The 57,671-nt window shown below is 63.5% G+C and carries 58 protein-coding genes, 1 tRNA gene and 1 pseudogene (1 of these 60 running past the window's edge); all 60 read left to right on the top strand.

Annotated features, from left to right (window positions below):
• On the top strand, positions 1-475 hold the final stretch of the coding sequence (locus tag NUW12_03050; protein ID MCR4401750.1) for a hypothetical protein. It extends 731 nt beyond the left edge of the window; 475 of the gene's 1,206 nt are visible here — the last part of the coding sequence; its start codon lies beyond the left edge, outside the window; its stop codon occupies positions 473-475.
• A complete protein-coding gene (locus tag NUW12_03045) occupies positions 472-1,935 on the top strand; it encodes a hypothetical protein (GenBank protein MCR4401749.1) in 1,464 nt (487 codons plus the stop codon). Before NUW12_03050 ends, NUW12_03045 begins: the two co-directional genes overlap by 4 nt.
• 147 nt (positions 1,936-2,082) lie before the next feature.
• Positions 2,083-3,159: a Xaa-Pro peptidase family protein gene (locus NUW12_03040; protein ID MCR4401748.1), complete on the top strand. Its 1,077-nt coding sequence runs from the start codon at positions 2,083-2,085 to the stop codon at positions 3,157-3,159.
• A 95-nt stretch (positions 3,160-3,254) separates the two neighbouring features.
• Entirely contained in the window at positions 3,255-3,812 is a 558-nt protein-coding gene (gene efp, locus NUW12_03035) for an elongation factor P (protein ID MCR4401747.1), read from the top strand.
• Positions 3,813-4,025: 213 nt separating this feature from the next.
• The gene (gene spoIIIAA / locus NUW12_03030) at positions 4,026-5,042 is read left to right on the top strand and encodes a stage III sporulation protein AA (GenBank protein MCR4401746.1); all 1,017 of its coding nucleotides are present in this window, start codon (positions 4,026-4,028) and stop codon (positions 5,040-5,042) included.
• A gap of 99 nt (positions 5,043-5,141) precedes the next feature.
• Positions 5,142-5,657: a stage III sporulation protein AB gene (locus NUW12_03025; GenBank protein ID MCR4401745.1), complete on the top strand. Its 516-nt coding sequence runs from the start codon at positions 5,142-5,144 to the stop codon at positions 5,655-5,657.
• A 76-nt stretch (positions 5,658-5,733) separates the two neighbouring features.
• Positions 5,734-5,934: a stage III sporulation protein AC gene (locus NUW12_03020; GenBank protein ID MCR4401744.1), complete on the top strand. Its 201-nt coding sequence runs from the start codon at positions 5,734-5,736 to the stop codon at positions 5,932-5,934.
• Positions 5,935-5,964: 30 nt separating this feature from the next.
• The gene (gene spoIIIAD, locus NUW12_03015; GenBank protein ID MCR4401743.1) at positions 5,965-6,351 is read left to right on the top strand and encodes a stage III sporulation protein AD; all 387 of its coding nucleotides are present in this window, start codon (positions 5,965-5,967) and stop codon (positions 6,349-6,351) included.
• A 118-nt stretch (positions 6,352-6,469) separates the two neighbouring features.
• The gene (gene spoIIIAE / locus NUW12_03010; protein ID MCR4401742.1) at positions 6,470-7,855 is read left to right on the top strand and encodes a stage III sporulation protein AE; all 1,386 of its coding nucleotides are present in this window, start codon (positions 6,470-6,472) and stop codon (positions 7,853-7,855) included.
• Between the two features lie 76 nt (positions 7,856-7,931).
• Positions 7,932-8,576, top strand: coding sequence for a stage III sporulation protein AF (locus tag NUW12_03005; protein ID MCR4401741.1), 645 nt, complete (start codon positions 7,932-7,934; stop codon positions 8,574-8,576).
• Positions 8,577-8,582: 6 nt separating this feature from the next.
• The gene (locus NUW12_03000; GenBank protein MCR4401740.1) at positions 8,583-9,242 is read left to right on the top strand and encodes a stage III sporulation protein AG; all 660 of its coding nucleotides are present in this window, start codon (positions 8,583-8,585) and stop codon (positions 9,240-9,242) included.
• Between the two features lie 9 nt (positions 9,243-9,251).
• Complete coding sequence (locus NUW12_02995) at positions 9,252-9,860, top strand: SpoIIIAH-like family protein (protein MCR4401739.1); 609 nt, start codon at positions 9,252-9,254, stop codon at positions 9,858-9,860.
• Between the two features lie 121 nt (positions 9,861-9,981).
• The gene (accB, locus tag NUW12_02990; protein ID MCR4401738.1) at positions 9,982-10,578 is read left to right on the top strand and encodes an acetyl-CoA carboxylase biotin carboxyl carrier protein; all 597 of its coding nucleotides are present in this window, start codon (positions 9,982-9,984) and stop codon (positions 10,576-10,578) included.
• Positions 10,579-10,666: 88 nt separating this feature from the next.
• Positions 10,667-12,034 carry an acetyl-CoA carboxylase biotin carboxylase subunit gene (gene accC, locus NUW12_02985; GenBank protein ID MCR4401737.1) on the top strand — a complete coding sequence of 456 codons (1,368 nt, stop codon included), beginning with the start codon at positions 10,667-10,669 and terminating at the stop codon, positions 12,032-12,034.
• A 56-nt stretch (positions 12,035-12,090) separates the two neighbouring features.
• Positions 12,091-12,510 carry an Asp23/Gls24 family envelope stress response protein gene (locus NUW12_02980; GenBank protein MCR4401736.1) on the top strand — a complete coding sequence of 140 codons (420 nt, stop codon included), beginning with the start codon at positions 12,091-12,093 and terminating at the stop codon, positions 12,508-12,510.
• Positions 12,511-12,539: 29 nt separating this feature from the next.
• Positions 12,540-13,085 (top strand): alkaline shock response membrane anchor protein AmaP, encoded by a 546-nt coding sequence (gene amaP / locus NUW12_02975; protein ID MCR4401735.1) that lies wholly within the window; start codon positions 12,540-12,542, stop codon positions 13,083-13,085.
• Positions 13,086-13,108: 23 nt separating this feature from the next.
• Positions 13,109-13,339 carry a DUF2273 domain-containing protein gene (locus NUW12_02970; protein MCR4401734.1) on the top strand — a complete coding sequence of 77 codons (231 nt, stop codon included), beginning with the start codon at positions 13,109-13,111 and terminating at the stop codon, positions 13,337-13,339.
• A gap of 155 nt (positions 13,340-13,494) precedes the next feature.
• Positions 13,495-13,920, top strand: a complete 426-nt coding sequence (nusB, locus tag NUW12_02965) for a transcription antitermination factor NusB (GenBank protein ID MCR4401733.1) — start codon at positions 13,495-13,497, stop codon at positions 13,918-13,920.
• Between the two features lie 52 nt (positions 13,921-13,972).
• Positions 13,973-15,211, top strand: coding sequence for an exodeoxyribonuclease VII large subunit (gene xseA, locus NUW12_02960; GenBank protein MCR4401732.1), 1,239 nt, complete (start codon positions 13,973-13,975; stop codon positions 15,209-15,211).
• 1 nt (position 15,212) lies between these two features.
• Positions 15,213-15,446, top strand: coding sequence for an exodeoxyribonuclease VII small subunit (xseB, locus tag NUW12_02955; protein MCR4401731.1), 234 nt, complete (start codon positions 15,213-15,215; stop codon positions 15,444-15,446).
• A complete protein-coding gene (locus NUW12_02950; protein MCR4401730.1) occupies positions 15,443-16,390 on the top strand; it encodes a polyprenyl synthetase family protein in 948 nt (315 codons plus the stop codon). The genes xseB and NUW12_02950 overlap by 4 nt, the downstream gene beginning before the upstream one ends.
• Before the next feature lie 682 nt (positions 16,391-17,072).
• Positions 17,073-17,726 (top strand): hypothetical protein, encoded by a 654-nt coding sequence (locus NUW12_02945; protein MCR4401729.1) that lies wholly within the window; start codon positions 17,073-17,075, stop codon positions 17,724-17,726.
• Positions 17,713-19,713, top strand: a complete 2,001-nt coding sequence (dxs, locus tag NUW12_02940) for a 1-deoxy-D-xylulose-5-phosphate synthase (GenBank protein MCR4401728.1) — start codon at positions 17,713-17,715, stop codon at positions 19,711-19,713. Before NUW12_02945 ends, dxs begins: the two co-directional genes overlap by 14 nt.
• Before the next feature lie 26 nt (positions 19,714-19,739).
• Positions 19,740-20,636, top strand: coding sequence for a TlyA family RNA methyltransferase (locus NUW12_02935; GenBank protein ID MCR4401727.1), 897 nt, complete (start codon positions 19,740-19,742; stop codon positions 20,634-20,636).
• Between the two features lie 56 nt (positions 20,637-20,692).
• Complete coding sequence (locus NUW12_02930) at positions 20,693-21,550, top strand: NAD(+)/NADH kinase (protein ID MCR4401726.1); 858 nt, start codon at positions 20,693-20,695, stop codon at positions 21,548-21,550.
• 13 nt (positions 21,551-21,563) lie between these two features.
• The gene (gene argR / locus NUW12_02925; GenBank protein ID MCR4401725.1) at positions 21,564-22,040 is read left to right on the top strand and encodes an arginine repressor; all 477 of its coding nucleotides are present in this window, start codon (positions 21,564-21,566) and stop codon (positions 22,038-22,040) included.
• Positions 22,041-22,061: 21 nt separating this feature from the next.
• Complete coding sequence (gene recN / locus NUW12_02920) at positions 22,062-23,843, top strand: DNA repair protein RecN (GenBank protein MCR4401724.1); 1,782 nt, start codon at positions 22,062-22,064, stop codon at positions 23,841-23,843.
• 236 nt (positions 23,844-24,079) lie between these two features.
• The gene (locus NUW12_02915) at positions 24,080-24,403 is read left to right on the top strand and encodes a (2Fe-2S)-binding protein (protein MCR4401723.1); all 324 of its coding nucleotides are present in this window, start codon (positions 24,080-24,082) and stop codon (positions 24,401-24,403) included.
• Positions 24,390-25,493: an NAD(P)/FAD-dependent oxidoreductase gene (locus tag NUW12_02910; GenBank protein ID MCR4401722.1), complete on the top strand. Its 1,104-nt coding sequence runs from the start codon at positions 24,390-24,392 to the stop codon at positions 25,491-25,493. Before NUW12_02915 ends, NUW12_02910 begins: the two co-directional genes overlap by 14 nt.
• On the top strand, positions 25,486-25,992 hold the full coding sequence (locus NUW12_02905; protein MCR4401721.1) for a 4Fe-4S binding protein: 507 nt from the start codon (positions 25,486-25,488) through the stop codon (positions 25,990-25,992). The genes NUW12_02910 and NUW12_02905 overlap by 8 nt, the downstream gene beginning before the upstream one ends.
• On the top strand, positions 25,973-26,341 hold the full coding sequence (locus NUW12_02900; protein ID MCR4401720.1) for a (2Fe-2S)-binding protein: 369 nt from the start codon (positions 25,973-25,975) through the stop codon (positions 26,339-26,341). The genes NUW12_02905 and NUW12_02900 overlap by 20 nt, the downstream gene beginning before the upstream one ends.
• A pseudogene (locus tag NUW12_02895) lies at positions 26,334-27,478 on the top strand (FAD-binding oxidoreductase). Before NUW12_02900 ends, NUW12_02895 begins: the two are co-directional and overlap by 8 nt.
• 118 nt (positions 27,479-27,596) lie before the next feature.
• Positions 27,597-27,995: a 4Fe-4S dicluster domain-containing protein gene (locus NUW12_02890; protein MCR4401719.1), complete on the top strand. Its 399-nt coding sequence runs from the start codon at positions 27,597-27,599 to the stop codon at positions 27,993-27,995.
• Complete coding sequence (locus NUW12_02885; GenBank protein MCR4401718.1) at positions 27,996-29,858, top strand: aldehyde ferredoxin oxidoreductase family protein; 1,863 nt, start codon at positions 27,996-27,998, stop codon at positions 29,856-29,858.
• Positions 29,855-30,088, top strand: coding sequence for a MoaD/ThiS family protein (locus NUW12_02880; GenBank protein MCR4401717.1), 234 nt, complete (start codon positions 29,855-29,857; stop codon positions 30,086-30,088). Before NUW12_02885 ends, NUW12_02880 begins: the two co-directional genes overlap by 4 nt.
• 139 nt (positions 30,089-30,227) lie before the next feature.
• On the top strand, positions 30,228-31,883 hold the full coding sequence (locus tag NUW12_02875; protein ID MCR4401716.1) for an N-acetylmuramoyl-L-alanine amidase: 1,656 nt from the start codon (positions 30,228-30,230) through the stop codon (positions 31,881-31,883).
• A gap of 32 nt (positions 31,884-31,915) precedes the next feature.
• Positions 31,916-33,568 carry a polysaccharide biosynthesis protein gene (locus tag NUW12_02870; protein MCR4401715.1) on the top strand — a complete coding sequence of 551 codons (1,653 nt, stop codon included), beginning with the start codon at positions 31,916-31,918 and terminating at the stop codon, positions 33,566-33,568.
• Positions 33,569-33,796: 228 nt separating this feature from the next.
• Positions 33,797-35,119 (top strand): tRNA (N6-isopentenyl adenosine(37)-C2)-methylthiotransferase MiaB, encoded by a 1,323-nt coding sequence (gene miaB, locus NUW12_02865; GenBank protein MCR4401714.1) that lies wholly within the window; start codon positions 33,797-33,799, stop codon positions 35,117-35,119.
• Complete coding sequence (mutS, locus tag NUW12_02860) at positions 35,116-37,833, top strand: DNA mismatch repair protein MutS (protein MCR4401713.1); 2,718 nt, start codon at positions 35,116-35,118, stop codon at positions 37,831-37,833. Before miaB ends, mutS begins: the two co-directional genes overlap by 4 nt.
• Positions 37,834-37,838: 5 nt before the next feature.
• The gene (gene mutL, locus NUW12_02855) at positions 37,839-39,725 is read left to right on the top strand and encodes a DNA mismatch repair endonuclease MutL (GenBank protein MCR4401712.1); all 1,887 of its coding nucleotides are present in this window, start codon (positions 37,839-37,841) and stop codon (positions 39,723-39,725) included.
• 189 nt (positions 39,726-39,914) lie between these two features.
• Complete coding sequence (gene miaA / locus NUW12_02850) at positions 39,915-40,874, top strand: tRNA (adenosine(37)-N6)-dimethylallyltransferase MiaA (GenBank protein MCR4401711.1); 960 nt, start codon at positions 39,915-39,917, stop codon at positions 40,872-40,874.
• Between the two features lie 141 nt (positions 40,875-41,015).
• Entirely contained in the window at positions 41,016-41,270 is a 255-nt protein-coding gene (gene hfq / locus NUW12_02845; protein MCR4401710.1) for an RNA chaperone Hfq, read from the top strand.
• A 193-nt stretch (positions 41,271-41,463) separates the two neighbouring features.
• Positions 41,464-42,465 carry an AAA family ATPase gene (locus NUW12_02840; protein ID MCR4401709.1) on the top strand — a complete coding sequence of 334 codons (1,002 nt, stop codon included), beginning with the start codon at positions 41,464-41,466 and terminating at the stop codon, positions 42,463-42,465.
• Between the two features lie 84 nt (positions 42,466-42,549).
• On the top strand, positions 42,550-43,158 hold the full coding sequence (locus tag NUW12_02835; GenBank protein MCR4401708.1) for a 50S ribosome-binding GTPase: 609 nt from the start codon (positions 42,550-42,552) through the stop codon (positions 43,156-43,158).
• Positions 43,139-43,750 carry a hypothetical protein gene (locus NUW12_02830; GenBank protein MCR4401707.1) on the top strand — a complete coding sequence of 204 codons (612 nt, stop codon included), beginning with the start codon at positions 43,139-43,141 and terminating at the stop codon, positions 43,748-43,750. The genes NUW12_02835 and NUW12_02830 overlap by 20 nt, the downstream gene beginning before the upstream one ends.
• Positions 43,734-44,000: a hypothetical protein gene (locus NUW12_02825; protein ID MCR4401706.1), complete on the top strand. Its 267-nt coding sequence runs from the start codon at positions 43,734-43,736 to the stop codon at positions 43,998-44,000. Before NUW12_02830 ends, NUW12_02825 begins: the two co-directional genes overlap by 17 nt.
• A 164-nt stretch (positions 44,001-44,164) precedes the next feature.
• Positions 44,165-45,055, top strand: a complete 891-nt coding sequence (gene dapF / locus NUW12_02820) for a diaminopimelate epimerase (protein MCR4401705.1) — start codon at positions 44,165-44,167, stop codon at positions 45,053-45,055.
• A gap of 2 nt (positions 45,056-45,057) precedes the next feature.
• A complete protein-coding gene (locus tag NUW12_02815; GenBank protein MCR4401704.1) occupies positions 45,058-46,230 on the top strand; it encodes an LL-diaminopimelate aminotransferase in 1,173 nt (390 codons plus the stop codon).
• Positions 46,231-46,244: 14 nt separating this feature from the next.
• Positions 46,245-47,630 carry a methionine gamma-lyase family protein gene (locus NUW12_02810; protein ID MCR4401703.1) on the top strand — a complete coding sequence of 462 codons (1,386 nt, stop codon included), beginning with the start codon at positions 46,245-46,247 and terminating at the stop codon, positions 47,628-47,630.
• A gap of 113 nt (positions 47,631-47,743) precedes the next feature.
• Positions 47,744-48,127, top strand: coding sequence for an adenosylmethionine decarboxylase (speD, locus tag NUW12_02805; protein MCR4401702.1), 384 nt, complete (start codon positions 47,744-47,746; stop codon positions 48,125-48,127).
• A 200-nt stretch (positions 48,128-48,327) separates the two neighbouring features.
• A complete protein-coding gene (locus NUW12_02800) occupies positions 48,328-49,401 on the top strand; it encodes a M42 family metallopeptidase (GenBank protein ID MCR4401701.1) in 1,074 nt (357 codons plus the stop codon).
• A gap of 133 nt (positions 49,402-49,534) precedes the next feature.
• Complete coding sequence (locus tag NUW12_02795; protein ID MCR4401700.1) at positions 49,535-50,986, top strand: DUF4139 domain-containing protein; 1,452 nt, start codon at positions 49,535-49,537, stop codon at positions 50,984-50,986.
• Between the two features lie 102 nt (positions 50,987-51,088).
• The gene (locus NUW12_02790; protein ID MCR4401699.1) at positions 51,089-51,337 is read left to right on the top strand and encodes a hypothetical protein; all 249 of its coding nucleotides are present in this window, start codon (positions 51,089-51,091) and stop codon (positions 51,335-51,337) included.
• A 237-nt stretch (positions 51,338-51,574) separates the two neighbouring features.
• Positions 51,575-52,438 (top strand): ribonuclease H-like domain-containing protein, encoded by an 864-nt coding sequence (locus tag NUW12_02785; GenBank protein MCR4401698.1) that lies wholly within the window; start codon positions 51,575-51,577, stop codon positions 52,436-52,438.
• A gap of 143 nt (positions 52,439-52,581) precedes the next feature.
• Positions 52,582-53,145, top strand: a complete 564-nt coding sequence (folE, locus tag NUW12_02780; GenBank protein MCR4401697.1) for a GTP cyclohydrolase I FolE — start codon at positions 52,582-52,584, stop codon at positions 53,143-53,145.
• Between the two features lie 227 nt (positions 53,146-53,372).
• Positions 53,373-54,851: a stage IV sporulation protein A gene (spoIVA, locus tag NUW12_02775; GenBank protein MCR4401696.1), complete on the top strand. Its 1,479-nt coding sequence runs from the start codon at positions 53,373-53,375 to the stop codon at positions 54,849-54,851.
• Positions 54,852-54,979: 128 nt separating this feature from the next.
• Complete coding sequence (locus tag NUW12_02770) at positions 54,980-55,255, top strand: HU family DNA-binding protein (GenBank protein ID MCR4401695.1); 276 nt, start codon at positions 54,980-54,982, stop codon at positions 55,253-55,255.
• Between the two features lie 135 nt (positions 55,256-55,390).
• A tRNA-Pro gene (locus NUW12_02765) sits at positions 55,391-55,468 on the top strand.
• Positions 55,469-55,873: 405 nt separating this feature from the next.
• Positions 55,874-56,158: an acylphosphatase gene (locus NUW12_02760; protein MCR4401694.1), complete on the top strand. Its 285-nt coding sequence runs from the start codon at positions 55,874-55,876 to the stop codon at positions 56,156-56,158.
• Positions 56,159-56,185: 27 nt separating this feature from the next.
• Complete coding sequence (locus NUW12_02755) at positions 56,186-57,010, top strand: patatin-like phospholipase family protein (protein MCR4401693.1); 825 nt, start codon at positions 56,186-56,188, stop codon at positions 57,008-57,010.
• Positions 57,011-57,671: the final 661 nt, after the last annotated feature.

Genomic DNA, 57,671 nt, shown 5'->3' with positions numbered 1-57,671 from the left:
CGGGCAGACGCCTAGTGGGGGAAGCGAGGATGGCCGCGTGAAGCCCGACCAGGGTACAGACGGTGCGGATGCCGAGACGTCACCCTCCGCGCCGTCCGTGGATCTCCGCGCGGCTCCCTCGCCCGTTTCGAGTCTCGAAGGAGGCGCGGCCCCCCCAGGCGCGCAGACCCCGCGCGTCGAGCTGGCTTTGCCGAGCGGGAAGGCGAGGGAAGGCGGGCCTGAGGTCGGAGACCAGGGCACCCTTGTCCCGCAGAAGCCGCGCGTGGAGCCTCCGCGTATGGTCCTAACGGGCATCATCTCCGCCGGCGGCTCGGTCGCGTACGCGATAGTGAGGACTCCCCGCGGAAGCATCATCGTCCGACCAGGCGAAGAAGCGGAGGGCGCGACCGTGGAATCCGTGGGGGAAAGGTCGATCACCGTGCTCAAGGAAGGCGAGGAGTTCGTGCTCGAACTCGGAGGAGGCAGTGAACGATGACAACCGGTCAGCGCCCGACCAGGCGCATGGTCCTCGCGATCGCGCTCATGCTCGTGACGTGTTCCCTTGCTGCGGCGCAACCCTGGAAGGCGCTCGCACAAGATGCGGATGGCGGTCAGAGCGAGGGGCCAATGCCTGGGCAGGGGGTCCAGACTCAATCGCAGCCGGGTGCCGAGGCTAAGTCCCAAGGTCGAGACGAGGATCCGGGCCGGCAGGAAGCGAAAGGCCCCGTCTCAGGGGGACCGCCTTGGCCGGTCACGATAGACCTCAAGGGCGCCGACGTGCGCGATGTCCTCAAGATCCTCGCTGAGCTCAGCGGGGCGAACATCGTTTCCGATCCCTCAGTGAGGGGCGAGGTCTCCCTCACCTTGAAGGCAGTCCCGGTGACCGACGCCGTGGAGCTGGTTACGCGCGCAACCGGACTAGCGTACAGGTACGTGGGTAACAGTCTCGTTGTCGCCGCACCGGCAAGGTTCAAGGAAGGGTTCGACAAGGTCGAGACCAGAGTGTTCAAGCTGGACTACTCATCGCCGGGGGACATCAAGCAAGCTCTCAGCCTCGTGATCCCCGCGGACAAGCTCCAGGTGGAGGAGCGTACCAACTCGGTCGTCGCGTCCGGCTCCCGGATCGAGCTCGATGAGGCTGAACGGATAATACGGAAACTGGACGTGCCCGTTCCAATGGTCCGGATAGACGCGCGGCTCGAGGAGATCGCCAAGGATGCTCTGGACGAGTTCGGGATAAACTGGCAGGAGGCTGGCCAGTTCGGGAAGGTGTTCATACGTACAGACCCTGTCACCGGGGCGTTCACCGGGCTCTCCCTCGCCGTAGGGCCGTTCCTCAAGATGCTCGAGGACTCCGGCAAAGCGGCGACCATCGCGAGACCCGGCACCACCACGCTCGATGGCACCGAGGCCCGGATCTTCATCGGTGACAAGATCCCCATCATAATCGCGGGCTCAGAAGGCGAACAAGCCGGGCAAAGCGTGTCTTTCATCGAGGCAGGGGTCAAGCTCGTAATCACCCCGCGCGTCAATCGCAACGGCCTCATCACCGTGCACGTGCGTCCGGAGGTGTCCTCCATCCTCGGCCAAGAAAAGACCCAGGGGTACCCGCACGTCAGGACGAGGGAGGCGGATTTCGTTGCGACGGTCCGCGACGGGGAGACCCTGGCGATCGCAGGGTTGCTCCAGCGTGAGGAGATCGACAGCATGCTCAAGCTGCCCATTCTCGGCGACATCCCTATTCTAGGGGCGCTTTTCAGGAGCCGGAAGGTCGAGGCCAGGGAGACCGAGATGGTCATCTTCATCACGCCGACCATCGTCACGGTGAACGACGCCAAGACACTGGCCGAGCCGGCCAAGACAGGCGAGAAGGAGACGGAGCCCGTGACGGAGAATATCCAGGTTCCGACGATGCCCGACGCCCTCCCCGGCCGCGCCGCGGGTGGCACTCCTTAGCCGCCTGCGTAGAGTCTGCGTAGAGGAGGAGTGCGAGGAAGGCCGGACCGCCGTCGAGCCGCGCCTTCCGCGCAGCAGGATTTGCGCTGCGGGCTTGGTGGTGTTGGGCTGTCAGGCTGACTAGGATGATAGGTGGGAGGATGGAACATGGCTTGCATGTCGACGAGACTGCAGAGTCTTCGCGACCGTCTCGCGGAGCACGGAATCGACGCCCTCCTCGTGACGCGGCCGGAGAACAGGCGGTATATCACGGGATTCACCGGGTCGTCGGGAGTTGTGGTGGTATCCCGGGATCACGCCGTGCTCATCACGGATTTTCGTTACGTTGAGCAGGCCTCTTCCCAAGCGCCGGGGTTTCGCATCGTGAAGCACGGCGTGAAGATGGTCGAGGCTCTCAAGTCGGTCCTCGAGGAAGTCGGCGTCTCCAGCCTCGGGTTCGAAAAGGACGTCGTCACGTTCAAGCAGCACGAGACGTTCTGTTCCGAGCTCCCGGGGGTCAAGCTGGTGCCGGTAGAAGGCGTCGTCGAGAAGATGCGGATGGTGAAGGACGAGGATGAGATCGAGAAGATCCGGCGCGCGGAGGCGCTGGGGGACGCCGCGTTCTCGCACATACTCACCGTGCTCAAGCCCGGCATGACGGAGATCGAAGTCGCCACCGAGATGGAGTGGTTCATGAGAAGGAACGGGGCCGAGAGGACGGGTTTCGACGTCATCGTCGCGTCCGGCGCCAACGGAGCCATGCCTCACGCCGTGGCCAGCAGCAAGCGGCTCGTCCCAGGAGAGCTCATCGTGCTCGACTTCGGAGCTGTCGTTGAGGGCTACAGAGGCGATGCCACGCGCACGGTTGTCTTGGGCCGGGCGTCTCGCGAGCAACGGGAGGTATACGGGATAGTGCTGCGGGCGCAGGAGGCAGCGCTGGAGAGGATAAGGGCCGGAATGAAGGGCGAGGAAGCTCATGAGATAGCTCAACGCGTCATCGAAGACGCGGGCTACGGCGATAACTTCGGTCACGGGCTCGGACACGGTGTGGGCCTTGCCGTTCATGAGGAGCCGCGCCTCGCTCCCATGTCCTCCACGGTGCTCGAGCCCGGCATGGTGGTGAGCGTTGAGCCCGGCATCTACTTGCCGGGGAGGTTTGGGGTGCGCATCGAGGACCTGGTCGTCGTGGAGGACGGGGGCGTGCGCAACCTCACGACAGCACCAAAGGAGCTCATCGAGGTGTAGGCCGGTGCGGCGCGCCAAATATTCGCCGGTGGGAGAGGATAATCTAGAGACGGCGCGAACTATGTCTGTATTTGATCCAGTTCGGGGGTGGGTGCATGATATCTACTAACGACTTCCATACAGGACTTACCATCGAGCTCGACGGCGAGGTCTACACCGTGGTGGACTTCCAGCACGTGAAGCCCGGCAAGGGTTCGGCGTTCGTCCGTTCCAGACTGAAGAACGTGAAAACCGGGTACGTGGTGGAGCGAACCTTCCGAGCGGGTGAGAAGCTTCCGAGAGCTCACATCGAGTACAGGGAGATGCAGTACCTTTACAGCTCGGGCGACGAGAACCATTTCATGGACACGTCCACCTATGAGCAGCTGGTACTGAGCAACGAGACGCTCGGACACGCGAAGAAGTACTTGAAGGAGAACATGGTCATCGGGGTCCAAATGTACGAAGGCTCTCCCATCGGAGTGGAGCTCCCGAACTTCGTCGAGCTTGCCGTCGTGGAAACCGACCCCGGCCTGCGTGGCGACACCGCCACCGGGGGATCGAAGCCCGCCACCCTTGAGACAGGCGCGGTGGTCCAGGTGCCTCTCTTCGTGAACGTCGGCGACGTCATCAGGGTGGACACGCGCACAGACCAGTACCTCGAGAGGGTGTAACAGAAAGCCAGCAGAGAGCGCAACCTGCGCCGGCCCTCAGGGGCCGACCCACGTGATACGTCCAGACCTGCCGCGGAGATGGCGCAACGCACGCCACCTCCGCGCTGTGTTCTTGCGCGAGCCAGCCTGTCATAAAACCCTTCCTCCCGCATAATCATGGTTGTACGAGGGGGGGGACGTGCCGTGCTTGCGGAAGGTAGACGGGGACGGTCCGTGGACGACGTGATTATCGATGAGATCGCGCCATGCCTCCCGGCGAGGCTGCGATCTGCGCTGCTGACGCTGCCCACCGAGCTCCTCGCGAGGACTCACGAGATTCGCCTCAGGCGCGGCCGCCCGGTGATGCTCATCGCCGGACGCGACGAAGCGTTTCTCGCCTCACAGGGGGGAGTCGCGCGAGGCCCGGAGGAGTGCTACATACTGAGCGATCAGGAAGCGGTCGCTGCCCTTCAGCTCATGGCGGGGGCGTCTGTATACGCATTTGACGACGAGCTCCGCCAGGGTTACATAACGCTGCGCGGCGGTCACAGGGTCGGCATCGTCGGCCGGGCCGTGGTCCAGGACGGCGCGGTCAAGATCATCAAGGACATATCCGGCTTCTGCATAAGGGTATCCCACGAAGTCCTTGGGGCGGCGGACGCGGTGATGCCTCACCTCGTCAAGTCCCGCGATCGTCTCTTTCACACCCTCATCGTGTCGCCCCCACGCTGCGGCAAGACGACGCTCCTTCGCGACATAGCACGGCAGGCGAGCGACGGGGCACCATCGCTGGGCCTTTCCGGCCTCCGAGTGGGCATCGTGGACGAGCGCTCGGAGATAGCCGCCTGCTTCGCAGGTCTTCCTCAGAACACGGTGGGTCTGCGCACAGACGTTCTCGACGCGTGCCCGAAAGCCGCGGGCATGATCATGCTGGTAAGATCGATGTCCCCCGATCTCGTGGCCACCGACGAGATCGGCAGGGAGGAAGACGCAGTGGCCGTCCGCGAGGTGATGAACGCGGGGGTCAGCGTCGTGGTGACTGCCCACGGTGAGTCGCACGAGGACGTGGCGAGGCGTCCCGCCCTTCGGTGCCTTTTCGAGGCACAGATGTTCGAGAGGGTCGTGATCCTGAGCTCTGCGGAAGGCCCGGGCACCGTCGAGACCATCCTGGACTTGAGGACTGGCAAGGCCCTTTTCACGCGCCCCGCCCGCCAGGGGTCTACGGCAAACGAGGGGGAGGGGACTCTTTGATGCGTGGTGCGGGCCGCCTGGACGATTGAAGAGAACGAGGCGCGACGGGCGGCACGGCCCAGCTTGGCCTGGCGCCACGACGTCGGGGAGGGGACGCCTGTGTTGAGGTTTCTGGGCGCTGCCCTGGTTGTAGGGTCAGCTGCGCTCATCGGAAACCAAGTAGCGCGCAACTATGCGGAACGTCCTCGGGAGCTTGCGGACATATCATCGTCCTTCGCGCATCTCCAGACGGAGATCTCTTACGCGAGGACGCCCCTGGCTGAGGCTTTGACGCGCGCGTGCGGGAGTCGACGTGGCGCGGGCGCCCGGATATTCCGCGCCGCGGCGGACCTCATCAGAGGGTCCGAGCTCCTTCCGGGGGAAGCGTGGCGCGCGGCGGTGCTATCCGTGTACGGGTGGTCCGCCCTGGCTGCAGAGGATCGCGACGTCTTGCTGGCGTTCGGGGAGACCCTCGGGGCGTGCGGCGCCGAAGATCAACTCCGTCACGTCGTCCTCGCGCGAGAGCGCCTGCGGGAAAACGAGGCAAGAGCGCGGGACGAGGCGGAACGTATGGCAAGGATGTGGCGGTACCTCGGGGTCACAGTTGGCGCCATGGTGGCTCTCCTCCTCTATTGAGGCCTTGGTGTGCTCGGCGCGTCGTAGCCCACGGGCACCGGGCGTCCGGCCTGCGCCGGTGAAGGGAGATGACTGTATGCCAGGCGTGGACGTAGTCTTCAGAGTTGCCGGGATAGGCATCATCTCCATCGTGGTCGCCCTCATCTTCGAGCAGGTGGGCAGAAAGGACTTCGCCTGGGCCTCAACGGTCATCGGCGCCGCCCTGATCTTGGGCATAGCGCTCCTCCAGTTCAAAACGCTCTTGGACGACATCTTGACGGTTTTCAGGCTTTGGTAGCCTCGAAAGCGTCGGTGCGAGGTGCGGACGTTGGACATCGCCAGGGTGCTTGCTGTGTGCGTCGTAGCAACGGTCATAGTGGTCCTTCTGAGGTCTCAGAGGCCGGACGTAGCCGTCTGGCTCAGCATTGTGACAGGCGTCGTGGTTTTCTCGGCAATGCTGGGCCACATTAGCTACCTGGTGCGAGCATTGACCGATATAGCGTCGAGGACCAAGTCGGGCAACGTCTACTTCAATACCGTGCTGAAAGTCATCGGCGTCGCGTACCTCGCGGGGTTCGGCGCGGAGGTGTGCCGGGACGCGGGGGAAGGCGCGATCGCGACGAAGCTCGAGTTCGCGGGGAAAGTGATGATTCTCGTCATGGCGCTGCCGGTGCTCGTCGCGGTGCTCGAGACTATCACGCGGTTCTTGCGGTAATCGGATCGGTCGCCCGCGACGCGGGCGCGCAAGACCCCAAGACGCGCCGCGGCTAGGCGGCAGGGCTGCAGGCCAAGGCGTGGCGCGCGCCCCGTGCGCCGCGGGAAAGGTGTGTATCATGAGTGACTTGGGTTCAACGGCGAACGCCGCGCGAACGGGGGCGGCGAGCCTCCCGCGCATGCGAGGAGTCCAGGTGGCTCGGCTGCTCCTCCCGACCATCGCCCGCGGCCGGGTGATGGCGCGAGCCTTTGCGGCCATCACGGCCGCCTTGGTTGTGTTTGCGGGTCTGTCCACTTGCGCTTTCCTCGCGGGCTCGGGCGAGAGCGTGTACGCGCAGACGTTGCCCCAGGCGGACGGCGTGTTCTCATCCGCTCCTTCACCGCGGACCCCGGGCACGGGCAAGGCTGCGTCGCCCGACGATGTCGTGAGGGCGCAGATGGAGGCCATGGACGCTTCTGTGCTGGAAGGCTTCCTCAGGGATGTGGACGCGGACGTCAAGGAGTTCTTTCCAGAGCTCGATCTCCCCTCCATGCTGAGATCTCCTCAGCGTGCGGCGGGACGGCTGGATCTCTGGGGGATTGCCGTGGGCATCGCGAGGCTGCTCGCGGCCGAAGTGCGGGCGAGCTTCTCCTTGCTCGGACAGCTCATCGTGATCGCCGTCATGTGTTCCGTCCTGGCGGAGTTCGCGACCGGCCTGGGAGCGGAGCAGGCCACGGGGATCGCACGGGCAGCGTGTTTCATGGTGCTGGCCGTCATAGCGGTGAACAGCTTCCTCCTGGCGACGCGCGTCGCAACCGGCGCCGTGGACAGGATGACGTCGTTCGTACATTCCGCGACGCCCCTTCTCTTCACGCTGCTCGCGGCGGCTGGAGGCGTCACGTCCGCTGCAGTGATGAGCCCGGCGGTGGTGGCCGCAGCGGGAACCACCAGCGCTTTCGTGAACGACTTGGTGTTTCCGCTCATATTCCTCTCCGCTGTGCTGAACGTGACGAGCATGATAACAGAGCGCGTCCAGCTCACGCGGTTGGCTACCCTCCTGCGCGACGGGGCCGTGGCGGCGCTCGGCGGCTTCACGACGTTGTTCGTGGGCGTGATGGCAGTGCGGGGCGTGGGCGCTGCCGTTACGGACACTCTCTCCATCAGGGCTGCGAAGTTTGTCTCTGGAACGTTCATACCCGTCGTCGGCAAGATGTTTTCAGATGCCATCGCCATGGTTGCGAGCTGTTCCGTTCTCATCCAAAGCGGACTTTCGGTCGTGGGCCTTCTCGGAGTGTTCATGATATGTATCGTGCCCGCGGCCAAGATCTTCGTGGTCGCCGCGATGTACAGGATAGCGAGCGCCTTGGTGCAGCCCATGGGAGACGAGCAGTTGGCGCGCTGTCTCGGGGATCTCGGTAATACCCTCGTGATGGTCCTCGTCTCCCTCGCCGTATCCGCGTTCGCGTTCGTCGCGGCTATCACCGTGGTGGCAGGCCTAGCCAACCTAACCGCGGCAATGAGATAGATGGGATGGGAGGGGAGGGGAGAGGATGGGAGGGGAGGCCGCATGGGAAGCCGGCGCGGTTGAGAGGTGACACGACATGATAGGCGCCATTTCCGCGTGGGTACGTGATCTTGCCGCAATGGCGCTGGTGCTCGCGTTTGTCGAGATGCTCCTACCAAGGAACGATCTTCGGAGGTTCGCCAGGGTTGTCGTTGGGCTCGTCTTGGTCGCCACTATCCTGGGATCTCTCGTGAATCTTTCGTCCCTTGAGGAAGCCCTGGCGACCTGGCCCGCATTCGACGCGGCATGGCCACCGAGCGGCGCGACACGTGACTTTGCAGCTGAGGGCGGCAAGGTCGCTCAGGCCGGGCTTGAGGTGGTGAGCAGGGACATCTCTGCACGGTTCGAAAGACAGGTTCAGTCACTCGCGCGTCTCGCCTCGCAGGCGGATGACGTGGACGCTCGTGTCAAGCTGGGTCCGTTCGGGGACATCCTGGCGATCCACGTGGTCGTGCGAACCGACCAGGCGGGTCAGGCGGATGGGCATGAGCACGGCCCGCAAGAGGGGAGCGGTGCCAGGGGGCCGGGCGCGACCCTGGACGGTCTCGATGACGAGGGCACCGCCTCGACCGCCCTCGCGACCGAGGTCGAACGCTCCTTACGGGACTTTTACGGTCTGGATGACGACGTTCCCGTCGTCGTCCAGGTGCTCGGCGCGAAGCGCGCGGATCACAGGGGGTGAGCTGGCATGGCGCAAGGGATCATGGAGTACATAGCTAGGTTACTGGAAGGCAAAGGAGAAGGCGGGAGCCTCAAGGCCCCGCAGATCCGCAGAATCGGGTGGCTCATCCTCATCGGGCTGGTGGGCGTGATCCTTCTTATCATTGGATTCTCGCCAAGGCCCCAAGGCCCTCAGGGGAGCTCGGTCACGCCCAGTCCCCGGGGAACGGACGGACCCGCGCCGGTCATCGCGGCGTCTGGGACCGGGGAAGCCGGTTCTCTGGAGTCACGCGAGTCATATCTCGAGCGCAGGTTGGAGGAAATACTCCGCGAGGTGCAAGGGGCAGGTCGAGTGAGCGTTACGCTCACTTTCGCAACAGGACGGATGTACGAGTACGCGGAAAACGCCACCCGCGAGGAAAGCAGCACCACGGAGCAAGACTCGGCTGGCGTGAGGAGGGAGACTAAGGAGGTCCGGACGAGCGGAGAGGTGGTTACGACGCAGGAGCGCGGGACGGGGTACGCCGTCCCCGTGGTTCGCAACGTGCTGGAGCCCCGCGTCCAGGGGGTGTTGGTAGTGTCCGACGGGGCGAGTGACGCTGGCGTGAGGACGGCTCTCACCGAAGCGGTTGCGACCGTCCTCGACATACCGCCGCACAAGGTTGCGATATTGCCCAGACAAAGGTAGGTGACGCCCATGAAGGACAGAGCGAGATCTGGTTTCGCGCTGATGGTGGTCGTCGCGGTCGTCTTGGGAGTCCTCATAGGCACGAGGAACGTCCAGGCTCCACCGGAGGGCGCGATGGACTCGGCGTCCGGCGGAGACGTGCGGCAGGCCGCCGCGCTGACGGGCGGAGAGGAGAGCGGCTCGGGCCTGGTGACGCCCGACGCCACTAAGGAAGAGGCGAACGCGCGCGCCGGCCTTCCCGCCGTCTCGGAGACGAACACGACCGGCGACGACTTCTTCGCTGAGTACAGATTGGAGCGCACCCGCGCACGTTCAAGGAGCATCGAGCTCCTTCAACAGGTCCTCGCGGATGAGAGCGCGTCCGAGGAGGCGCGGGAGGCCGCCAGCGCGGAACTCGTGGACCTCTCAAAGAAAACCGATGCGGAGTCCGAGGCGGAGGCGCTCATACGGGCAAGGGGATACGAGGACGCTCTGGTGTTCGTCCGCGGCGACACATGCGACGTGGTCGTGTCAGGACCCGAGCTGACGCGCTCCGACGCTGAGCAGATCGGTGACATCGTCTCGAGGTGTCTGGGGGTCGAACTCGCCAACATAACCATAGTCGAGCGGGGCAAATGACGTCGCGCGAGCCCCCCTCAGGGCAGGATGTTCTCGGCCTGCTGCCAGACGCGACCGGCCCGATTGCGCGCCCGTACCTGATGCTAGGCAGCTCAAGCAGGAAACGCGGCACTTGTGGTGAATGTATGATGATACGACTCGGGAAGCTGGCGCGGCTCCCGTGGTTAGTGGTTCCAGTTGCCGGGGAAACTACGAATGTACACATCCATCCAGTTTCAGGGAAGGCAGGCTGCAGGAGTTGGAACTGAAAGGGCTACGACGCGAGATAGCCGGGCTCGCGAAGATCATGAACGTCCATGACATCGAAGAGATCGAGGTCGCTGCCGACGGTGTGTCTCTCAGGCTGAAGCGGCAGGGAGCGCAGGTGCGCCCTCTGCCGGGCGCCGAAGCGGCGCAGCACGCAACGCCATTCCGTGAGACTGATGCGTCGGCGGAGGAGAAGCGGCAGGCGGGAGCGGAGTCCACCGTCAACGAAAACCGGATCACGATTCCCGCGCCGATGGTGGGCACGTTTTACAGGGCACCCGCTCCGGACGCCAAGCCTTACGTGGAGGTCGGCGACGTGGTCTCCCCCGGGCAGGTATTGTGCATCATCGAGGCCATGAAGGTCATGAACGAGATACAGGCTGAGGTGAGGGGCAAGATCCTCGAGATCCTGGTGGAGAACGCAGAGCCCGTGCAATACGGGCAGCCGCTCTTCTTGCTGGAAGCTCTTTAGGTCGCGGAACTACAAACGGCTGGGTCCGGCCGCGCACGATTGGTCGGTGCGCGCAGGAACGGACGCAGGCGGTCGCAGGAGGTAAGGCGTGTCGGACATCGCTATCAGCAAGGTCCTCGTGGCGAATAGAGGCGAGATTGCGGTACGCGTGATACGGGCGGCGAGAGAGCTTGGCATAAAGACGGTCGCGGTATACTCCGAGGCTGACAAGGGTTCGCTCGCCACGAGGCTGGCGGATGAGGCGTACTGCATCGGTCCGGGGCCCAGCACTCAAAGCTACCTGAACGTGGCAAACATCATAAGCGCGGCGCTGGTTTCAGGTGCGGACGCCATCCATCCCGGGTACGGCTTTTTGGCCGAGAACCCGTACTTCGCAGAGGTGTGTGAGTCGCACGACCTGAAATTCATAGGTCCCAGAGCGCGAGTGATGAGCGTCATGGGGGACAAGGCCGAGGCGAAACGGGTGATGGCAGCCGCCGGTCTGCCTGTGATCCCCGGGACGCCGGGAGTGATACGGGACGAGAGAGAGGCGCTCGCGTTCGCGGAAGAGTGCGGGTTCCCCATCATGGTCAAGGCGGCCGCCGGCGGCGGAGGCAAGGGGATGCGCGCCGCGAACAGCAAGAAAGAGCTCGTGACGGCCATAGGGTTTGCCAAAGCGGAGGCGGAGGTAGCCTTCGGTTTGGCAGGAGTGTACCTCGAGAAGATCCTTGATCGCCCGCGCCACGTGGAGGTGCAGGTGCTCGTGGATGAGGAAGGCCGGGCCATACACCTTGGCGAGCGCGACTGCTCGGTGCAAAGACGGCACCAGAAGCTGGTCGAGGAGTCGCCCTCCCCAGCCACGGACGATCAACTGAGGAGCGCCATGGGCGAAGCCGCTGTGCGGGGAGCGCTCGCAATCGGGTACACGAATGCGGGAACGATGGAGTTCCTGGTGGACGCTTCCGGGAAGTTCTACTTCATGGAGATGAATACCAGGGTACAAGTGGAGCATCCCGTTACCGAGCTCGTGACAGGCATCGACATAGTGAAGGCGCAGTTCATGATAGCGGCGGGAGAATCGATCGCGTTGACGCAGGAGGACGTCGAGTTGACAGGTCACGCCATAGAGTGCAGGATCAATGCTGAAGACCCGTCCCGGAACTTCATGCCGTCTCCCGGCCGGGTGTCTTCGCTCATACTGCCCGGAGGGCCGGGTGTTCGGGTGGACACCGCGCTCTTCGCTGGGTGTAACGTGCCGCCACACTACGATTCCCTGGTGGCCAAGGTGATTGTCTGGGGCCGAGACCGCAAGGAGGCCATCGACAGGATGGCGAGAGCGCTAGGGGAGATCGAGATCGAGGGAGTCTGCACGAACGTCGCTTTCCAGCGCAGGCTCGTCGGCAGTCCCCGGTTTCGCGAAGCCGCCATTTGCTGTAACGACGACGTTCTGGCTCTTGTCGCCGGGGACGAGCCTTAAATTGCCAGGGGAAGTGTACGCTGGTATAATACAAGCGCAAGGAGGGCCAGAACGCCATGCATCCGGTAGATCCGCAGTACTATGATGACGCCCGTTCGCACGCGTCTCACGAAGGCCTGGGGAGCATCAAGATCGCCAGTGAGGTTGTGGGGGTGATCGCTGGGCTCGCAGCGACCGAGGTGGAGGGGATAGCCGGCATGAGCGGCGGGATAACCGGAGGCATAGCGGAGCTGCTCGGACGCCGTAACCTTTCCAAGGGGGTCAAAGTGGAGGTCGGCGAGAAGGAAGCGGCTGTCGATCTCTTCGTCGTAGTCAACTACGGCGTGAGAATACCCGATGTCGCCTGGAAGGTGCAGCAGAACGTGAAGAGAGCCATCGAGAGCATGACCGGGCGCGAGGTGGTAGAGGTGAACGTCCACGTGCAGGGGGTGAGCTTCCCGCACGAGGAGAAGCAGGAATCCCCCAGGGTGCGTTGACCAGCAAGGTGAAAGGAGCAGCTTCCACGATGAGAGTGTACGACCGGGTCGTCGTGTTCGTTTCATCCCTCGCAATGCTTGGGACAGGCTTGCTGTTCCTAGTCATGGCATTCGGACCGAACCCCACGAGGCTGTTCACCGACGTTTTCCTTACCGGGCCTTTCGGAAGCCTGCGTCCGGAGACGATAGCAGGCGCCGCCGTGGTGGCGGTTCTCGGACTTTACCTAATGCTGCTCGCTACACGCGGGCGTGGCCGACGTAAGCCCATCATCAGGGGGACAAGCCTTGGTGAGGTGAGGATAGCGCAGACCGCCGTGGAGACGCTGGTCCGTCGCGCCGCGAGGGAAATCCCGGGGATTCAGGATGTCGACACGGTGGTTGACACGTCCGGTGAGGAATTGGAAATATACGTGTCAGTTACGGTGAGCCCTGACATCTCCATTCCGAGCGTGGCCGAGCAGATTCAGACGAAGCTGGCGCGCTACATAGGCGACACCGTGGGAGTGGACGTATCGAAGGTGTCGGTGAACGTCAGGAATGTCGGCCACGAGCAGAGGACCTCGAGAGTCGTGTAGGTGGAGAAGGAGGGGACAGGTTCATGCGGCCCGAGGTGCGGGAGATTCTGCGTCTTGCCTTTGAACACCCGGGAAAGGTGTTCGGATCGGTTTTCGGTTTCATCGTTGGATGGGTGATGATTCTCTTCAGCCCCGTAGCTGGCCTTTATCTTGCCGGCTGCGTCGTGGTGGGCTACCTCATAGGGCGCCACCTCGATAGCCGAAGGAGCATCAGGGAAGTCCTCGAGGAGTTCCTCCCTCCGCAAGACCGTTAGGCAAGCGCTTGGGGACGGCAGCCTCACCCCGGCTCGCGGACGGACCTCCAGCATCGGGCTATCCCAGACGCCAGCTCGTCCTGCCCGGATTCAGCGAAGAGGAGACACTGCGAGCCGGACGCAGCGCGTGTCAGGCGTTAGGCGAGGTGAGAGGATTGACGAGGAGAGGGGCGCGCGAAGCGGCGTTTACCGCGCTCTTTCAGATGGACGTGGGTCGGGCGGCGATGGAGTCCGCCATTCAAACCGCAACCCGCGGCGGGCGCATCGACGACAAGAACCTCGAGTACCTCAGAAAGACCGTGGCGGGTGTCATTGAACACCGCGCTGACATAGACAGGACCATATCCAGGCTTGCCATCGGATGGTCACTGGATCGCATGGGTGCTGTGGACCGCACCCTTCTGCGCCTCGCGGTGTACGAGATCCTTTACGGCGAAGACGTGCCTGTGGGCGTGGCGATCAACGAGGCAGTGGCACTCGCCAAGAAATTCGGGGACGAGGAATCGGGTAAGTTCGTCAACGGCATTCTGGGAAGGCTCGCTCAGGAAGTGGCCGCGAGCCCTGGTGAAGCGCGTGAGTAGGCTCAAGCGGTCTAGTGAGGAATCCTGCGGAGGAGCCGGCGAAGGTGCTGTCATGCTCTCGGTCCTTTCGGTCTCGGAGGTCAACAGGCACATCAAACAAGTCGTCGAGGGCGATGAGCTGCTCTCTGGCATCTGGGTGCGCGGCGAGATCTCGAACTTCACCCACCACACCTCGGGACACATGTACTTCAGCCTGAAAGACTCATCCGCGAGACTTCGGTGTGTCATGTTCCGGGGGAACAACTCCCGCCTCAGGTTCGCGCCTGCCGAGGGAATGCTCGTGTTCGCGTACGGCGCCGTGGGAGTGTACGAACGAGCCGGTGACGTGCAGCTGTACGTGGAGGACATGATGCCTGCAGGTACAGGGTCTCTGTACCTTGCCTTCATGCAGCTTCGTGAGAAGCTGGCCGCCGAGGGCCTCTTCGATGCGGCCAGGAAGAGACCGCTGCCGAGGTTCCCGTCTGTCGTCGGGGTAGTAACATCGCCTACAGGCGCCGCGGTGCGAGACATCATAACGGTGATAAGCAGGAGGGCTCCAGGCACCACCATCCTCATCGCTCCCGCGCAGGTCCAGGGGGATGAAGCTCCCGCAAGCATCGTGAAAGCTCTAGAACTCATCAACCGAGCCTCCGCCATCATAGACGTTGTAATAGTCGGGCGCGGCGGAGGTTCGATAGAGGATCTCTGGGCCTTCAACGACGAGACTGTCGCGCGAGCCATAGCCGGCTGCAAGGTTCCGGTCATATCGGCGGTGGGGCACGAGACGGATTTCACCATCGCCGATTTCGTTGCGGATCGGCGTGCACCGACTCCGTCTGCGGCGGCCGAGATGGCCGTGCCCGACATGGCCGAGACGAGGCACGCCATCGTGCAGCTCTCTCTGAGGCTCGAGGCGGCCGCGCGGTCCGAGGTCCGCAAGCAGAGGGAGCGCCTGGAGCGAGTGGCCCGGTCCCACGTGTTCAGGTTTCCGCAGGATCTGACGAGAGAGCACCGACAGAAGCTGGGTGACGCGAACCAGAGGATGGTCACAGCTATGGAGCACGAGCTCTCTCGGAAGCGTGAGACGTTCGGCGCGCTCGCAGCCAGGCTGGATGTGCTGAACCCCCTTGGCACGCTCGCGCGTGGCTACGGAGTGGTGAGGAGCCTTCCTGGGAAGCGCGTGGTGCGGAGCGTGCGCAAAGTCGAGCCGGGCGACGCCCTGGAGGTCGTTCTGGTCGACGGCAGCCTCGAATGTGTCGTGAGCGCGATCAAGGAGGGAGGCCCTGATGCGGGGAGAGATGCAGCGGGATGACGTGAGCGTCGACTTCGAAAAGGCCATGGGAGAGCTGGAGGAGACGGTCTCCCGCCTGGAGTCGGGAGATCTCACCTTGGAAGAGTCGCTCGAGGCGTTCGAGAAGGGCATGTCGTTGGTGCGGATGTGCCGAAAGAAGCTGGACGAGGCGGAGACGAGGATCGCGAAGCTGGTGGAGACGAAAGGCGGTGAGCTCGTCACCGAGCCGTTCCGGATAGAGGATGAAGGCGGATGAACGAATGGGCGCGCGCCATGAAACGCCTGGTGGACGAGGCTCTGAACCGGGCTCTGCCCCCGGAGACAGCCTTTCCTGCAGATCTTCACAAAGCCATGCGGTATGCGGTGTTTCCAGGAGGAAAGCGCGTGCGGCCCCTCCTGGTGCTCGGCTCGGCCCTTGCGGTTGGGCGAAGGCGCCGTGAGTCCGAAGGCGGGGGGCGCGACGCGGACGGGGACGAGCGGATGATCCGTCGGGCGATGCCGTGCGCGGTCTCTGTTGAGCTAGTCCATTCGTACTCCCTCATCCACGACGACCTTCCCGCAATGGACGACGACGACTTTAGGCGCGGGCGTCCCACGGTTCACAGGGCTTTCGGGGAGGCGGTCGCCATCCTCGCGGGCGACGCCCTCCTCTCCTTGAGTTTTCAGGTCCTGTCGGAGCGGGAGGCCCGCCGCTTGATGGGCTTGAAGGCGACCGCGAGCGTCGTGTGGGAGATCGCCCGCGCCTCCGGAAGCCTGGGAATGGCCGGTGGCCAGGCCGTCGACATGTCTCTTGCCGGACGAGCGAAGGCTGCCGTTCCCGCCGCCCCGCCTCACGACCGCCGCGATTGCCGCGGCGCGAGCCTCTCCGACGTGGAACGCCTCGCCGACCTCAAGACGGGAGCCCTGATAAGGGCGGCCGTGCGCTGCGGCGCAATCGCGGCGGGAGCGCGAGAGGACGAACTCGACGCCTTGACGCGCTATGGCGAGCTCTTTGGGAGGGCTTTCCAAGTATTCGATGACGTCGCGGACGCGTCCCAAGACGATTCCGAGAGCTTCCCCCGAGTCATGGGGACGGCGGGCGCGCGAGAGTACGGCGCCCGTCTTGTCGAGGCCGCAGACGACGCGCTCGCGCTCTTCGGCGAGGCCGAAGCCTCGGAGCTTCGCGCGCTCGCGAAGGTGCTTGCCGGCACCGTTGCTTGAAGGCAGGGGACACGTGTGTTATAATCGTTCGTGCCAGGGCAGGTGGTGCAGTATTCTAGTCAGCACCACCATCTTTGAAGACGGGCCTAAAAATCCGTCAAGGGCACATCGATGAAGTCCCTGGTGCTGGCCGCCGACGCCCAGTCGGGGGTTGGTGCTGGGGGTTAAGAGGAGAGGGCGATCTGCAACGGCATGCGGGCGTGGACCCTCTCTTCGCGGAGACCCGACCCCGTGGCGAGACGGCACCGACCGGCTGCCACGGCCGGGGGGTAAACCTGCACCTAGGTGCGGGCAGGGTGCGAGGTACACCGTGCTTGGTGCAGCGTAGCCTGCCTTGAGTGGCGGGAGCGGGATTGCGGGTACCAGGGTCCGTATCTCCTGGCCAGGGGATCGGCTCGTTGCCGCATGAAACCCTAGCTGCAAAAGAGGCTAGAAGATGGTGGGGGCTGCCGAGGAAAACTCCTAGACTGTCCGAACAAGTGGGGCATTCCGGGGATTGCAGTGTGCGCTAAGTGGTAATCCGGCCACCCGCAGGGGCAACCGCGGGAGGCGGTCGTAAACGGGAAACCGCCCGAGCGGCAACGCGAGGGAGCACCGCAGGGAAAACCAGCCGGACCTCAAGCCACAATATTTACCCGGAGTGTTACCACCTGCCTGGAGCATCATCGAGGTGATGCGGTTCTTGGACCAACGTCTCGCAAGAGCTGTGTCCGTAGGCTTTACAACGTTTTTCCTAGCCATATTGGTGAATTTCGTGTCCAAGATACTGCTGGGTCAGGTCGGGCTGGTTCTTGGACTTTTTGTTCTGTTAGGGATAGTCCTGATAGGGGTCGTGTTCGACGTCATCGGCACGGCTTCAACGGCAGCCAAGAAACAACCCTTTCACGCCATGGCGGCGAAGAAGGTGCGAGGCGCCCACCAGGCCATAAGGATCGTTCGGTCCGCCGACCGCGTGGCGAACTTCTGCAACGACGTGGTCGGCGACATGGCGGGAACGGTGAGCGGAGCGGTCGGGGTGAGCATCGCGATGCGCCTTGCGGCGCTTGCGCGACCCGGCATCAGCGAGACCTTGATCAGCACGGTCGTCATCGGAGTGATCGCGGGCCTCACGGTCGGAGGAAAGGCCTGGAGCAAGAACATCGCCGTGAGCGACGCCGAGATGATCGTGCTCGCCGCCGGAAAGGTGATGGCCGGCCTTGAGTCCGTCACGGGACTTACGTTCCTTCGTGGTGGAAAGACCGGTCACCACAGGCGCGCGCGGCTGTCGGCGAGGAACCGGGAGCGACAAGATCGCCACCGGAAATGGAGAGAGAACGAGAGTGATGAGACTCCTTGACTCCTTGGATCTCCCGCACGATCTGAAGCGGCTTGCGCCGCGAGAACTGGACAGGCTCGCCCAGGAGATACGCGAGGAAATCATCCACACGGTGGCGAAAACCGGGGGCCACCTCGCATCCAGCCTCGGAGCGGTGGATCTGGCGATAGCCTTGCATGCCGTGCTGGACAGCCCGCGGGACAAGATCATCTGGGATGTCGGACATCAAGCGTACGCACACAAGATCATAACTGGGCGGCGCGCGGCCTTCGGCAGCCTCAGGCAGTACGGCGGGCTCAGCGGCTTTCCCAGACGCGACGAGAGCCCTCACGACGCCTTTAACACAGGCCATTCGAGCACCTCGGTCTCCGCGGCGCTCGGCATGGCTATGGCACGCGATCTGAAGGGCGAGGACTTCACAGTGGTCGCGGTCATCGGCGACGGCTCGCTCACGGGGGGCATGGCGTTCGAGGCTCTCAACCACGCGGGCCACGTGAAGACCGACCTCATCGTGGTTCTGAACGATAATGAGATGTCCATTTCCCCGAATGTGGGGGCGCTTGCCTCCTACCTTGCCAGGATCCGAACGGAGCCGCGCCTCCTTAAACTACGTCAGGACATAGAGCGCGTCCTCGAGGGCGTCCCCCGAATCGGTAAGGACCTTGCCGAGAGCCTGCGAAGGCTCAAGGGAAGCGTCAAGTACCTCGTCGTGCCGGGGATGCTCTTCGAGAGCCTGGGTTTCACATACCTTGGGCCGCTCGATGGCCACGACATCTCGTCTGTCATGCGCACGATCGAGGACGCGCGCGCCAAAGGCGGTCCTGTGCTAGTGCACGTCGTCACGAAGAAGGGCCGCGGATACGCGCCTGCCGAGCGGGACCCTCGAAGGTTTCACGGAGTGGGGAGGTTCGATGTGGCTTCGGGCGAGCTTCCGAAGCAACCGGGGCCGCCGACTTTCACCCAGGTCTTCGGGGAAACCCTCGCCAGCATTGCGGCCGAAGACGACAGGATAGTGGCAATTACCGCCGCAATGCCGGACGGCACGGGACTGGATGTGTTCGCACGACTTCATCCGGACCGCTTTTTCGATGTAGGTATAGCTGAGCAGCATGCCGTGACTCTCGCCGCGGGGCTAGCGAGCCTGGGCATCGTTCCGGTGGCGGCGATCTATTCCACTTTTCTCCAGAGAGCGTACGATCAAATCGTTCACGATGTGGCCCTGCAGGGGCTTCACGTGGTCTTCGCGGTGGACAGGGCGGGACTCGTCGGAGAGGACGGCCCAACCCATCACGGCGCATTCGACCTTGCCTACCTGCGCGGCGTTCCCGGAATGACGCTCATGGCACCTGCCGACGAGGAAGAATTGGTGGCCATGGTCCGCGCCGCGCTTTCCATGGACGGGCCCGTGGCAGTGCGGTACCCGAAGTCCCAGGGGTTCGGACAGGCCGCCTTGCGTCCGCCGCAACCCGTGGAACGAGGCAAGGGGGTGCTCGTCCAGGACGGAGACGACGTGGCCATAGTGGCCATAGGAAGCATGGTCCATCCGTCACTGCAGGCAGCACGGCTGCTCGAGCGAGAAGGCGTGAGGGCCGCCGTTGTAAACGCGAGGTTCGCGAAACCCCTTGACGAGGACCTCCTGATCCAGGTTACGGAGAGCTGCCGCAGGATCGTGGTGGTGGAGGAGGGAACCCCGCTGGGAGGATTTGGGAGCGCTGTCCTCGAGACGCTCGCGAGGCGCGGTTACGGCGAACAAGCGGTGGCCGTCAGCCACTTGGCCCTTCCGGACGCCTTCGTCCAGCACGGATCCCGCGAGGCGCTCCTTGCAGCATGCGGGCTCACGCCGATGCACATCGCTCGGGCGGCGCAAGACCTCTGCGGGGCGGACAACAGCGCCTCTAGATCCTGGCGCGGTTTGCATCGCAGTTTGCAGGAGCAACGTCGTGGCTCGTCATCGCCCGACGTGGGGGTGGCCAAGTGGGAAGCTCAGACGACGCTGTCGAGGGAGTAGAAGGCCGCACAGAGGACGCGCACGGTATGTCTGGGCGCGACGAGCCCCGATGCCGCCTCGACGTGTTGCTCTCGAGCACCGGGTTGTTTGAGACCCGGGAGAAGGCCCAGAGGGCGATCATGGCGGGAGAGGTGATCGTGGACGGGGTGCCACAGACCAAACCTGGCGCAAGGGTGTCCAGATCGGCCCGGATCGAGCTCAAACCGACGAAAGCGACCTACGTCAGCAGGGGCGGCGAGAAGCTGGAGAAAGCGCTGCGAGAGTTCGACCTTGATGTGGAGGGTAAAACCGCCATTGACGTGGGGGCGTCCACCGGTGGTTTCACCCACTGCCTTCTCTGCCACGGCGCCAAGAGGGTGTACGCCGTCGACGTGGGATACGGCCAGCTGGCGTGGGAGCTCAGGAACGACTCCCGGGTGGTCGTGTTGGAACGCACCAACATCAGGTACCTCAAGCACGACGCCGTTCCGGAGAAGGTCGACATCTGCACCATTGACGTGTCGTTCATCTCCATAGAGAAGTTCCTCGGGCACCTTCTGACCTTCCTCACGCCCGAAGCGGCAGTGGTGGCGCTCGTAAAACCACAGTTCGAGGCGGGGAGGCACAAGGTAGGAAAGGGCGGGGTCGTGCGCGACCCAGAGGTGCACGTTCAGACTCTCGTGCGCGTGATGGGACACATGATGGAGTGTGGTCTCGAGATCCGCGGCGTCACTCATTCCCCGGTAAGAGGGCCGGCAGGAAACATCGAGTTTTTGGTGTATGCAGTAAAGGGACGGCAAGGCGGTTGCGGCGTCGGCGCGCTTGAGGCGAGGGTACGTGAGGTGGTGCTCGAAGCCCACCGAGATCTCGGGGAACACGGTTCCGGCGGCGATCTCCATGCACCCCCTCGCGCGGCAGACGTCGATCGCTTGCCACGGCGCTGACGCGCGTAGTGACGTGCGTCTCACGTCGGTCATGGTCCGAGCGGGGGCTGGACAAGATGAGGATCGGCCTCATAACCCATATCGGAAAGCGTACCGCCTTGGACGCGGCGAGAGAGGTCCTGAAGTTCCTCCCGGCGCGCGGGGCAGAGGCGTTCCTGGACCCGGAATCCGCCCGCGAGCTTGGCCTCCCCCACCTTTCCTTTGGCGCGGACAATGTAGGCGAGAAGCTGGATCTTGCGGTGGTCTTGGGCGGGGATGGCGCTCTCCTCAATGCGGCGCGTCGCCTGGCGGGGTCCGACGTCCCCATCCTGGGTGTAAACGTAGGCCACCTCGGTTTCCTCACCGAAGTCGAGCTGCCCGGCTTGTATGATGCCCTTGATGCGGTTCTGGGCGGCCGGTACACGGTGGAGGAGAGGATGATGCTCCGCGCGAGGGTAACCCGCGCCCCCCAAGGACAGGTGGCCGATTTCGTGGGGCTGAACGACGTGGTAGTCACGAAAGGCGCGTTCGCCCGGATGATAAGGCTAGAGACGTACATCGGGCCGAACCTGATCGGCACGTACCCCGCGGACGGCGCGATAGTCGCGAGTCCGACGGGCTCCACGGGGTACTCGCTCTCCGCCGGAGGCCCGATAGTGGATCCAGCTGTCGACACCTTGATAGTGACCTTCATCTGTCCTCACACTCTAGCAGCCAGATCATTTGTCGCGTCTCGCAAGGACACGGTGAGGATAGTGCTGTCCGCTCCCAACGAGGAAGTCATGCTCACCGTCGATGGCCAGGTAGGGTTTCGTCTGGAGAACCGCGACGAGGTGTGGGTGGGGGCGGCCGCAGAGAGGACCCGCCTCGTGAAGCTCGGGCGCCGCAGCTTCTACGAGGTCCTTAGGACGCGGCTTGCGGAAGGGAACGTGTAAGAAGGTGAGATCCTTGAAGGCCAAGCGGCATGCCAGGGTGCTCAAGATCATCAGGGACAAGGTGGTGGAGACTCAAGAAGATCTTGCCCGCGAGCTGCGCAAGGAAGGCTTCAAGGTCACGCAGGCCACCGTGTCGCGCGACATCAAGGAGCTCCGCATAACCAAGTTGCCGACCAGCGACGGCCGGTACCGCTATGGCATCCCCCACGAGCGCTCACAGGAGGAGGCTCATCGACGTCTCGCGAGGCTGTTCGCCGACTCCGTGGTCGCGGTGGACTTCAGCGAGAACCTCGTGGTGGTGAAGACGCTAACCGGCAACGCTCACGCGGTCGCGGCCGCGATCGATGAGGCGGACTTCAAAGAGGTGGTGGGCACGATCGCGGGCGATGACACAATTCTAGCGGTGGTGCGCCCGAAGTCCGCCGTGCCACAAGTGATCGAGAGGTTCAACAAGCTGCGAAGGCCTTCTCCGGAAGGGCGCGACGTCTAGAGACGCCGGTGGTGAGGCATTGTGCTTCGTGAACTTCAAATCAGGGACTTCGCCCTCGTGGACGAGGTCGAGCTCGAGTTCGAGGAGGGTCTCAACGTTCTCTCCGGAGAAACGGGCGCGGGCAAGTCCATCATTGTAGGAGCGATGTCGCTCCTCTTAGGCGGTCGGGCATCGTCTGACCAAGTCCGTACTGGCGCGGAGGAAGCGTCGATTCATGGGGTCTTTAGCGTCGAGGAAGCTTCACCGGCAAGGGCGGCACTGGAAGACCTCGGCATCGAGGTGGGCGAGGACGGTCTCGTGCTCATCTCGCGCACCATCTCGAGGTCGGGACGAAATCAGTGCAGGGTGAACGGGCGCCCGGTCACGCAAGCGATGCTCTCGAGCGTCGGAGAACACCTCGTGGACATCCACGGTCAGCACGAGCACCAGTCGCTGCTCAGAGTCGGCCGCCACATAGAGTTTCTCGACGACTTTGCGGGCGCGGAGGCGCTGGGCATCCGCGAGCAGGTCAGGTCGGGCTACGCGCGCCTGGTGGAGCTGGAAGAGAGGCTCGCATCCTTGCGGTCCGGCGAGAGAGAACGAGCGCAACGCATGGACCTTCTCGAATTCCAAGCGCGCGAGATAGACGCCGCGCGCCTGTCGCCTGGGGAGGATGCTCGTCTCGCCCGGGAACGGACGGTCCTTGCGGCCGCGGATCAGCTCTATGCACACGCAAACTCGGCCTACGCCGGCCTGCGCGGAAGCGACACGGGCGCTTTGGGCGCGTGCGACGCGCTAGCAGCGGCCGTGTCCGAAATCGAGGCCGTCCTGAAGGTGGATGACTCTCTGAGAGGCGCATTGGAATTGCTCCAGAACGCGCTTGCGGCGTCAGAGGAAGCCGCGAGGGTCATCAGGATGTATAGGGACGGCATAGAGCTGGACCCGGCGCGGCTTGCGGAGATTGAGGAGCGGCTCGCACTGCTGCAGCGGCTCAGAAGAAAGTACGGCGACACCGTGGACGAGATCCTCGAGTTTCGGCGAAGGATAGGCGAGGAGCTTCAGAGAGCCTCTTCTTCAGAGGAGGAGATGGCCGAGATCGCCGACGAGCTCACCAAGCTGAGGGTCTCTCTCGGCGGGCTCTGCGCGTCCCTTCGCGAAGCGCGGGTCCGTGCCGCTCGCGCCCTCGAGCGGCAAGTGGAGGTGGAGCTCGCCGACCTCAATATGGGCTCCGCAACGTTCCGTGTGAGCTTCTCCTGCAAGGAAGACCCGCGAGGAGTGCCAGTGGGAGACAAGCTCCTGGCAGTGGGGCCTGGTGGTGCCGACATCGTTGAGTTCCTGTTCTCTGCGAACCCGGGCGAGCCGGCCAAACCACTGGCCAGGATAGCAAGCGGAGGCGAGATATCTCGCGTCATGCTCGCGCTGAAATCGTGCCTCGCCTCGGTAGACGAGGTGGGCACGCTCATCTTCGACGAGATAGACACCGGTATAGGCGGGCGCACGGCGACGGCGGTAGGGGAGAAGCTTGCGTCGACGAGCCTCGTGCGCCAAGTAGTCTGCGTCACTCACCTCGCGCAGATCGCGTGCATGGCCGACGTCCATTACGGCATCAGCAAAGTTGAGAAAGGCGGCCGCACGCTGACTATGGTGGAGAAGCTCGAGGGTGAAGCGCGCGCCGCGGAGATCGCCCGGATGCTAGGCGGCGCCGAGCTCACGCCGACCTCCATCAAGCATGCCAAGGAAATGCTCCTCGCGTCGCGTCGCCCCGCTTCCGCCAAAGGTGCCCCGTCGAGGTGTGCAGGCGGCGGGCGCGTCCTCGCCACGTGAGACCGTCGCCTGGCTCGCTGCCTTCCGAAGCTCGTATAGCACCGCAAGAGGAGATCACCGCACAGTAGCGAATAACTACCTCGGTGCGCCAACTCGCGCTCGTGCCCTGTTGGCCTCGGGCATCCGCTACGGCGGACCACGACGTGTGTCCGTCGGTCATCTCGGCCGCAAGAGGGCTTCGAGCGTGCTCCGGGGGGTCAAGGCTGGTCGCGCGAGAGAGGGGGGCGGAAGCGGGGGTGACTGACGCTAGGATCACTGCCCATCCCATCTTGGAGTTCAGGGAGGGCAAGAAGGTACGCTTCACGTTCGACGGGCGGGAACTCGAGGGGTATGAGGGAGAGCCCATAGCCGCTGCCCTGCACGCCGCGGGCGTTCGAGTGCTGCGAGAAAGCCCCAAGCTCAAGAGGCCCAGGGGCTTCTTTTGTGCCATCGGGAACTGCTCCTCATGCCTGATGACAGTGGACGGCAGGCCGAACGTGAGGGTGTGCGTGGAGAAGCTGCGCGAGGGCATGCGTGTCGAGACTCAGAGAGGAAAGGGTGTGCTCCTTGCGAACGACTGAGATCTGCGTGATAGGCGCGGGACCGGCGGGCTTGTGCGCTGCGATCGCCGCTCGACGCGCTGGAGCTCAGGTGACCTGCGTGGACTCGGGCGACAGGCCCGGGGGGCAGCTTGTCAAGCAGACCCACAAGTTCTTCGGGTCGAGGGGGCAGTTCGCAGGCAAGCGTGGGATGGACATCGCGCGAATCCTAGCCGCACAGATAGAGAACGACCCCATGGTCGACCTCATGCTGGAAAGCACGGTCATAGGGATCTACGATGACGGCGCCATGGGCATTGAACACGAGGACTCTCTCACTTTCATCAAGCCCGCGTGTATGGTGTGCGCGACCGGAGCTTCCGAAAGGATGCTCGCTTTCCCGGGGAACGATCTCCCCGGGGTGTACGGGGCGGGGGCGGTCCAGACCCTCATGAACGTGTACGGGGTCAGGCCAGGAAAATCCGTGCTCATGGTTGGGGCGGGCAACATAGGCCTCATCGTCAGCTACCAGCTGTTGCAGGCAGGCGTTGAGGTGGCAGCGGTTGTCGAGGCCATGCCCGAGGTCGGCGGGTACGACGTGCACGCGCGAAAGATTCGGAGGGCCGGAGTGCCGATCCTGACCTCTCACACGGTCAAGGCAGTCCACGGGGCGAGGACGGTGGAGGCTGCCTGCGTGTGGGCGCTTGGAAGCGACTTTCAACCGATCCCGGGGACGGAACGTGCTTTCCAGGTTGACACGGTATGCCTTGCGGTTGGGCTTGCGCCTCTGGCGGATCTCCTCTGGCAGGCGGGGTGTAAGATGGCTTACATTCCGGAGCTGGGTGGACACGTTGCCATCAGGGACGAGGACTACCGAACCTCGCGCCCGGACATCTACGTTGCAGGTGACCTTGCGGGCATCGAGGAGGCATCGTCCGCGATGATCGAGGGCACCATCGCCGGCATTGCCGCGGCGCGATCCCTTGGGCACTCTACGCGGGACTCCGAGGAGATGCTCGCGACTGCAAGGGCGCAGCTCGACGCGCTTCGTGCAGGTCCGAAGGGCGAGAAGGTGCGTAAGGGTATAGATCGGCTCATGCGCCTCGGAAGGGAGGTCGGCGTAGTTGCCTGACGCGGCGTGGCTCGACGCGAGGGCTCGGGGCAGGATCCCAGATCAGGGCAGACGCTCACGAGGGCCGTGCGTTGCGATTGAGTGCTTCGAGGAGATCCCGTGCGACCCCTGCCACGACGCGTGTCGGCGTGGAGCGATCCGCCCGTTCAGTCAGATAAACCATCTTCCCGAGGTGGACTTCGATGTGTGCAACGGCTGTGGAGCCTGCATACCGGCATGCCCCGGCCTTGCGATCTTCGTGGTAGACGAGACTTGGAAAGACGACTTCGCCGTCGTCAGATTGCCGTATGAGTTCTTGCCGGTGCCGTCGCCCGGGGATGAGGTGGCCGGACTGGATAGGTCGGGCCAAGAGAGGTGCGCGGCGAGGGTGGTGAAGGTCGAAAGGTCGGCAAAGCACGACAGGACGACCGTGGTGTGGGTGGAGGTACCGAAGTCCCTTTCCATGGAAGTAAGGCACATCCGGGTAGGAGGGAGCGGGGGTGGGTCGCGTGAGGTCTGAGAGTGAGCGTGCTTCCCGCGGCAAGGCCGGGTCCGGGGTGGCAGACGACGTTACCGTCATCTGCCGCTGCGAGGACGTCACTCTCGACGAGGTTCGTGATCTCTTGGCGAAAGGATACTCCACTCTCGAAGAGATCAAGCGGATCACCAGGTGCGGAATGGGGCCCTGTCAAGGCAGAACGTGTAGGCAGCTCGTTCTGGCGGAAATAGCCAGGGCAACGGGGAAGGACATGGCCTCCGTCGCGCCGACGAAGTTCAGACCGCCCACCAAGCCCGTGCGCCTCGGCGGCGCGGCCGCCGCGAGCCCCGGTCGCGAAGAGGCGGGGTGCGAGGGTGATTGCGATGAATGAGCGCGCCGACGCCGTGGTGATAGGCGGGGGAGTGGTGGGGGCGTCCATTGCGTACCATCTGGCAAAACGCGGGTTCGGCCGCATATTCCTCGTGGAGCGATCATATCTTGCCAGCGGGTCCACGGGACGTTGCGGCGCGGGAGTTCGCCAGCAGTGGGGCACCAAGCTGAACTGCGTCCTCGCCCGGGAAAGCGTGCGGATGTTCGAGCGCATGGACGACGAGCTTGAGTACGACCGGAGCATCGAGTTCAAACAAGGTGGCTACCTGCTCCTTGCATACACCGATCGCGAGATGAACCAGTTCATCAAGAATGTGGAGCTCGAGCGCAGCTTGGGAATACCCGCGAGCCTCCTGACCCCCGCCGAGGCAAAGGCCATAGTCCCGATGCTGAACGCAAGCGACGTGCTATGCGCCGCGTACTGTCCCACAGACGGGCACGCAAACCCCTTTCACGTGACGTACGCTTATGCGCACGCAGCGCATAGGCTCGGCGTGAAAGTCATGACTTTCACCGAAGTGAGGGGGATCGTGGTCGAGAAAGGCAAGGTTGTGCGGGTCCACTGCAACGAGTTCAGCATTGACACGCCGGTGGTGGTCGACGCCGCGGGACCGCACTCGGGGGCAGTGGCCGCCATGGCGGGCCTCGAGATCCCCTTCTGGGCGGAGCGTCACCAGATCCTCGTGACGGAGCCTGTGGAGCCCGCGCTGCGGCGATGGTGATGTCTTTCTCTCGGCGCGTGTACTGCCAGCAGACCCCACACGGCAGTTTCATCATGGGGATGGGTGATCCGCAGGAGCCCCACGGGTTCAACACAGAGAGCAGCTGGAGGTTCCTTGTCGACATGGCGCGTGAGATCACGAGGATCCTGCCGCCCCTTCGGACCCTGAAGGTCGTGAGACAATGGGCGGGGCTGTACGACATGACGCCGGACGCCCACCCGATCCTGGGTGCGACGCCGGTCGAGGGCTTCTACCTTGCCTGCGGGTTCTCAGGGCACGGCTTCATGCTCGCTCCGGTCACCGGCCGGCTGCTTGCGGAGATCATCTGCGACGAGAGGCCGTGCGTGGACGTGACCGGCCTCGACCTGGGCAGGTTCGAGCGGGGCGAGCTCGTGGTGGAGCCATCCGTCGTATAGAGGTATGGAGTCGTGCCGTGCCTAGGTCCCGGCGCCCCGCTTTCGCATCGAGGATGAGCCCGAGGGCCGGCGGACCGAGGTCCGTGTCCATTACCTATCTTCGGGGGAGGGAGCGAGAGTGAAACTTGACCTGGACAGGTGCACGGGCTGCAGGCTCTGCGAGCTCGTGTGCTCTGTCGAGAACTTCGGAGAGAACAACCCCAAGAAGGCGGGCATTCGAGTGATCTCCAGGCTCTTTCTGGACGCGAGGTACGACGTCGTCGTGTGCGACCAATGCGGCGGGTGCGTGGATTCGTGCCCGGTGGGAGCTATCTCTGTTGAGCGTGGCGTCGTAGTGATAGACGAGGGAGCGTGCACGAATTGTGGGGTGTGCGTGGAGGCATGTCCTAACGGCGCGCTCTTCACGCATCCCGAAGTCGGCCACCCCATCAAGTGCGTCGCGTGCGGGGAGTGCGCAGCCCTCTGCCCAAGGGGAGTCCTTGACGCCCTGGCCATCGCGGGAAGGGTGGCGAGCTAGATGAGCGGAACGTTCGGATACGCGGGGTCCATTCTGAGGGTCAATCTATCCACGGGAACAGCATCCAAGGAGCCGCTCGATGAGGAATTGGTGGATGGGTACATAGGCGGGCGGGGATTCGGCGCCTATTTCGTTTACCGGGAAGTCCCTCCAGGAACGGATCCGCTTGGCCCCGACAACAAGCTGGTGGTGGCCGCCGGGCCGTTCTCAGGAGTGTTCCTGCCGAGCGGCGCCAAGACGAGCTTCTCATCAAAGAGCCCCGCGACAGGACTTTACGGCGACAGCAACATCGGAGGTCACCTGGCGGGTGAACTCAAGTACGCGGGGTACGACGCCGTCATAGTGGAAGGCAGAGCGCCGGTGCCCTCGTATCTTTTCATAGACGACGACAGGGTCGAGATTCGCCCGTGCAAGAAGCTGTGGGGTAAGGGCGCGATACAGTCTGAGAAGGCCCTCAAGGATGAACTTGGCGAGGAGTTCCAGATAGCCACCATCGGTCCCGCGGGCGAGAACATGGTGGTCTTCGCGTCGGTCAACCATGACATAGGTCGGCAGGCGGGGCGCTGCGGCATGGGGGCGGTCATGGGGTCGAAGAATCTGAAGGCCATCGCAGTGCGAGGCTCCCGAGGCGTCCCTGTGGCCGACATGGCTGCGCTGCGGAAGGCAGCGGGAGAGATGTTCGCTTCGCTGGCCGCGAATCCCGCGCTCAAGGTCTGGCAAGACCAGGGGCTCGCTCAGGTGACCACGTGGTCCAACTCCATTGGAGCCCTGCCGACTCGGAACTTCAGGCAGAACTTCTACGAGAGAGCGGACGCCCTCAGCGGTGAGCGCATGCTGAGCGACATCCACGTGCGCGACAAGGCGTGCTTTGCATGCCCCATGGCCACGGGCAAGTTCTGCCGAGCGAGATACAAAGGTGAGACGGTGTTCCTGGAAGGCCCCGAATACGAAACCACAGCTCTGATTGGAAGCAACTGCGCGCTGGGGTCAATAGAGGAAGTCGCGTACGCCAACTACATATGCGACGAGCTCGGCATGGACACCATCTCTGCGGGCAGCGCCGTAGCGTTCACAATGGAATGCTTCGAGAGAGGCATCATCACGAAAGAAGAGTCTTCGGGAATCGAGGCGCGCTTCGGCAGCCTGGACGCGTTCGTAGAAATCGCAAAGCTGATAGCAGCGCGTAAGGGAATAGGGGAACCCCTCTCGAGAGGTGTCAAGGCTGCCGCGCAGGCATGGGGAGGAGGAAGCGAGGACTTCGCGATCCATGTAAAAGGCCTGGAGTGGAGCGGATACGAGTCTCGTGGCGCGCCGTCGATGATGCTGGCGTACATGACGTGCGACATAGGCGCTCACCACAACAGGGCGTGGTCCATCACCCATGATATCGCCGTCGGCCGCAAAGTGATCGAGGGAAAGGCCGCTAAGGTGATCGAGCTTCAACACGTGAGGCCGCTCTTCGACTGCTTGGGCGTGTGCCGGCTGCAGTGGGTGGAACTGGGAGTTCCGCTCGAGCACTACGCCAGGCTCTACCCTGCGGTGACGGGTCGTCAAGACACGTGGGAGGACCTGCTCGCCAAGTCAGAGCGGATATGGAATCTGGTGCGCGCCTTCGGTGTGCGCGAGAGGGCGGACTTCGGCAGGCCGGACGACCAACCGCCCAAGAGATTCTATACCGAACCCGTCCCGGACGGTCCCCTTGCCGGGTCGCGCATTACTCGCGAGGACCTCGACAGGCTCCTCGACGAGTACTATGACTTGAGGGGATGGGATAGGAACGGGCGGCCAACCGCGAAGACCCTGGAGAGACTGGGGCTCCCCGAAGTCGCTCAAGAACTCCTGGCGATGGGGCGAATCTCATGAAGGTTACGCTAGAGGTGTCCAGAGTCCTGGTGGCCATGAGGCCGGGGCTGGCAGAGACGATGGAATTGGTGCTTCCCGATGGGGCCACCGTGGGTGACGCACTTGCCGCTGCGGGGCTCGCTCAGGGGCTATGGGGGATAGTCATTGTCGGCGGAAAGGTGGCTGGTGCTTCGACTAAGCTGTCCGCGGGAGACCGAGTGGCGGTGTTCCCGCCCGTCTCAGGAGGGTAGCCTCCTTGCGTCGCGCAAGCCGCTTCCCCGACATGGCATGCGGCAAAGCCGCAGTGTCGAACCACCCCGTCCGGGCATACCATGTAATGTGTCGCCTTTTCCGGCGACACGAGACTTGCGCCGGACGGGGTGGACGCGTTTGGAGAAGCCCTTGGTCACGAACGTTTGGGCTACGGAGTTCGCAGACTCGGTTTGTCGCCGGATGGTCTCGCGCCTCGTCGTCGAAGCCACGCTTCCGGTCCACCATCGCGTCCGCGCGCTGTCCCCTGAACAAGTGCGTATAGACCTCCCAGGTTGCGAACTCGCCATGGCCCCCGCGACCATAGCAGTGAACGACGGTCTCCTGACACACGTGACGGTGAACGCAGGGCCGCCGCACCCACAGGTCTTGGTAAGGCTCGAGCACTCTCCTTTGTGGACGATAACGGAATCGGCCGGGATGCCCGCGCGGCTGGTGGTGGACTTCGACAGGAGTCCCATCCGCGCCATTTTCGAGGGCAAGACGGTGGCGGTGGACGCGGGGCACGGCGGAAGCGACACGGGAGAGCGAGGCCCCGTGAACCTGCTGGAGAAGAACGTCTCCCTGGAGATAGCGCGCCTGCTCTCCACCCGGCTTTCCCTCGCGGGAGCAGGCGTGGTCATGACGCGGACCTCTGATCAAGGCGTCCCCGCCGCGAAGCGGTTCGCACTGGCGAGGGAGGCCATGTGCGACGCCTTCGTGAGCGTCCACACCTTCGGTTCCCGCGACCGCGCCATCGCGGGCGCGCGCACGCTGCACTTTCCTGACGCCGAAAGCGAGCTACTGGCCAGGCACGTCCAATCCTCCATAGTCGCCAAGCTGCCCGTGGTGACAAGGGGCGTAGCCAGGTGTTCAATGAAGCCACAAAGCGACCCGGGCATGCCTTGCGTGTTCGTTGAGGTCGCCACCCTCACCAACTGGGTGGAAGAGGGGTGGTTTAGAAGCAGCACGTTCAAGGAGAGGGCCGCGTCCGCCATCATGATCGGCCTCAAGCGATACTTCGCGGACCGGGAGGGTCGCATTGCAGCGGACCGCGCCGACAACACGGCCGCTCGACCGGGAGGAGCCGACTACGCCGCGCGGACGGAGAGGACCGCGAAAGCGCCGGCGTGCGTGGAAGCGGTTCCCATACGGACTCATATCATCGGAGAGAATGAGCGAATCGCGGACGTGGTGCGGAGGTACGTTCGGGGGATAGCCCGTCCGGGCGACGTAGTGGCGCTCGCCGAGAGCGTCGTCGCGATCACGCAGGGCAGGGCGGTGCTCCCGGGCTCCGTGCATCCAGGACCTCTCGCTCGGATGCTGTGCAAGCTTCCGGGCAAAGACGGAAGCCTCGCGACGCCGCCCGCGATGGAACTCGCCCTGCGTGAAGCTGGCGCGACAAAGGTGCTCCTTGGCACGGCAGCGGCGGGCGTTGGGAGGCTGCTCGGACGAAGGGGGGACTTCTTTCGGGTGGCCGGGCGCTCTCTAGCTCAGATCGATGACATCGCCGGCACTATGCCGCCGTACGACAAACACGTCATACTCGGGCCAGCAAACCCCGACGAGGTGGCGAGGGAGGTCCGCAAAGCCACGGGAGTGGACACCGTGGTGGTCGACGTCAACGACCTCGGGTGCGTCGATGTGCTGGGGTCGACGTTGCAGGGGAAGACCGACTGGCTGGCCCGCGCCTTGGCTCACAACCCCTTCGGCAACGACGACCAGCAGACGCCCATAGTCGTCCTGAAACCCCGCCGAGCCCGCGGCTCGGATCGCGGTAGGCATCTCTTGGCATGACCGAGTGTTTCGCATCATAGTACGGTACCGCTATGAAGCCCGAGTCCTTTCTCAAGGGGACCGCGATCCTCGTGGCCGCCGCGGTCGTTACCAAGATCTTCGGCGCGCTCTTCACCATACCCCTCGCCCGGCTCATCGGAGCCGAGGGGGTTGGCTTGCTCCACATGGCGTCGCCTGTGTTCACGCTGGCGCTCGTGCTGTGTATGTCGGGTCTCCCGGTCGCTACTTCGAAGCTCGTGGCGGAACGCCTTGCGAAGAACGACCGCGATGGCGCAAGACAAGTCCTCCTAGTATGCCTTGCTTTCGTCATACCCGTCGGGGGCATCCTGGCCGCTGCGCTGCGCGAGGGGGCGGATCTCCTCAGCGCAACGCTGATCGGAGACCCAAGGGCATACTTGCCGATGCGGTTCCTTTCCCCAATCCTACTGGTCAGCCCGGTGGCCGGCGTGCTTCGAGGGTATTTTCAGGGCCACCGAACCATGGTGCCCACGGCAGTGTCACAGGTGGCGGAGCAGGTTGTTAGGGTCGTGGCGGGCCTCGGGCTTGCATACGCGCTTCTTCCTAGAGGCGTCCACTGGGCAGCCGGGGGAGCAGCCGCAGGCGGCGTGGCCGGGGCCGTGGTCGGCCTCTGCATGTTGGCCGCCTTCTATTGCGAGTCGGCGAAGGAGGGCGCGGGTTCGCGGTTTGGGAGGGCGTCGTCACGGATGCGAAGGGCTCCGCGGCGAAGCTCGAGGCTAGCGCGCAAGCCGCGTCCCCTCGCCACCTCATGGGCGACCCTTCGGCAGCTCTTGTCGCTTGCCGGACCCACGACTCTCGCAGCGCTCGTCATCCCTCTCCTCGACACGATCAACGCTTTGATAGTGCCGGCCCGCCTCCAGCAAGCCGGATTCGCGGTGACAGAAGCAACGAGGCTATACGGACACCTTGCGGTCATGGCCGTCGGACTCGTCGCCCTTCCCGGAGTGGTCACTGCCGCGGTGGCCACAAACTTGGTGCCGCAAGTGGCGGCGGCGGACGCGGGCGGCGAGGCGCGGCGCGCGAGGCGCTTGGCTAGACAGGCGGTGAGGAGCGCGGTCGTGTTGGGCCTCCCGGCTGCCGCAGGTCTTGGCGTGCTTCCTACTCAGATTTGCTCTCTGCTCTTCAACGATCCGGCGGGTGGGGTGCCCCTGTCCGCCATGGCGTTCGCGTCGGTCTTCTTCTGTCTGCAACAGACCACCGCGGGCGTCCTCAACGGTTTCGGCAAGGTGCTGGTGCCTGCGAGAAACGGGCTTGTGGGCGCGGTCTTGGCGGGAGGCGTGAACTACGTCCTCACGGCGGTTCCCGGGATCGGTATCAGGGGCGCGGCCTTCGGGACGGGTCTGGCGTTCCTTGTCGCGGGCGCGCTGAACACGGTCGCGGTGGCCCGAGCCACGGGAGAGGGGATACGCTTGCTGAGCTCAGGATGGCGCGTGGTCGCGGGTTGCGCGGCTATGGTCCCGGCCGTGAAGATCGTATACCGGCTTCTACTCGGGTATACTTACAGAAACTCCGTCGCGACAGTCGCGGCGATCGCCGTGGGCGCCTCTCTCTACGGGTTCATCCTCCTCGTCCTGGGCGAGATCGCGCAGCGGGAGGTCGCCGCCATCCCGCTCATAGGACGTCCGCTCGCTCACGCCCTTCGTAGCTCAGGCATCCTACGCAGGTAGGCAGCGTCGCCGCAACCGGGGACCGTCCGCGCGTGCCGGCGACTCGCTCGCAGCGCCCGTTCGGCACACCTCTCCCTTAGCAGTTCTCCAGGTGGCTGATATATGCTAGAATTGGGGTAGCGCCTAGGACGAACCATAGTTACGGTTGCTGCCGAGGACGATGCCTGGCTTGCGCGAGAACGACGCCCTCCGCGCAAGCGACGGAGAGCGGGTTGAGAGAACGCCACCATGCGGAAGTATTTCATATGCACTCTCGGGTGCCAGATGAACGAGCACGATTCCGAGGTGATCGCGGGAATTCTGGAGGGGCGCGGATACATCGCCGCCGACGCACTCGAGGAAGCCGACGTGATCATCTTCAACACGTGCTGCGTCCGCGAGAACCCCGAACGGAAGGTGTACGGCCGGATCGCCGACCTCAAGAGGCTGAAACGGGCGAACCCCGATCTCATCATCGGCGTCTGCGGGTGCATGGTGCAGCAGGAGGGCGAACCTCAACGCATCGCCGAGAAACTGCCCCACGTGGACCTCGTGTTCGGCACCATGAACATCCATCGTCTGCCGGAGCTCCTCGACAGGGTTGAAGCGGGCCGCAAGGCGGTAGAGGTCTGGGGCGGGGAAGGCGGCATCGTGGAGCGTCTTCCCATACGCCGGGCGGACGCGGTCTCTGCGTGGGTGACGATCATGTACGGCTGCGACAACTACTGCTCGTACTGCATCGTGCCGTACGTGCGAGGCCGGGAGAGAAGCCGGAGATTCGAGGACATAGTCAGGGAGGTCAGGGGCCTGGGAAACTCCGGCTTCCGTGAAGTGGTTCTCCTCGGGCAGAACGTCAACTCGTACGGACGGGACCTCGCGGACGGTCACGACTTCGCGGATCTCCTGAACGCTCTCGATGGAACGCCCGGCATATACAGGATCCGTTATACCACCAGCCACCCGAGGGACTTCTCTCAGAAGCTCATCGACACAATCGCCGCCGCGCGGACGGTCTGCGAGCACTTCCACCTGCCTCTTCAGGCCGGCTCAGACAAGGTGCTCGCGCGCATGAATCGTGGGTACACGCAAGCTCACTATCTCGATCTCGTGCGCAGGATCCGCGAAGCGGTCCCGGGCGCGTCCATTACCACGGATCTCATCGTGGGCTTCCCGGGCGAAACCGAGGAAGACTTCCTCGAGACTCTGAAGGTAGTCCGGGAGGTCAGGTTCGACTCCGCCTTCACCTTCGTCTTCTCTCCGCGTCGCGGCACAGCGGCTGCCCGAATGGCCGACCAGGTGCCCGAGAACGTGAAGAGCGAGAGGATACAACGGCTCATCGCGGTACAGGAGGCCATCACCGCAGAGATCAACGAAGGTCTTCGGGGCAGAGTCGTCGAGATCCTCGTCGAGGGGGAAAGCAAGACGAACCCGTCCATGCTCGCGGGGCGGACGCGCACGAACAAGCTCGTGGTGTTCCCTCGGGACGATCGCGTCCGCAGAGGCGACCTCGTCAAGGTGAAGATCACCAAGCCCCAGGCCTGGACGCAAATGGGAGAGGTGGTGGAGGTTTGACCACCCCGATGCTCGAGCAGTACCAGGCCATAAAGGCGAAGCACCGCGACGCGATCCTCATGTTCCGGCTGGGTGATTTCTACGAAATGTTCAACGAGGACGCCGAGATCGCGTCGAGTGCGCTGGACATAACGTTGACCTCGCGCGAGACGGGGAAAGGCAACAGGATGCCCATGTGCGGCGTGCCATACCACGCCGCACATGCCTACATCGCCCGGCTGGTGGACTGCGGTTACAAAGTGGCAGTTTGCGACCAGATGGAGTTGCCCGGCCCCGGAAGGCGGCTGGTCAGGCGCGAAGTGACGCGCGTCTTCACCCCGGGCACGGTGACGGACCCCGAGTTCCTGGACGCAAAGTCAAACAACTACCTCGCGGCACTGGCGGTGCGGGGCCGCGCCATAGGGCTCGCCATGACTGACGTGTCAACGGGGGAGTTCGCCGTCACCGAGGCGACCGGGCATGAGGCGGTGGACGTCATCCTGGGCGAGCTCGCGCGGCTCGCGCCGAGGGAGTGCCTCGTGCCTCCCGACGCCGCGAAGGATGCCAAGCTCGTCGCGGCTCTCCGAAGGCTGGAGGGCGTGTCGCTCACGGAGCCAAACGGAACGGGCTTCTCGCCGGCAGTCGCAGCTCGGGCGGCGGAGGAGCACTTCGGATGGGCCGTGCTGGAATCGTCGGGGGCACAAGAGTATGAGGCGGGGGTTCAGGCCGCGGGGGTCATTCTGCTCTATCTACGGGAGACGCAGATGACCTCGCTCGATCACATCAGGAGCCTCAGGGCATACTCCTGTGGGGACGCGATGGGCCTCGATCCCGAGACGCGGCGGAGCCTTGAGGTATCGGATCCCCTGAGACAGCGCTCGCGGGGGCCAACATTGCTAGCCGTGCTCGACCGCACTACAACGGCGATGGGGGCAAGGCTCCTCCGGAGGTGGCTGGACAAGCCGTCACAGGACATCGCCGAGATCGGTCGGAGGCTCGACGCTGTAGATGAGCTCGTGAGGGACGTCATTGCCAGGACGGAGCTCCGGCGCGCCCTGGGCGCTGTGCGCGACGTTGAAAGGCTGGCGACGAAGGTCTCGACCTCCACCGCGGGGGCGCGCGATCTCGTAGCGCTGGCGGAATCCTTTGCGGCAATCCCGGATGTGAGGGACACCCTGGGCAGATCGAGGTGCGAGGCCCTTCGCAGGCTCGCGGGGAGGTTGGGCGACCTTTCCGACGTGCGCGAGGTCATCACGGCCGCCATCGCGAGCGACCCCCCGTCTGTGCTCACGGAAGGCGGCATGATAAGAGACGGCTACAATGAGGACCTCGATGAGCTGCGCCGTGCGACGGCGAGAAGCCGCGAATTCCTCGCATCACTGGAGACGACGGAAAGGGAGAGGACAGGCATAAAGTCCCTGAAGGTCGGCTACAACCAGGTTTTTGGGTACTACATAGAAGTGACCCGGCCCAACCTCCACCTCGTGCCGAGCGAGTGGATTCGGAAGCAAACCCTTTCAGGAGCGGAACGGTTCGTCACTCCAGAGCTCAAGGAGCATGAAGCAGCCATCCTGAAAGCCCAAGAGCTGATGTCTCGCCTGGAATACGAGATCTTCTGCGACGTGCGGGCGCGCGTGGCGCGCGAGACCGAGAGGATTCAACAGGCGGCGCAAGCGCTCGCGGAAGCAGACGTGTTCGCGAGCCTTGCTGAGGTGGCAGCCTCGCGGGGCTATGTGAGACCGGAGGTTCACGAAGGCAGAGACCTCGAGTTAGTGGGTGCCAGGCACCCCGTCGTGGAGGCGACCCTGCCTCCAGGCACGTACGTTCCCAACGACGCCCGGCTCGGCCCGGAAGAATGTCAGATCATGGTGCTCACCGGGCCGAACATGGCAGGCAAGAGCACCTTCGGGAAATCCGTCCTCCTCATCGTTCTCATGGCACACATTGGAAGCTTTGTGCCCGCCGCATCAGCGCGCGTTCCGCTCACCGATAGGATAGCGGTCAGAGCGGGCTCCGGCGAGGAGATAGCCTCGGGAAAGTCCACGTTCATGGTGGAGCTGCTCCAAACGGCAGCCATCCTCGCCCGCGCGACGGAGAGGACGCTCATATTCATAGACGAGCTTGGCAGGGGCACGAGCACCTACGATGGAATGGCCATAGCCCAAGCGGTCATCGAGCATCTTCACGACAGGGTCGGTGCGAAGACCGTTTTCACCACCCACTTCCATGAGCTGACAGAGCTCGCGACCAAGCTGCCAAGGGTGAGGAACTTCCGCGTGGAAGCCGAGGAGCGGGAGGGCGAGGTCGTGTTCCTTTTCAGGGTCGTCCCCGGTGGATGCGACAGGAGCTACGGGATAAACGTGGCCCGAATGGCCGGGATGCCGGCCCAAGTGGTGAGGCGCGCAGGCTCGATACTGCGGGACCTCGAGAGGCGCAGCCCGTCGCGACCGCAGCAGACCAGCCTCCTGGCAATGTTGATGGGCGAAGACGGCCCTGGGACCGCCGCCGGCGGCGCCGCTTGTGACGAAGGCGGGCGAGAGAGGGAGGTATCACCGGCTTCGGGGCAAGGCGGTGATCGCACCGAAGAAGGATGCATTTCGCGTCGAGCACCCACGAGCGAAACGCGTGAGGCGATTCTCGCAGAGCTGGGAGCGGTGGACGTGAACAGGATGACGCCCATCGAGGCGCTTCAGAAGCTTGCCGAGCTCAAGGCGAGGTTGGAGGAGAACGGGTGAGGGGGATGGCACGAAGCGACGAAACCATAGTGGTGCTCGACGACGAAACCATCAACAAGATCGCCGCGGGTGAAGTCGTGGAACGCCCTGCGTCCGTCGTCAAGGAGCTCGTTGAGAATTCCATCGATGCGGGGGCGTCCGCCGTGACCGTCGAGGTCGCCGGCGTGCCCGGCGACTTCATCAGGGTGAGCGACGATGGCTCGGGAATGAGCCGGCGCGACGCGAGAACCGCGTTCTTGAGACATGCCACGAGCAAGATTCGCGGACCCGCTGACCTCCAGGGCATCCTAACCCTGGGATTCAGGGGAGAGGCCCTTGCCAGCATCGCGGCAGTCGCCAGGGTGGAGCTCGTGACGCGGCGGGAGGAGGATGCGGCCGGCACAAGAATAGTGTACGAAGGGGGCACCCTTCTATTCGAAGAGGATGCCCCGTCCCCGGTAGGCACAGCTGTGACCTGCCGAGATCTCTTCTTCAACACCCCCGCCAGACGCAAGTTCCAGAGGCGCCCGGCGACGGAACTGGACCACATTCACGATGTCGTGGCGAGGCTGGCCCTTGCGTGGCCAAAGGTGAGGTTCAGGCTCATCCAAGGCGGACGCGAGGTCCTCCTCGTACAGGGAGGCCATGCTGTAGACAGACGGGCTGCCGTCGCAGCGGTGTACGGCGCGAGCCTCGCGAGGACCCTCCTGCCGGTGGTAGCCGGAACGCCCACGACGAGGATCGAGGGGCTCATATCGCCTCCCAACGTGACAAAGGCCAATCGGGACGCGCAGTGCGTCTTCGTCAACGGGAGGCCGGTGTCTGCATCCGCTGTCGTGCGGGTCATCGAGAACTCTTATGGCAGGAGGCTCCCGTCTGGTCGGTACCCCGCTGTCTTCCTCTGGATCTCCACTGATCCGAGGTCGGTTGACGTCAACGTCCACCCGGCGAAACGGGAAGCCAAGTTCTCAGTCGGTCACGAGGTGTACCAGCTCGCGGCGAAGGCTGCCGCATCCGCGCTGCGCTCAGCAGCGGCCGTGCCCGACCTCGGCCGGAGCCTCGAGTTGCGCGAGGCGGAAAGGCGAGCGACGGCGGGAACGACGCGGGACGATGGGGGTCAGTATCGCCTTTCGCCTGCGCCCGTCGCGGGACACGAGGCCGCAACAGACGGTGCAAGACAGACCGCGTTCGGCGGTGAGCATCCGAAACCGCTGGACGCCTGGACCGCGCCCGCCCAACAAGGCATCCAGGGAGCTCCGCTTTGGATTGGGTCGCGCCCACGTTCCTCCTCTCGAGGAGGACGCGACAGCGATAGTGCGGTCCTCGTGCCGCTCGGCATGTTCATGGGGGCGTACGTGCTCGCGACCGACGGGAGCGACCTCGTCATAGTCGACCAGCACGCCGCGCATGAACGTGTCCTTTACGAAGCAGTTCTCCGAGGTCTTTCCGGTGAGAAGCCCGAGGTGCAGACGGTGATCCCGACGACGCTGGAGCTCGCGCCGCGCTTCGCCTCCAGGGTGGCCGACGCGCTTGAAGAGCTTGCGAAGGCAGGGTTCGTCCTCGAACCCTTCGGTCCGTCGTCCTTCCTCCTGCGCGCGGTGCCTTCGGTCCTTGGCGCGTCGCGCCGGACAAGTGACGTAGCCCTGATCCTCAAGGAGGCGCTCGAAGCATGTCTCGATGACGAGCCCGCGGGCGGCGGTATGCGCGACGGCGCAAGCTGGCGAGCCCGCCTAGCCGCGGAGATCGCTTGCCGTGCCGCGGTGAAAGCCCACAGCGCGCTGGAGCCGCCGGAGGTCGAAAGGCTTCTCGCCGACCTCGCGCAGGCTGGCGATCCGTACTCCTGTCCCCACGGGAGGCCGACTCTTGTCAGGATCAGCAGGGCCGAGCTCGACAGGGCTTTCCGCCGGGCGTGAACGGCCCGGCGCAGGGGCGGTCAGGCCCTCGGGGGGCTGGGACCTGCCCTCGCTCGCGGTCATCCGCCGTCGGGAGCCAGGTTACAGCGGCCGCGCGACGGGGCTCAGACGGAGGCGCCACGCAGCAATGGGAGGCGAACGGCCACGACGACAAGGCACGAAGAATCCGAGGTCACGAGGACGCTTGCGATGACACATACCTCCCCAGACGTTCTGGTCGTCATCGTCGGACCCACCGCCGTGGGCAAGACCGACGTATCCATGGAAGTCGCTGCGAGACTGCCCGGCGAGATCGTGTCCTGCGACTCGATGCAAGTGTACAGGCACATGGACATAGGCACCGCCAAACCCAGCCCCGCGGAGCGCTCGCTCGTGCCCCATCACCTCATCGACGTGGTGGACCCGGACGAGGCATTCAACGTCGCGATCTTCCAGGAACTTGCCCGTGCCGCGATCCGAGACATCGCGTCCAGGGGGCTGGTTCCCGTCCTTGTGGGCGGCACAGGGCTCTACGTGAGAGCTGCTGTCGACGATTTCCTCTTTCCATGGGGAGGAACCTCACCTGAGCTTCGCAGGGAGCTGAAAGCTGAAGCCAAGGTGCACGGAGCCCCAGCCCTTCACCAGCGTCTTGTTGAAGTCGACCCCGTTGCCGCCCACCGGATACACCCAAACGACGCACGCAGAATCATCAGAGCCCTCGAGGTACACGCGGTGACGGGACGCCCGATCTCTGAGATGTGGCGCAAAGGGGGAGCGGGCAGGATGCGCGTAGACAGGCTCGTCATGGTGGGGCTCGTGCGCGAAAGGGAAGCACTGTACGAACGGATAGACCGAAGATGCGACGCGATGATTCGGGATGGGCTTGTGGACGAGACTCGAGCCCTCCTCGACCGCGGCTACGAGCGAGCGCTCACCGCGGGGCAGGCCCTGGGCTACAAGGAGATAGTCGACCACCTGCGCGGGATGTGCTCTCTTTCAGACGCGGTAGAGGCAATGAAGCGAAACACGAGGCGTTACGCCAAGCGTCAACTGACTTGGTTCCGAGCGGATCCAAGGGTAGAGTGGGTGGACCTCGGCTCCTTTTCGTCGGTGCGGGAGGCGGCCACATGCGTCCTCGCGCTCGTCAAAGGAAAGCTCGCCGCGATGTAGAAGATCGGTGTCGCCGGTGCTCGGCACGCGCTCGACGGGGCGGGTACCGACGGCAGAGCATCGTGCGCTGGGCCGTATGCTGGGCCGCATAATGCACCGCGCTGTTACGGGGTGCAGGAGCGGGGGAGGATGAAGGAGCGAATGAGCAAGCCGACGCCGAATCTCCAAGACGTGATATTGAACGCCGTGAAACGCCAGGAGATCCCGGTAACCGTGTACCTCGTCAACGGCTACCAGATGAAGGGACTGGTGAAAGGCTTCGACAGCTTCACCGTGGTCCTGTCAGACGGCACGAAGCAGGACCTAATCTATAAGCACGCCATTTCCACGATCACCCCCTCACGCCCGGTGGCGCTCGTTCCGCCGAGCGAGCCGGAAGACAGCCCCAACACATAATGACAACTCGTAATGAACGGAACGCGGCGGGCAGCATACGATATATAGTCGAACCTCTAGCCGCATCAGGTCTCGGAGCCCGCTAGGTCCTTGCCAGCACAGCCCGTGGCTCGTGCCGCGGGAAACGTAAGGTTAGGGCATACGCGCGCTCGAGTTTGCCGTCACCTGAGAAAGCGGGGGGTGGTATGGGGGCATGCTTGCTTTCGAGCCCAGGGATCCAAGCCTGGTTCTCATGGATCTGGAGGAGGGGAAGCTTTCACCGGTCCAAGCGCTGGAGGCCCTGAAGAGGGCGGCCGAACCCGGGCAGGCAAGGCCCGCGGGGCCGCACCACGCCACGGACCCGTCGCCGACCGGCGCCAGCGCGAGCGCTGGCACCAACGACGGACGGCTGAAAGAGGTTCTCGCCGAGCTCGACAGCCTCATCGGGTTGGACAGGGTAAAGGCGCTCGTGCGCGAGATAGTTGCGTACGTGAAGATCCAGCAGATCAGGGCGGCTCGGCAGCTCACGTCGGAGCCCCTCGTCCTTCATATGATCTTCAGCGGGAACCCGGGGACGGGCAAGACGACGTGCGCACGTCTCTTCGGCAAGATATTCCGGGAGATGGGGGTCCTCGAAAAGGGGCACCTCGTCGAGAGGGAACGAGCGGACCTCGTTGGGGAGTATATCGGGCACACGGCGCAGAAAACCCGGGAACAGATTAAGAAGGCCCTCGGCGGAATACTCTTTATCGACGAGGCATACTCGCTTGCGAGGGGCGGCGAGAAGGACTTCGGCAAGGAAGCCATCGACACGCTCGTAAAAGGGATGGAGGACTTTAGGGACAGGTTCATCGTCATCCTCGCAGGCTACCGTGATGAGATGACCACCTTTATCAGCGCGAATCCCGGAATCAGATCGCGATTCCCCATCCATATAGACTTTCCCGACTACAGCACAGACGAACTCCTTCGCATCGCCGACCTCATGCTCAGGAAGAGGGACTACCGTCTCGATGTCGCCGCCCGCGCGAGGCTGGAGTTCCTCCTGAGTCGAAGAGCCGGTCCTGGAAACGAGCACTCCGGAAACGCGCGGCTCGTGCGGAACTTGATCGAACGCGCCATCAGGCGCCAGGCGCTGCGCTTGGTGGAGAAGCAGCACCTTTCCAGAGAAGAGCTCATGCTCATCCGCCGGGAGGACATCACCGACGATCTCTGAGCGCGGAAGACGTGGAGAGCGCACGGCGCGAGGCCGACCTGCCGCACACCGGCCGGGCCGATCGCCCGAGGATGGCGTACAGTGATGAAGCGTTGTGTGATCGTTGGCAGGCCGAACGTCGGCAAGACCCTTCTCGTCCTCAGGCTCGCCGAGCATCTGAGGGCCGACACAGTGGACGTCACCTTCTGGCACCCACGCGGGGACAAAGAGGTGAGAAGCTACTCCATAAGCGAGGCAGTTCGAGAGCTCGTCGGACCGCGTCCTCACCAGACCCGGTGCCTCCAGTCCGTCGTGGTGGGACTGCCGGCGGGAAAGGGTCGTAGGATCGTAGAGCTTGTGGATACGACCGGCGTGGTCGACTACATTCATGAGGACCCCCAACTTCGGAAGGCGATCGCGCAGACTCTGGGGAGCATCCGTCCTGCCGACGTCATCCTGCACGTCCTGGACGCGGCTGAGGCGGGGCGATGCGAGTCCGGCATCGCTGCCGACACGGTCGACAGGCAGATCGCAGACTTTGCGGGGTCCAGAGGAGGGTATGTCATCGTGGCGAACAAAATGGACCTACCTGAGGCCGCACGGGGTCTTGCCAGGCTCCAAAGGGCCTTCTGGGGTCATACCGTGGTCCCCGTCTCGGCTGTCGCGAAGACCGGGCTGCGGGAGGTGAAGCGACATGTCCTCCGTCGTCTCTAGGTTCGCAGTGGACCTCATCGCGGTCGGCCTGGCAGGTGTGGCCATCAAACTGATGGACGACCATCTCGACTACGAGGCGGACATATCTCAAGGACAGCCCTCCCTTGTGCGCGCCCTGGGTGGCGGGGCCGTGCTCTACTCACTCGTGTTTGCGCTCATCGGCTGCGCCATGAACTTGCGCCTCGCATGTCCTCTCGTGCTCGCGGCGTACGTGGTGGGGATGCTGAAGAATCCCGGCGACATGCTGCCGCTCGGGCTCTCAGCGTGGATGGAGTCAGCGGTCGTAGCCCTGGTGACGTGCCTTCTGTTTGGCTGGCGGCTCGCCTTGGTCTCGGTGCTCCTGATGACCGTCGTCCAGCTCGCGGACGACCTCAGGGACTTCGCTTCCGACCGCGCGGCCGGCCGCGCCAACCTTGCCCGGCGCCTCGGCAAGGGTGAGGCTTTCTTGCTGTGCCTCATAGCGCTCCTGGGCGCGCTGGTCGTGGACAAACGCACGACGTTCCTCGTGTGTCTGTGCGCCCCCGCGATCGAAGTCGCCAGTCGCCTCGTCCCAGGCTGCAGAGGAGGCGGGGCCGATGCGGATGTCGATTGACTCCTGGCTGTTGCTGGCAATGGTGGCGTTCCTCCTCGGATACATCATCGGCCACAGGCACGGCCGGACCGAGGGTTTCAGGGACGGCGCAGTCTTCGCGCCCATCGAAATGCGTCGCGAATCCCTGGAACGCGGAAGGTGCACCATATGTGGGACGGGCACGCGAACGAGGAAGGGGCCGGACTCCGAGAACGAACTCTCGAACGAACCCGAGAGCTCAAGCAGGAGATCACCGCCCGAGCGCGAATAACAGCCGAATAATGGGTCGCCTTCCTTCTGCAGGACCTGGCAACGTCCGAGAACGCCGGAAGCTCGGAGCACGGTCGCGGGCCAGGCCCCGAGACAGGAAATGGACATGCCCTCGAGGTGAGGGTCATGGACGACGGACAGGCGCGAGAGAGGAACGATAGCGCGATGGCAGAGGCCGATGGGCTAGGCACGGTGTTCGTGAAGATGCACGGCCTAGGGAACGACTTCGTCCTTTTTGACTTTGTCAAGGCAAACGCGTTTACTGACGCGGACGCGGCGCGATGGGCGAGAGGTGCGGTGCGCCTCTGCAACAGGCGCACGGGAGTGGGTGCCGATGGGGTGGTGCTCGTCTTGCCATCGGACCACGCCGACGTCAGAATGGTCATCTTCAACAGCGACGGCAGCGAGGCGCGCATGTGCGGCAACGCCTCGAGGTGTGTGGCCGTGTACGCACAAGACAGCGGCCTTGCGCGCGGTCCCTCAGTGTCCATCGAAGCTAAAGGCGCGACGGTTCGAGCAGAGGTGATACTTGAGGGCGAATTCGCCGGACAGGTCCGCGTGGACATGGGAGCCCCCGTGTTCCGGCCGGACAGGATACCGGTCGCAGCCGCCGGGCCGTTTGTGGTGGGCGAAGCGCATGACCTTGCAGCAGGCAGATTCGAGATCACGTGCGTGTCCATGGGGAATCCCCATTGCGTCGTCTTCGTGCCTGACGTGGCTGCCGTGGACCTTGAGCGACTCGGGCCGGCCATCGAGCGCGATCCTCTCTTTCCGGACAGAACGAACGTGGAGTTCGTCCAGGTGAATGGAAAGGAGGATCTCACAGTGCGCGTGTGGGAGAGAGGCGCGGGTCCGACTCTCGCCTGCGGGACGGGGGCGTGCGCGTCTTTGGTTGCCGCGTCAAGACGCGGATTCTCGGGGAGATCCGCACGCGTGCACCTTCCCGGCGGGACACTCTTCGTGGAATGGAACGAGGACGATCATGTCTTCATGACCGGCCCCGCGACACACGTATTCACAGGGATCATCGATGACCTCGAGGAGTGGTTGAAGTGAAGATTCAGGAAGCACGACGGATCACTAACCTGCCTCCGTACCTTTTCGCCGAGGTGGATCGCCAGATAGCGCGTGTACGCGAGCGCGGCGTCGACGTAATCAGCCTCGGCATCGGAGACCCCGACTTCCCGACGCCTCCGCACGTGGTGGCACGGCTCAAGGAAGCGGCGGACGACCCAGCGAACCACCGTTACCCGAGTTACGAGGGCCTACGCGAGTACCGCGCAGCGGTGGCCGGTTGGTACGAGCGAAGGTTTGGTGTGGCGCTCGATCCCGACACCGAGGTGGTGTCCCTCATAGGCTCGAAGGAAGGCCTTGCACACGTCCCGTGGTGTTTCATCGACCCCGGGGACCTCGCTCTCGTCCCTGACCCAGGGTACCCCGTGTACGCCACCGCGGTGTTGCTCGCAGGGGGGGATCCGTTTCCGATGAGGCTCCGCCCGGAGAACGGCTGGCTTCCCGACCTGGACTCCATCCCGGCGGACGTGAGGGCAAAGGCCAAGCTGATGTTCATCAACTATCCGAACAATCCCACAGCTGCCACGGTCGACGGCACTGAGTTCTTCGAACAGGTAGTGGAGTTCGCGAGGGCGAATTCCATCATCGTGTGTCACGACGCTGCCTACAGCGAGATAGCCTTCGATGGGTACCAGGCTCCGAGTTTCCTTCAGGTCCCTGGCGCGAAAGAAGTCGGGATAGAGTTCCACTCCCTTTCCAAGACCTATAACATGACCGGATGGCGCATTGGGTGGGCGGTCGGATGCAGGGAGGTCATAGGCGCGCTCGGCAGGCTCAAGACCAACCTCGACTCCGGCATCTTCCAAGCTGTCCAATACGCCGCGATAGCGGCCCTTGAAACACCCCCCGAGCACTTGACTCGGGTGCTGAACGCGTACGCGGAGCGTCGACGGAGAATTGTCGATGCGCTGAACCGCTTGGGATGGGCCCTCGAACCTCCGAAGGGGACGTTCTACATCTGGGCGCCCGTGCCGCACGGTTATTCGTCGATAGAGTTCTCCCGACACCTGCTCGATACAGCGGGAGTGTTCGTGACGCCCGGAGTCGGGTACGGGTCCGCAGGCGAGGGCTATTTCAGGATATCCGTCACTCTCAGCGACGCGAGGCTGGAAGAGGCGATAGCGCGTCTCGAGGAGGCTGGAGTCAGGTACTCATGAGGGGACGGGGGGACATGCCAGAAGCGAAGGGGCCGGAAGGAGCCGAGAGCCTCGTCGATGAGATCGTCGATGGGATCATCGAGAGCGATCTCGGAATCGACCCCTCCTTAGCGGCGCTCGCGCGCGAGACTGAGGAGGCGTGCAAACAGGAGATTGGGCGCATCGACGCCTTGGCGCGGCGCAACCTTGGGAGGGTATTGAGGGCGTTCAGGGAGAACGGCCTGACCGACCAGGATTTCGGCGGCACGACCGGGTACGGGTATGACGACCGGGGAAGAGAAGTCGCCGAAGCGATCTTCGCCAGCGTTTTCGGCGCGGAAGCAGCCATCGTGCGGCACCAGATAGTCTCCGGCACCCACGCGCTCGCTCTTTGCCTCTTCGGCCTCCTCAGGCCCGGTGACGAGATCCTGTTCGCAACGGGCGAACCGTACGACACCTTACGAGACGTGGTGGGCATGGGGCGTCGCGTGCCCGGGTCGTGTGCGGAGCTTGGAATTACGTGGCGCGTCGTCCCGAGGAACGTCGAGCGGCGCGATCTCGACGTGGGCGAGATAAGGCGTTCGGTGGGCGATCGCACGAGGATAGTGTTCATTCAGCGGTCCCGCGGATACTCCTGGCAACCATCGGTGAGGGCTGCCGAGATAGAGCAGATCGTCCGAGGAGTCAAGGCAGAAAAACCGGACGCTCTCGTGGTCGTGGACAACTGCTATGGTGAGTTCACCGAGGATATGGAACCCACGGCAGTGGGCGCGGACGTAGCTGCGGGCTCACTCATCAAGAATCCCGGTGGCGGGATAGCCCCCGCTGGGGGATACGTCGTCGGCAGACGCGAGCTCGTGCAACGCGTCGCGGCTCGTCTCACAGCGCCAGGAGTTGGCGGGGCGGTCGGGCCGAGCCTTGGGCATTCCCGCTTGATACTGCAGGGCTTCTTCCTCGCACCGGTGGTCGTAGCGGAATCCTTGGCGGGAACGACCGTGGCATCGAGACTCTTCCGGGCGCTCGGCTATCCCACGATGCCTGACGAGAGGGAAGCGCGCTCAGACACTGTCCTAGCGGTGAGGATGTTCACGAGGCGCAGGTTGCTTGCGTTCTGTCGCGGTTTTCACGTCGCAAGCCCGGTGAACGCGAAATACTCCCCCGAACCGAGCCCGCTCCCGGGATATGCGGACAGCGTCATCATGGCCGGCGGAACCTTCGTGCAGGGGTCGTCCTCGGAACTGACTGTGGACGCACCGCTCCGGCCGCCGTACGTGGCGTATGTTCAAGGGGGTCTTTCGAGGCACCATGTGATGCTGGCGGTGCTATCCGGCCTCACGGCATTGTCTCGAGAAGATATGCTGGAGCCAGCGGCGGAGAGAGAAGAGGAGGGTGGGGAAGACCCCCTGGAAGGCACAGGCTGACGACGCGAATTGCGGAGATTCCCTTGACTTTGGGGGGCGATCTGCTAAAATTGCGTTGATCGGGCAAGTCACCGATCAGAAGGGAGAGAGCTGGAAGGGAGGCGGGACTTTGGATGGCAAACACTTTGGGGCGTCATATCCTGTGCGAGGCGTACGAATGTGACCCTGAGGTGCTTGACAACATAGAAGCCGTGCGAGAGATAATGGTGGACGCTGCTTTGCGGGCAGGGGCCGAGATCCGCGAGGTGGCGTTTCATAAATTCAGCCCTCAGGGTGTGAGTGGTGTGGTGGTTATATCCGAGTCCCACCTGGCCATCCACACCTGGCCGGAGCACAGGTATGCTGCGGTCGACGTGTTTACATGCGGGGAGAAGGTGGACCCCATGGTCGCGTGCAGGTACATCCGCGATCTATTCAAGGCCCGCCGAATAGTGGCTTCCGAGGTGAAAAGGGGGATCTTCGAGGAGCACGACGTGACGAAGATCTCCCCGGGGTAGCTTGCGCAGGGGCATCAAACCGCCGCACGATGTGGATCGAATCGAGGAACGACAGATGCGTTCCTCGATCTTTTTTCACGGCGAGCGAACATGCAGGATAGGACCAAGAGGTGGCGAAGTAAAGGGGCGGCGGCGGACCGCCAAAGGGAATAGTGTGCAGGGGTGGCTCGCCCAGCAAACTCAAGGGGGGTTTTCCACCGGTGGATGACACTGCCATGATGCTCAGAGAGCTCTCGGAAGCTCCGGGAGTGCCTGGATACGAGAGGGAGGTACGCAAGATCATCAGGAAGCACCTCGAACAATTCGCCGTGATAGAGCAAGACCGACTTGGAAGCTTGGTCGCGCGGCGCCGGGGCACGAGCGACAGGCCCAGGATAATGCTGGCGGCCCACATGGACGAGATCGGCTTCATGGTGAAGTCTGTGACTCCCGAGGGATTCGTGAGGTTCATACCGCTGGGTGGGTGGTTCGATCAGGTCTTGTTGGCGCAGAGAGTGGTGATCAAGACGGCCTCGGGCGATGTGCCAGGGGTCATTGGTTCTAAGCCGCCGCACCTGCTCACCGAGGAAGAGAGAAAGAAAGTCGTAGAGAAGAAGGACATGTTCATAGACGTCGGGGCGACCAGTTTCGAGCAGGCGACTGGCGAGTTCGCAATCCGTCCGGGTGACCCGATAGTCCCGGTCAGCAGTTTTGAGGTCCTAAGGAACGCAGACCTGTACCTCGGCAAGGCGTGGGACGATAGGGTGGGGTGTGCCCTCTTCATAAGCGTGCTCAAGAACCTCGCCGGCACGACCCATCCCAACACGGTGTACGGAGTCGGCACGGTTCAAGAGGAAGTGGGCCTCCGCGGGGCGGAGACCAGCGCGGACCTAGTCGACCCCGACGTGGCGTTCGCGCTCGAGGTTGGAATAGCGAACGACGTTCCGGGATCGGACAAGGAGAGGGTGCAGGAGCGGATCGGCGCGGGTCCTGTCATCCTCATCTACGATAGATCGCTCATCCCCAATTCGAAGCTGCGCGACCTCGTCATCGAGACGGCGAAGGATCTCGGCATACCCTACCAGACCGACTTCATGGAGGGCGGAGCGGCCGACACGGGTAGAATCCACCTGCACGGCGTGGGAGTCCCGTCCGTTGTGATCGGCGTGCCGTCCCGCTACATACACAGCCACGTGTCGCTCATCAGCCGCGAAGACTATGACCGGACCGTGGCGTTGGTGACGGAGGTCGTGAGGCGGCTCGACGCGTCGACCGTGGCCGAGCTCGCGAGCTGACGAGAAACGCTCGGGTGGGTGGTGGCCGCCCTTGGGAACGATTCCTCGCGCTCGTATGGAAGCCCTTCCCGTGGCGCAGACGCAACGCACACTAGACGCAGACAGCGTAGACAGCTGAGAGGAGGGAGATGGAGTGCTGCGTGAAAGATGGAGCCCTCGTTTGTTCGTAGTGCTTGCTTTGATAGCCGCAACGGCGTGTGTCGCTCCAGGCCTGGCGTTCGCGCAGGAAGCGCGCGTGGAAGTAGCGGAGGCGGCTCTCGATCACCAAAGGAACGTGTCGCTTACAGTCTATAGCAGCGGCCTTGCATTGGTTCGGGAGGAGCGCGTGGTCTCGCTCGCGAAAGGCCTCAACCTCTTGTGCTTCCCCGACGTCCCCAAAGAGCTGGACTCGTCATCGGTCCGTCTCAGGTCGCTCACCGCACCAGGCGATCTCAACGTCATCGAGCAGAGTTTTGAGTACGACCTCGCGAGCAGGGTCGGTCTCCTCGAGAAGTATGTAGGCAAGGAGATAGGGTTGAACCGCGACGGCGTCGTGCGCCCGGCCCGTCTTCTGGCCGTTGACCCTCAAGGCAGGCTCACGGTCGAGATGGACGGGAAGATCCTTCTCGACCCGCTGGGTGAGGTAGAGCTCCCTTCGTTGCCCTCAGGTCTCTTCCTGCGCCCAACCCTCTCGTGGCTCGTGGACGCGAAATCAGACGGCAGCCACGTGATAGGGGTGACCTATCTCGCGGAGGGCCTTGGCTGGCGAGCGAATTACGCCTGCGTGCTGGACCCGGCGGAGAAGCACGTCGCCCTCGACGGGTGGGTCACGTTGGACAACGAGAGCGGAGCGACGTTCCGCAATGCCTCCCTGAGACTCGTGGCGGGTGGGGTGCGTGCGGCCGAGCCGGAGGCGGCCTTCAAGGCGACGGCAGGACTCTTGGCGACCACGCTTGCCGTTGACGCATTCCGAGAGCAGCCGCTTTTCGAATACCACTCTTACGAGCTCGGGCGCCGCACCACAGTGCAGGACAACCAGTCGAAGCAGATCGAGCTGCTCTCGGCGTCGAACGTGCCCGTGAAGAAACTGTACGTGTTCGAAAGTCCGCGACGCTCCCCCGAGTACGAGAAATACGCGGGACAGAAGGAGACCGGGGACGTCAAGGTCATCGTGCAGTTCCAGAACAAAACCGATGCAAGGCTGGGAATCCCGCTTCCGGCGGGGCAGGTGCGCGTGTACAAGGCGTCTGCCGACGGGAGCCTGGCATTCGTTGGTGAAGACAAGATAGCACACACGCCGCGGGATGAGACCGTCGAGCTCTATGTCGGCAACGCTTTTGACATAGTGGGCGAACGGCTGGTCACCGACTACAAGAAGACCGGGCCGAGCTCTTACGAGGAAGCGTGCTGTATCAGACTGCGCAACCACAAGGACGAAGATGTGGAGATCACGGTCATCGAGAGGTTCTACGGTGAATGGGCCATTCTGAGCTGTGTCCCCACGTCGTACCAGAAACTGGACGCGAACACGGCCGCGTTCAAGATCAAGGTGCCCAAGGGCAAGGAGGGCGAAATCCTGTACCGGGTTCGCGTCATCGCTGACTAGGCCCGCAAATAGGATAGTAGCGCGAACGGCGTCGGAGGACGCAGGCGCACACCCGCTGGCCGGTGGGTGCCGGACACTGGAAGTGAGATCAATCAGGGAGGGATGGCCGTGGCCTGCTATCTGATTGACGATATCGAAGGGTTCCGGCAGAATGTGGTGGGCACAGTCATTGTGGGCGTGGACGTGCGCACGAGCGCGGCGGGACCGCAAGACCCGGGGTACTGGGAGGAGGTCCTCATCACGCTCGATTCCGGGTATGTAATTCACTTTTCCAGCACGTTCTCGGAGGACTTCAAGCAGAAACACCACATGGCGCAGCCTTCGCGGGGTGCAGACTCCGGTTATCACTAATCCTGGCCAAAGGGCTGAAGAGCTGGCGCGCGCGTAAGCCGCACGTGGGGTTCTGGAGTCTGGGATGAGGCCGCAGACGGGGTCGGTCGCGCGGACGGCCGGCCCCGTCGCCTTTCCTTTGGGGGAGGGTTCCACGGCTGCATAGCGAATGTTTTATGCGACGTTGCCGCCGTGCGGCGAAGGGTGGAACCGATCGCGAAGAGGGAGAGCAAGGGAGAAGAAGTGGGAGAGAGGACAGTGACCACATGGCCGAGGCCCGCAGATGACCTCTTGGGAGAGGGAGACTACTACGTCGCCCGGCGCACGTTGCCTCCGGTGTATGTGTCGCCGGGGCGCGGTCGAGAGAGCCTTCGACGTAACCTCAAGCTTCTGCGGGGTGTCGGACCGAGAACCGAGGAGAAACTGAAGGCCCAGGGCTACAGCGATCTCGCGCGCCTGTGCCAGCACTCGCGCTGGGGCACGGCAGCACGAGCCATGCTGGAAGCCATCGAGAACGGCGACCGCAAGACGCTCTTGAGGTGCGGAGCATCTGAGCTGGACCTCTTGACGCACTATCCAGAGACCGCGATAGCGTTCGTGGACATCGAGACCACAGGACTCTATAGCACGCAGCCGCTCTTTCTCGTGGGAATCATGGGGTTTTGCGAGGATCGCGGGGTGTTCCTGCGGCAGTATCTCGCCAGATCATACGAAGAGGAGGCCGCCGTGCTGTCGGCAGTCAGAGACGAGCTGGACAAGGTCCAGGTGGTAGCGACCTACAACGGACACAGGTTCGATCTTCCCTACATTCGGGACCGAATGGCCTTTCATGGCATGGAATGCGTGTCGTGCGAACTCCACGTGGACTTGCTCAGGGTGGTGCGCCGCCTCTATCGGGACGTGCTGCCGGATTGCAGGCTCGTGACGGTGGCCGCGCACCTACTCGGGTACGAGCGCCACGGCGACATCCCGGGGGCCTTGATTCCAGAGGCGTACCACGAGTTCGTGAGAAGCCGGAATCCCGCCCTCATACGTCCCATCCTTGAGCACAACGCCATGGACCTTCATGCGCTTGCGCTCGTTCTCGAGACCATTTTGGACGTTAGGTCCGGAGGCTCGTAGCTTCGAGTTGGGATGCCGTCCCGGGCGCGAGGCGCGCGTCGGGGACGAGCGGGCAACGTGGCAAGGCGCGGGAGTGCGCCCGGCGCTCAGGCCACCCGCTGCGAGCGACCTATATAGCGACGTACATCAGGAGGTACAGGAGATTGGACGAAGCAAGGATCATGCGCGCTGTCAGAGAGATCCTCGAGGCAATCGGGGAGGATCCGGACCGTGAGGGTCTCCGAGAGACGCCCCGCAGGATAGCACGGATGTACGAGGAGATCTTCTGTGGAATCGGCAAGAACCCTCGTGACCTTCTCACACCCCTGTTCAACGAGCACCATGAGGAGATGGTCATCATCAAGGACATCCCATTTTACTCCATGTGCGAGCATCACCTCTTGCCATTCCACGGGAAGGCTCACGTGGCCTACCTGCCCAAGGGGGGGCGAGTCGTGGGGCTGAGCAAGCTCGCGCGAGTGGTCGAGACGGTCGCAAGGCGTCCCCAGCTGCAGGAGAGGCTCACAAGCGAGATCGCGGACATGATAGACGAGGCTCTGAAACCTCACGGGGTCGTGGTGGTGATAGAAGCAGAGCACATGTGCATGTCCATGCGAGGCGTGACCAAGCCGGGAAGCATCGCCGTGACCTCCGCGGTGCGAGGACTATTCCGGAAGGACGTTGCGGCGAGAGCCGAGGCGTTCTCCTTGATCAAGGGCAATTCGTAGGACACCGGCGGCCTTGCAATAGCAGCACCTGACCGGGCTGGCCCGCCATGGTCTCCCGAAGCGCGGCGCATGACCCGCCTTCACCCTTCACTCCGACGGTTCCGGCGCAAGCCACTTGAGCGGGTGTCCGTCCACGATTTTGGGAGCCTGGGTAATAATCGCTCCCTCCGCTCATATACATTATTCTGAAAGCCGGGTGCGACCCGGTGCCGGGGGAGGGAGCCGGTATGGAGACGTTCGACATCTTCCAGGACATCGCCACACGAACTGGCGGCGATATCTACATCGGAGTGGTCGGGCCGGTCAGAACGGGCAAGTCCACGTTCATCAAACGTTTCATGGACCTCCTGGTACTTCCGAACATCTCCGACATGTACGACAAACAGCGTTCTGTGGACGAACTCCCGCAGAGCGGTGGCGGAAGGACCATCATGACCACCGAGCCCAAGTTCGTGCCCAGCGAGGCCGTGGAAGTCGAGCTCGAAGACAACGTCAAGGTCCGGGTCAGGCTCGTTGATTGTGTCGGCTACACGGTGAGGGGAGCGCTCGGGTACGAGGACGAAGCCGGCCCGAGGATGGTCGTGACGCCGTGGTTCGACTACGAAATCCCGTTCGAGGACGCGGCCGAGTTCGGAACGAGAAAGGTGATAGCGGACCACTCGACCATCGGCCTGGTCGTACTGACGGACGGCTCGATCACCGAGATCCCGAGGGAGAATTACGCGCAGGCGGAAGAGCGGGTCATAGCGGAGCTGCGCCAGCTGCGCAAGCCTTTCGTCGCGATCCTCAACTCTGTGGCACCGTGGTCGAGAGAGGCTAAGGACCTTGCCACCGACTTGTCCCAAAAGTACCAGGTACCGGTCATCCCCCTCGACTGCATGCGTATGGACGTGGAGGACGTCAAGGGTGTCTTGCGCGAAGTGCTCTACGAGTTCCCTGTTCGCGAGGTGAGCGTGCGGCTGCCTGTCTGGCTGGGTGAGCTTGCAGAGGATCACTGGGCAAGGCAGAGGTTCCAGGAAGCCGTCGTCACGACGGTGAAGGAAGTCAAGAGGATACGCGATATCCACACCGTCGTGAACAGGCTGTCCGGAGAGGAGTTCGTATCCTCGGCGGATCTCACGAAGATGGAATTGGGCACAGGCTCAGTGGTCATCGACCTGGACGCGCCGAGGAGCCTGTTCTTCCAGGTACTCCAGGAAGTGAGCGGTCTCGAGGTAGAGAGCGATCACCATCTCCTGCGGCTTATGAAGGAGCTATCCACGGCAAAGAGGGAGTACGACAAGATAGCCGATGGCTTGCGAGACGCGCGTGAGCTTGGGTACGGCATAGTGATGCCGCTCCTCGATGAGCTCACGTTCGAGGAGCCGGAGCTCATCAGGCAGGGCAGCCGGTTCGGCGTGAGGCTCAAGGCGTCGGCCCCGTCCATCCATATGATCAGGGCGAACATCGAGACAGAGGTCACGACGAACGTGGGGACGGAAAGGCAAGGGGAGGAGCTGGTCAGGCGACTATCGGAGGAGTTCGAGAAGGACCCCGATCGCATTTGGAACACGGACTTCCTGGGGAAGTCCCTGCACGAGCTGGTGAAAGAGGGCATCGAGAGCAAGCTCTATAGAATGCCGGAGAACGCGCAACAGAAACTTCAGGAGACTCTTCAGAAGATCGTCAATGAGGGCAGTGGCGGGCTCATCTGCATCATATTATAGCGCTTAGCATCGTCTGGAAGAACGCAAGGGAAAGACGGAGAATCCCCGAGGCGGGCCGCACTTGGCGGCCCGCCCTTTATAAATCCTGCTTGAAGTGGGCAACATACCTGCGAAAGGAGGTTTCCGGAATGACGAAGACGGAACTGGTTGACAAGGTCGCAGCCAAGACCGGTTTCACCAAGAAGGATTCAGCGCGAGTCGTCGATGCGGTATTTGAGTCCATCTCGGAAGCCCTGGCCGCAGGGGATAAGGTATCAGTAGTAGGCTTTGGCAGCTTCGAGACGAGAAGGAGAGCAGCCAGGGCCGGCAGGGATCCGAGAACGGGGGGCACCATTCGGATCGCCGCGCGTACGGTGCCGGTCTTCAAGGCAGGCAAGACCCTCAAAGACGCAGTCGCCAAGTGAATTGCGGCTGCAGGGCTCTCTTGGAGGTCGAAAGGCGGCACCGAGCTGCGGACGCAAACTCGGGGTTGCGGCCACGCCGGCGATCTGCTATAATCCAGTTGGACCGCAAGAGAAGCGGGCCAGCCGGATTTGGGTCGGGGCGTGGCGCAGTTTGGCTAGCGCGCCTGAATGGGGTTCAGGAGGTCGCGAGTTCAAGTCTCGCCGCTCCGACCAGTCTTTGTACCGACGGCGCTCCGCGGTCTGCAACCGACGTGTCAGCAGAGATACGCCGAGAGCCGCCTGGCAGGAACGCCGGGCGGCTCTCGTCCCACTGGTCGTGCCGTTGTCTTCACGAGCCTTCTCTGCAGCGCGAGGCCGACGGTGACGGCCAAGTTGAGGTGGGAGAGGCAAGTTCACAACAGGTGAGAAATGGCGCTCTCCTTCAGAATATGGCTTGTGCCATAATCCCCTCGCGTTAGCCGTGGGACCGTCGGCAGTTATAGTGGTGTCCCGGCGTCGCAGATTTTAGTCGCGCCTGAAGGGAATTTCCGCTTTGAACATTATGGAAATGCAGCCATGAGGAGCCTGGCAGCGGGTAGGGTCAAGACCATGGATGAGGTGGAATCCGCGAACCGCGGCATGGGAAGCGACAAGACGAGAGCCGAGATCACGGTAACCGGCCGAGTCCAAGGTGTCGGCTTTCGGGAGTTCGCGAGGAGACACGCGACATCTCTCGGCCTCCTTGGATGGGTGAGGAACCGACACGATGGCTCGGTTGCGCTCGTCATCGAGGGAGAGCTCTGCAGGGTGGAGCGCCTCATCGCGCTCTTGCGCGAGGGACCCCCATGGGCGAGGGTGGACGACGTCGACGTTCGGTGGTCCGCTTACCGCGGCGAGTTCGTGTCCTTCACCGTCCGAGGCTGAAAGCCCCGCTTGTGAGGTGGTATGCCAATGGGAGTCGGTGAGAACCACGGGTGCAGGCTCAGGCGCGGCGTCGGGCTTGCGCTCGGCTCCGGTGCGGCGAGAGGGCTTGCTCACATCGGTGTGTTGAAGGTCCTGGAGCGCGAGGGCATCCCGATCAGGGCGCTCTCCGGCGCAAGCATGGGCGCGCTAGTAGGGGGGCTGTATGCGGCGGGAATGCCCCTCGCCGAAATGGAGAAGCACGCGCTCGCCGTGACGAAACGGTCCGTGCTTGCGTGGATAGACCCCATCCCCCCGAGACAAGGCTTCATAGTAGGGAAGAGAATACAGGATCTGCTGCGCTCTTTCATCGGCAACGTTCGATTCTCAGAACTCAAGATCCCGCTTGCCGTGGTCGCGGCGGACGTCCTCACCGGAGAAGAGACGATCCTCAGGGACGGAGACGTCGTCGACGCCATACGCGCCAGCATCTCGATTCCGGTCGTGTTCGTTCCTGTGCAGCTCGGCGGGAGAATGCTTGTGGATGGGGGCGTGGTGAACCCAGTGCCCGTTGATCAGATCCGCGTCCTCGACAGGTCAGCGGTCGCAGTGGCCGTGAGCGTGTTGCCGAAACTTGAGCGCAAGCACGTGGAGAAGCCCCGCACGGCTGACATAGTCCTGAACACACTGGACATCATGCAGATGAGGTTGTTCGAGTTCAGGCGGGGTGAGGCGGAAGTAGTGATCGAGCCGGACGTATCGTTTGCGACGGGGATCGAGTTCTGGGAGGCGCGCGAGCTCATCGCTCGTGGGGAACAGGCGGCCATCGAGGCCTTGCCGAGCATCCGAAAGGCGCTCGGAAGATGGCCCCGCTGATTGGAGAGCTCAATGAAGAGCCCGACGCCCGGGATGTGCGCGGTGGTGCCGGCGCGGCTGCGCCCGTGCGAGGCGTGGATACGGCAGAGTGTGTGAAGACCGCTACGAGGTAGCGTAAAGTTCTTGTAGGTGAGTCTGAGGTGAACGAGCAGGAGAAGAGAGACCCCAGCGATCGTGTCAACGGACTGTGATTTTGTCACCCCAAAACACATTCATCTGGACTGAGAAAATGTCACCCCTGGGTGTGTCGACGACGTGAGTGGGCGGGGGGCGTAGTGTGTGGGCGTGCTTCACATGGGCATGTGTACGTGAGCGACGTGGCGAGTCACCTCTGGGCATAGATGTTCCCTCCTCCATAGAGCCTTTCACGCCATGAGCTAGTGGTAGGCTGTTTGGGTGGCGTGAGAAGAGCTTGGCGGCGCCAAGGGTGCGTAGCTGGTGGACTGAGGTGTTTACGGTGGCTGTGCTCAGGTTGGGGGCGCTGTGAAGCTTGTTGTGTTGGATGCTGGTATTCCTTGAGCGCATAGGGCCAGCCATCGTATAGGGCGGTAATGGAGCCATCCAGGTGAGTGAGGACCATGATCGCAGCCTTGGGGCGTAGGGGGAGGATGGCGCCATTAGGTGTGAGAAGCTGATAGGTCTTGCCCTGGAAGGAGATCGT

It is taken from the genome of Bacillota bacterium (assembly GCA_024653485.1).
Taxonomy (GTDB): Bacteria; Bacillota; SHA-98; order UBA4971; family UBA4971; genus UBA6256.
The sequence above is the reverse complement of the archived record's forward strand: the minus strand, read 5'-3'. Positions and strand labels throughout refer to the sequence as shown.

Coding starts and splice junctions, on each gene's coding strand:
- accB (MCR4401738.1), top strand. CDS start 9,982: ATGTATGATGATACGACTCGGGAAGCTGGCGCGGCTCCCGTGGTTAGT.
- NUW12_02760 (MCR4401694.1), top strand. CDS start 55,874: ATGGGAAGCGACAAGACGAGAGCCGAGATCACGGTAACCGGCCGAGTC.
- xseA (MCR4401732.1), top strand. CDS start 13,973: ATGCTCTCGGTCCTTTCGGTCTCGGAGGTCAACAGGCACATCAAACAA.
- NUW12_02835 (MCR4401708.1), top strand. CDS start 42,550: ATGAAGCGTTGTGTGATCGTTGGCAGGCCGAACGTCGGCAAGACCCTT.
- amaP (MCR4401735.1), top strand. CDS start 12,540: ATGAGAGTGTACGACCGGGTCGTCGTGTTCGTTTCATCCCTCGCAATG.
- speD (MCR4401702.1), top strand. CDS start 47,744: ATGGCAAACACTTTGGGGCGTCATATCCTGTGCGAGGCGTACGAATGT.
- miaA (MCR4401711.1), top strand. CDS start 39,915: ATGACACATACCTCCCCAGACGTTCTGGTCGTCATCGTCGGACCCACC.
- miaB (MCR4401714.1), top strand. CDS start 33,797: ATGCGGAAGTATTTCATATGCACTCTCGGGTGCCAGATGAACGAGCAC.
- NUW12_02790 (MCR4401699.1), top strand. CDS start 51,089: ATGGCCGTGGCCTGCTATCTGATTGACGATATCGAAGGGTTCCGGCAG.
- hfq (MCR4401710.1), top strand. CDS start 41,016: ATGAGCAAGCCGACGCCGAATCTCCAAGACGTGATATTGAACGCCGTG.
- NUW12_02825 (MCR4401706.1), top strand. CDS start 43,734: ATGCGGATGTCGATTGACTCCTGGCTGTTGCTGGCAATGGTGGCGTTC.
- NUW12_02885 (MCR4401718.1), top strand. CDS start 27,996: ATGAGCGGAACGTTCGGATACGCGGGGTCCATTCTGAGGGTCAATCTA.
- dxs (MCR4401728.1), top strand. CDS start 17,713: ATGAGACTCCTTGACTCCTTGGATCTCCCGCACGATCTGAAGCGGCTT.
- NUW12_02870 (MCR4401715.1), top strand. CDS start 31,916: ATGAAGCCCGAGTCCTTTCTCAAGGGGACCGCGATCCTCGTGGCCGCC.
- NUW12_02980 (MCR4401736.1), top strand. CDS start 12,091: ATGCATCCGGTAGATCCGCAGTACTATGATGACGCCCGTTCGCACGCG.
- NUW12_02840 (MCR4401709.1), top strand. CDS start 41,464: ATGCTTGCTTTCGAGCCCAGGGATCCAAGCCTGGTTCTCATGGATCTG.
- NUW12_03020 (MCR4401744.1), top strand. CDS start 5,734: ATGCCAGGCGTGGACGTAGTCTTCAGAGTTGCCGGGATAGGCATCATC.
- NUW12_02830 (MCR4401707.1), top strand. CDS start 43,139: ATGTCCTCCGTCGTCTCTAGGTTCGCAGTGGACCTCATCGCGGTCGGC.
- spoIIIAE (MCR4401742.1), top strand. CDS start 6,470: ATGAGTGACTTGGGTTCAACGGCGAACGCCGCGCGAACGGGGGCGGCG.
- NUW12_02935 (MCR4401727.1), top strand. CDS start 19,740: ATGTCTGGGCGCGACGAGCCCCGATGCCGCCTCGACGTGTTGCTCTCG.
- NUW12_03000 (MCR4401740.1), top strand. CDS start 8,583: ATGGCGCAAGGGATCATGGAGTACATAGCTAGGTTACTGGAAGGCAAA.
- spoIVA (MCR4401696.1), top strand. CDS start 53,373: ATGGAGACGTTCGACATCTTCCAGGACATCGCCACACGAACTGGCGGC.
- NUW12_02755 (MCR4401693.1), top strand. CDS start 56,186: ATGGGAGTCGGTGAGAACCACGGGTGCAGGCTCAGGCGCGGCGTCGGG.
- NUW12_02995 (MCR4401739.1), top strand. CDS start 9,252: ATGAAGGACAGAGCGAGATCTGGTTTCGCGCTGATGGTGGTCGTCGCG.
- NUW12_03040 (MCR4401748.1), top strand. CDS start 2,083: ATGGCTTGCATGTCGACGAGACTGCAGAGTCTTCGCGACCGTCTCGCG.
- mutL (MCR4401712.1), top strand. CDS start 37,839: ATGGCACGAAGCGACGAAACCATAGTGGTGCTCGACGACGAAACCATC.
- dapF (MCR4401705.1), top strand. CDS start 44,165: ATGGCAGAGGCCGATGGGCTAGGCACGGTGTTCGTGAAGATGCACGGC.
- NUW12_02970 (MCR4401734.1), top strand. CDS start 13,109: ATGCGGCCCGAGGTGCGGGAGATTCTGCGTCTTGCCTTTGAACACCCG.
- NUW12_02880 (MCR4401717.1), top strand. CDS start 29,855: ATGAAGGTTACGCTAGAGGTGTCCAGAGTCCTGGTGGCCATGAGGCCG.
- NUW12_02930 (MCR4401726.1), top strand. CDS start 20,693: ATGAGGATCGGCCTCATAACCCATATCGGAAAGCGTACCGCCTTGGAC.
- NUW12_02770 (MCR4401695.1), top strand. CDS start 54,980: ATGACGAAGACGGAACTGGTTGACAAGGTCGCAGCCAAGACCGGTTTC.
- NUW12_02810 (MCR4401703.1), top strand. CDS start 46,245: ATGCCAGAAGCGAAGGGGCCGGAAGGAGCCGAGAGCCTCGTCGATGAG.
- NUW12_03045 (MCR4401749.1), top strand. CDS start 472: ATGACAACCGGTCAGCGCCCGACCAGGCGCATGGTCCTCGCGATCGCG.
- NUW12_03005 (MCR4401741.1), top strand. CDS start 7,932: ATGATAGGCGCCATTTCCGCGTGGGTACGTGATCTTGCCGCAATGGCG.
- efp (MCR4401747.1), top strand. CDS start 3,255: ATGATATCTACTAACGACTTCCATACAGGACTTACCATCGAGCTCGAC.
- NUW12_02950 (MCR4401730.1), top strand. CDS start 15,443: ATGAACGAATGGGCGCGCGCCATGAAACGCCTGGTGGACGAGGCTCTG.